The 56,567-nt window shown below is 45.2% G+C and carries 64 protein-coding genes and 1 pseudogene (1 of these 65 running past the window's edge); 48 read left to right on the top strand and 17 right to left on the bottom strand.

Annotated features, from left to right (window positions below; all coding sequences use genetic code 11):
- Positions 1-1,103: the 5' portion of an aminodeoxychorismate synthase component I gene (gene pabB / locus L3V27_RS15410; protein ID WP_237312245.1), read on the bottom strand. 259 nt of this gene lie to the left of the window's left edge; 1,103 of the gene's 1,362 nt are visible here — the first part of the coding sequence; its start codon is at positions 1,101-1,103; its stop codon lies beyond the left edge, outside the window.
- A 270-nt stretch (positions 1,104-1,373) separates the two neighbouring features.
- Between pabB and L3V27_RS15405 the strand changes: the two genes are divergently transcribed.
- The 8 genes from L3V27_RS15405 to L3V27_RS15370 all read left to right on the top strand — a co-directional run bounded on the left by L3V27_RS15405 (position 1,374) and on the right by L3V27_RS15370 (position 9,269).
- Positions 1,374-2,891 carry a fumarate hydratase gene (locus tag L3V27_RS15405; RefSeq protein WP_005376905.1) on the top strand — a complete coding sequence of 506 codons (1,518 nt, stop codon included), beginning with the start codon at positions 1,374-1,376 and terminating at the stop codon, positions 2,889-2,891.
- A 173-nt stretch (positions 2,892-3,064) separates the two neighbouring features.
- Positions 3,065-3,250 (top strand): hypothetical protein, encoded by a 186-nt coding sequence (locus L3V27_RS15400; protein WP_012841654.1) that lies wholly within the window; start codon positions 3,065-3,067, stop codon positions 3,248-3,250.
- Between the two features lie 263 nt (positions 3,251-3,513).
- On the top strand, positions 3,514-4,890 hold the full coding sequence (locus L3V27_RS15395) for a YcjX family protein (RefSeq protein WP_237312244.1): 1,377 nt from the start codon (positions 3,514-3,516) through the stop codon (positions 4,888-4,890).
- Complete coding sequence (locus L3V27_RS15390) at positions 4,887-5,927, top strand: TIGR01620 family protein (RefSeq protein ID WP_114323194.1); 1,041 nt, start codon at positions 4,887-4,889, stop codon at positions 5,925-5,927. Before L3V27_RS15395 ends, L3V27_RS15390 begins: the two co-directional genes overlap by 4 nt.
- 100 nt (positions 5,928-6,027) lie before the next feature.
- Entirely contained in the window at positions 6,028-7,572 is a 1,545-nt protein-coding gene (gene tyrR, locus L3V27_RS15385) for a transcriptional regulator TyrR (protein ID WP_005376914.1), read from the top strand.
- 36 nt (positions 7,573-7,608) lie between these two features.
- Positions 7,609-8,193, top strand: coding sequence for a ribosomal protein S5-alanine N-acetyltransferase (gene rimJ, locus L3V27_RS15380; RefSeq protein ID WP_237312243.1), 585 nt, complete (start codon positions 7,609-7,611; stop codon positions 8,191-8,193).
- A gap of 1 nt (position 8,194) precedes the next feature.
- Positions 8,195-8,782 (top strand): HD domain-containing protein, encoded by a 588-nt coding sequence (locus L3V27_RS15375; protein ID WP_005396932.1) that lies wholly within the window; start codon positions 8,195-8,197, stop codon positions 8,780-8,782.
- 13 nt (positions 8,783-8,795) lie between these two features.
- The gene (locus L3V27_RS15370) at positions 8,796-9,269 is read left to right on the top strand and encodes a DUF2947 domain-containing protein (RefSeq protein WP_005396934.1); all 474 of its coding nucleotides are present in this window, start codon (positions 8,796-8,798) and stop codon (positions 9,267-9,269) included.
- Between the two features lie 43 nt (positions 9,270-9,312).
- On the opposite strand, the pseudogene L3V27_RS15365 reads toward L3V27_RS15370, so the two are convergent.
- From L3V27_RS15365 to L3V27_RS15310, 12 genes and pseudogenes are all read right to left on the bottom strand, one after another.
- A pseudogene (locus L3V27_RS15365) lies at positions 9,313-9,417 on the bottom strand (integron integrase); the annotation flags it as partial.
- A 395-nt stretch (positions 9,418-9,812) separates the two neighbouring features.
- Positions 9,813-13,124 (bottom strand): P-loop NTPase fold protein, encoded by a 3,312-nt coding sequence (locus tag L3V27_RS15360; RefSeq protein ID WP_237312242.1) that lies wholly within the window; start codon positions 13,122-13,124, stop codon positions 9,813-9,815.
- A gap of 252 nt (positions 13,125-13,376) precedes the next feature.
- Positions 13,377-14,612 carry a site-specific integrase gene (locus tag L3V27_RS15355; protein WP_237312241.1) on the bottom strand — a complete coding sequence of 412 codons (1,236 nt, stop codon included), beginning with the start codon at positions 14,610-14,612 and terminating at the stop codon, positions 13,377-13,379.
- Complete coding sequence (gene xisR, locus L3V27_RS15350) at positions 14,612-14,842, bottom strand: excisionase family protein (RefSeq protein ID WP_047104247.1); 231 nt, start codon at positions 14,840-14,842, stop codon at positions 14,612-14,614. Before xisR ends, L3V27_RS15355 begins: the two co-directional genes overlap by 1 nt.
- Before the next feature lie 124 nt (positions 14,843-14,966).
- Positions 14,967-15,230 (bottom strand): hypothetical protein, encoded by a 264-nt coding sequence (locus tag L3V27_RS15345; protein ID WP_237312239.1) that lies wholly within the window; start codon positions 15,228-15,230, stop codon positions 14,967-14,969.
- 10 nt (positions 15,231-15,240) lie between these two features.
- Complete coding sequence (locus L3V27_RS15340) at positions 15,241-15,453, bottom strand: hypothetical protein (protein WP_237312237.1); 213 nt, start codon at positions 15,451-15,453, stop codon at positions 15,241-15,243.
- Positions 15,454-15,505: 52 nt separating this feature from the next.
- The gene (locus L3V27_RS15335) at positions 15,506-16,324 is read right to left on the bottom strand and encodes a DUF2303 family protein (protein WP_237312235.1); all 819 of its coding nucleotides are present in this window, start codon (positions 16,322-16,324) and stop codon (positions 15,506-15,508) included.
- Between the two features lie 40 nt (positions 16,325-16,364).
- Entirely contained in the window at positions 16,365-16,760 is a 396-nt protein-coding gene (locus tag L3V27_RS15330) for a hypothetical protein (protein ID WP_172563576.1), read from the bottom strand.
- A 166-nt stretch (positions 16,761-16,926) separates the two neighbouring features.
- Positions 16,927-17,670, bottom strand: coding sequence for a PP2C family serine/threonine-protein phosphatase (locus L3V27_RS15325; protein WP_213892464.1), 744 nt, complete (start codon positions 17,668-17,670; stop codon positions 16,927-16,929).
- Positions 17,671-18,477, bottom strand: a complete 807-nt coding sequence (locus tag L3V27_RS15320; protein WP_193843802.1) for a protein kinase family protein — start codon at positions 18,475-18,477, stop codon at positions 17,671-17,673.
- Positions 18,478-18,783: 306 nt separating this feature from the next.
- On the bottom strand, positions 18,784-18,993 hold the full coding sequence (locus tag L3V27_RS15315; protein ID WP_213892462.1) for a hypothetical protein: 210 nt from the start codon (positions 18,991-18,993) through the stop codon (positions 18,784-18,786).
- Between the two features lie 9 nt (positions 18,994-19,002).
- The gene (locus L3V27_RS15310; protein WP_193843800.1) at positions 19,003-19,668 is read right to left on the bottom strand and encodes a LexA family transcriptional regulator; all 666 of its coding nucleotides are present in this window, start codon (positions 19,666-19,668) and stop codon (positions 19,003-19,005) included.
- A 108-nt stretch (positions 19,669-19,776) separates the two neighbouring features.
- Between L3V27_RS15310 and L3V27_RS15305 the strand changes: the two genes are divergently transcribed.
- The 14 genes from L3V27_RS15305 to L3V27_RS15240 all read left to right on the top strand — a co-directional run bounded on the left by L3V27_RS15305 (position 19,777) and on the right by L3V27_RS15240 (position 27,923).
- The gene (locus L3V27_RS15305) at positions 19,777-20,043 is read left to right on the top strand and encodes a helix-turn-helix transcriptional regulator (protein ID WP_172563578.1); all 267 of its coding nucleotides are present in this window, start codon (positions 19,777-19,779) and stop codon (positions 20,041-20,043) included.
- Positions 20,033-20,485, top strand: coding sequence for a YmfL family putative regulatory protein (locus tag L3V27_RS15300; RefSeq protein WP_025501770.1), 453 nt, complete (start codon positions 20,033-20,035; stop codon positions 20,483-20,485). Before L3V27_RS15305 ends, L3V27_RS15300 begins: the two co-directional genes overlap by 11 nt.
- Positions 20,482-20,751, top strand: coding sequence for a hypothetical protein (locus L3V27_RS15295; protein WP_193278548.1), 270 nt, complete (start codon positions 20,482-20,484; stop codon positions 20,749-20,751). Before L3V27_RS15300 ends, L3V27_RS15295 begins: the two co-directional genes overlap by 4 nt.
- Positions 20,751-20,915, top strand: coding sequence for a hypothetical protein (locus L3V27_RS15290; RefSeq protein WP_237312234.1), 165 nt, complete (start codon positions 20,751-20,753; stop codon positions 20,913-20,915). The genes L3V27_RS15295 and L3V27_RS15290 overlap by 1 nt, the downstream gene beginning before the upstream one ends.
- Complete coding sequence (locus L3V27_RS15285) at positions 20,908-21,432, top strand: adenine-specific methyltransferase EcoRI family protein (RefSeq protein WP_237312232.1); 525 nt, start codon at positions 20,908-20,910, stop codon at positions 21,430-21,432. The genes L3V27_RS15290 and L3V27_RS15285 overlap by 8 nt, the downstream gene beginning before the upstream one ends.
- Positions 21,429-22,076 carry a hypothetical protein gene (locus tag L3V27_RS15280; protein WP_237312230.1) on the top strand — a complete coding sequence of 216 codons (648 nt, stop codon included), beginning with the start codon at positions 21,429-21,431 and terminating at the stop codon, positions 22,074-22,076. Before L3V27_RS15285 ends, L3V27_RS15280 begins: the two co-directional genes overlap by 4 nt.
- Positions 22,067-23,023 (top strand): helix-turn-helix domain-containing protein, encoded by a 957-nt coding sequence (locus L3V27_RS15275; RefSeq protein WP_237312228.1) that lies wholly within the window; start codon positions 22,067-22,069, stop codon positions 23,021-23,023. Before L3V27_RS15280 ends, L3V27_RS15275 begins: the two co-directional genes overlap by 10 nt.
- An 11-nt stretch (positions 23,024-23,034) precedes the next feature.
- Positions 23,035-23,247 (top strand): hypothetical protein, encoded by a 213-nt coding sequence (locus tag L3V27_RS15270; RefSeq protein WP_005376941.1) that lies wholly within the window; start codon positions 23,035-23,037, stop codon positions 23,245-23,247.
- The gene (locus L3V27_RS15265) at positions 23,241-23,939 is read left to right on the top strand and encodes a phage antirepressor KilAC domain-containing protein (protein WP_237312226.1); all 699 of its coding nucleotides are present in this window, start codon (positions 23,241-23,243) and stop codon (positions 23,937-23,939) included. The genes L3V27_RS15270 and L3V27_RS15265 overlap by 7 nt, the downstream gene beginning before the upstream one ends.
- A complete protein-coding gene (locus tag L3V27_RS15260) occupies positions 23,936-24,247 on the top strand; it encodes a DUF559 domain-containing protein (protein WP_237312224.1) in 312 nt (103 codons plus the stop codon). The genes L3V27_RS15265 and L3V27_RS15260 overlap by 4 nt, the downstream gene beginning before the upstream one ends.
- A complete protein-coding gene (locus tag L3V27_RS23430) occupies positions 24,240-25,211 on the top strand; it encodes a DUF968 domain-containing protein (protein ID WP_237312222.1) in 972 nt (323 codons plus the stop codon). The genes L3V27_RS15260 and L3V27_RS23430 overlap by 8 nt, the downstream gene beginning before the upstream one ends.
- A gap of 285 nt (positions 25,212-25,496) precedes the next feature.
- Positions 25,497-25,877, top strand: coding sequence for a hypothetical protein (locus L3V27_RS15250; RefSeq protein WP_172563580.1), 381 nt, complete (start codon positions 25,497-25,499; stop codon positions 25,875-25,877).
- A gap of 507 nt (positions 25,878-26,384) precedes the next feature.
- Positions 26,385-27,092, top strand: coding sequence for a hypothetical protein (locus tag L3V27_RS15245; protein WP_193843446.1), 708 nt, complete (start codon positions 26,385-26,387; stop codon positions 27,090-27,092).
- 252 nt (positions 27,093-27,344) lie between these two features.
- Entirely contained in the window at positions 27,345-27,923 is a 579-nt protein-coding gene (locus L3V27_RS15240; RefSeq protein ID WP_193843445.1) for a hypothetical protein, read from the top strand.
- A gap of 702 nt (positions 27,924-28,625) precedes the next feature.
- Here the strand turns inward: L3V27_RS15240 and L3V27_RS15235 are convergent.
- On the bottom strand, positions 28,626-29,000 hold the full coding sequence (locus L3V27_RS15235) for a hypothetical protein (RefSeq protein WP_237312219.1): 375 nt from the start codon (positions 28,998-29,000) through the stop codon (positions 28,626-28,628).
- Positions 29,001-29,081: 81 nt separating this feature from the next.
- Between L3V27_RS15235 and L3V27_RS15230 the strand changes: the two genes are divergently transcribed.
- From L3V27_RS15230 to L3V27_RS15105, 26 genes are all read left to right on the top strand, one after another.
- Positions 29,082-29,750, top strand: a complete 669-nt coding sequence (locus L3V27_RS15230) for a hypothetical protein (RefSeq protein WP_213891816.1) — start codon at positions 29,082-29,084, stop codon at positions 29,748-29,750.
- Between the two features lie 155 nt (positions 29,751-29,905).
- Positions 29,906-30,097, top strand: a complete 192-nt coding sequence (locus tag L3V27_RS15225) for a hypothetical protein (RefSeq protein WP_213874744.1) — start codon at positions 29,906-29,908, stop codon at positions 30,095-30,097.
- Entirely contained in the window at positions 30,084-30,563 is a 480-nt protein-coding gene (locus L3V27_RS15220) for a lysozyme (RefSeq protein ID WP_237312217.1), read from the top strand. Before L3V27_RS15225 ends, L3V27_RS15220 begins: the two co-directional genes overlap by 14 nt.
- Entirely contained in the window at positions 30,545-31,027 is a 483-nt protein-coding gene (locus L3V27_RS15215; protein ID WP_237312215.1) for a lysis protein, read from the top strand. Before L3V27_RS15220 ends, L3V27_RS15215 begins: the two co-directional genes overlap by 19 nt.
- 114 nt (positions 31,028-31,141) lie before the next feature.
- Positions 31,142-31,744, top strand: coding sequence for a terminase small subunit (locus L3V27_RS15210; protein ID WP_140144400.1), 603 nt, complete (start codon positions 31,142-31,144; stop codon positions 31,742-31,744).
- Entirely contained in the window at positions 31,632-33,608 is a 1,977-nt protein-coding gene (locus L3V27_RS15205) for a terminase gpA endonuclease subunit (protein WP_237312213.1), read from the top strand. Before L3V27_RS15210 ends, L3V27_RS15205 begins: the two co-directional genes overlap by 113 nt.
- Entirely contained in the window at positions 33,605-33,814 is a 210-nt protein-coding gene (locus tag L3V27_RS15200; RefSeq protein WP_237312211.1) for a gpW family protein, read from the top strand. Before L3V27_RS15205 ends, L3V27_RS15200 begins: the two co-directional genes overlap by 4 nt.
- On the top strand, positions 33,814-35,370 hold the full coding sequence (locus L3V27_RS15195) for a phage portal protein (RefSeq protein WP_005376956.1): 1,557 nt from the start codon (positions 33,814-33,816) through the stop codon (positions 35,368-35,370). Before L3V27_RS15200 ends, L3V27_RS15195 begins: the two co-directional genes overlap by 1 nt.
- Positions 35,363-36,715, top strand: a complete 1,353-nt coding sequence (locus tag L3V27_RS15190) for a S49 family peptidase (RefSeq protein WP_005376957.1) — start codon at positions 35,363-35,365, stop codon at positions 36,713-36,715. The genes L3V27_RS15195 and L3V27_RS15190 overlap by 8 nt, the downstream gene beginning before the upstream one ends.
- A gap of 13 nt (positions 36,716-36,728) precedes the next feature.
- Positions 36,729-37,070 (top strand): head decoration protein, encoded by a 342-nt coding sequence (locus L3V27_RS15185; RefSeq protein WP_005376958.1) that lies wholly within the window; start codon positions 36,729-36,731, stop codon positions 37,068-37,070.
- A gap of 40 nt (positions 37,071-37,110) precedes the next feature.
- A complete protein-coding gene (locus tag L3V27_RS15180) occupies positions 37,111-38,148 on the top strand; it encodes a major capsid protein (RefSeq protein ID WP_005376959.1) in 1,038 nt (345 codons plus the stop codon).
- A 64-nt stretch (positions 38,149-38,212) separates the two neighbouring features.
- Positions 38,213-38,704 (top strand): hypothetical protein, encoded by a 492-nt coding sequence (locus L3V27_RS15175; RefSeq protein WP_025500505.1) that lies wholly within the window; start codon positions 38,213-38,215, stop codon positions 38,702-38,704.
- Between the two features lie 8 nt (positions 38,705-38,712).
- Positions 38,713-39,003 carry a hypothetical protein gene (locus L3V27_RS15170; protein WP_005376961.1) on the top strand — a complete coding sequence of 97 codons (291 nt, stop codon included), beginning with the start codon at positions 38,713-38,715 and terminating at the stop codon, positions 39,001-39,003.
- Positions 39,000-39,632: a phage tail protein gene (locus L3V27_RS15165; RefSeq protein WP_005376962.1), complete on the top strand. Its 633-nt coding sequence runs from the start codon at positions 39,000-39,002 to the stop codon at positions 39,630-39,632. The genes L3V27_RS15170 and L3V27_RS15165 overlap by 4 nt, the downstream gene beginning before the upstream one ends.
- Entirely contained in the window at positions 39,622-40,071 is a 450-nt protein-coding gene (gpU, locus tag L3V27_RS15160) for a phage tail terminator protein (RefSeq protein WP_047104193.1), read from the top strand. The genes L3V27_RS15165 and gpU overlap by 11 nt, the downstream gene beginning before the upstream one ends.
- A gap of 2 nt (positions 40,072-40,073) precedes the next feature.
- Positions 40,074-40,571 carry a phage tail tube protein gene (locus L3V27_RS15155; protein WP_237312210.1) on the top strand — a complete coding sequence of 166 codons (498 nt, stop codon included), beginning with the start codon at positions 40,074-40,076 and terminating at the stop codon, positions 40,569-40,571.
- A 2-nt stretch (positions 40,572-40,573) separates the two neighbouring features.
- Positions 40,574-41,053, top strand: coding sequence for a phage minor tail protein G (locus L3V27_RS15150; RefSeq protein ID WP_237312208.1), 480 nt, complete (start codon positions 40,574-40,576; stop codon positions 41,051-41,053).
- Positions 41,054-41,076: 23 nt separating this feature from the next.
- Positions 41,077-41,409 carry a phage tail assembly protein T gene (locus L3V27_RS15145; RefSeq protein WP_025632816.1) on the top strand — a complete coding sequence of 111 codons (333 nt, stop codon included), beginning with the start codon at positions 41,077-41,079 and terminating at the stop codon, positions 41,407-41,409.
- The gene (locus tag L3V27_RS15140; RefSeq protein WP_237312206.1) at positions 41,390-43,621 is read left to right on the top strand and encodes a hypothetical protein; all 2,232 of its coding nucleotides are present in this window, start codon (positions 41,390-41,392) and stop codon (positions 43,619-43,621) included. The genes L3V27_RS15145 and L3V27_RS15140 overlap by 20 nt, the downstream gene beginning before the upstream one ends.
- Positions 43,622-43,627: 6 nt before the next feature.
- The gene (locus L3V27_RS15135; protein ID WP_237312204.1) at positions 43,628-44,098 is read left to right on the top strand and encodes a hypothetical protein; all 471 of its coding nucleotides are present in this window, start codon (positions 43,628-43,630) and stop codon (positions 44,096-44,098) included.
- Positions 44,095-47,304: a hypothetical protein gene (locus tag L3V27_RS15130; protein ID WP_031812300.1), complete on the top strand. Its 3,210-nt coding sequence runs from the start codon at positions 44,095-44,097 to the stop codon at positions 47,302-47,304. Before L3V27_RS15135 ends, L3V27_RS15130 begins: the two co-directional genes overlap by 4 nt.
- A gap of 2 nt (positions 47,305-47,306) precedes the next feature.
- Positions 47,307-47,843 (top strand): DUF1833 family protein, encoded by a 537-nt coding sequence (locus tag L3V27_RS15125; protein ID WP_005376972.1) that lies wholly within the window; start codon positions 47,307-47,309, stop codon positions 47,841-47,843.
- On the top strand, positions 47,843-48,268 hold the full coding sequence (locus L3V27_RS15120) for a hypothetical protein (protein WP_025766778.1): 426 nt from the start codon (positions 47,843-47,845) through the stop codon (positions 48,266-48,268). The genes L3V27_RS15125 and L3V27_RS15120 overlap by 1 nt, the downstream gene beginning before the upstream one ends.
- Complete coding sequence (locus L3V27_RS15115) at positions 48,228-51,053, top strand: host specificity factor TipJ family phage tail protein (RefSeq protein ID WP_237312202.1); 2,826 nt, start codon at positions 48,228-48,230, stop codon at positions 51,051-51,053. Before L3V27_RS15120 ends, L3V27_RS15115 begins: the two co-directional genes overlap by 41 nt.
- Positions 51,054-51,367: 314 nt before the next feature.
- Positions 51,368-52,084 carry an AHH domain-containing protein gene (locus L3V27_RS15110; RefSeq protein WP_140340489.1) on the top strand — a complete coding sequence of 239 codons (717 nt, stop codon included), beginning with the start codon at positions 51,368-51,370 and terminating at the stop codon, positions 52,082-52,084.
- The gene (locus L3V27_RS15105) at positions 52,084-52,659 is read left to right on the top strand and encodes a hypothetical protein (protein WP_140340487.1); all 576 of its coding nucleotides are present in this window, start codon (positions 52,084-52,086) and stop codon (positions 52,657-52,659) included. Before L3V27_RS15110 ends, L3V27_RS15105 begins: the two co-directional genes overlap by 1 nt.
- A 229-nt stretch (positions 52,660-52,888) precedes the next feature.
- Here the strand turns inward: L3V27_RS15105 and L3V27_RS15100 are convergent, their stop codons facing one another.
- From L3V27_RS15100 to L3V27_RS15090, 3 genes are all read right to left on the bottom strand, one after another.
- Positions 52,889-54,163 carry a hypothetical protein gene (locus L3V27_RS15100; RefSeq protein ID WP_237312201.1) on the bottom strand — a complete coding sequence of 425 codons (1,275 nt, stop codon included), beginning with the start codon at positions 54,161-54,163 and terminating at the stop codon, positions 52,889-52,891.
- 191 nt (positions 54,164-54,354) lie between these two features.
- Positions 54,355-54,816 carry a hypothetical protein gene (locus tag L3V27_RS15095; protein ID WP_005376978.1) on the bottom strand — a complete coding sequence of 154 codons (462 nt, stop codon included), beginning with the start codon at positions 54,814-54,816 and terminating at the stop codon, positions 54,355-54,357.
- A gap of 455 nt (positions 54,817-55,271) precedes the next feature.
- A complete protein-coding gene (locus tag L3V27_RS15090; protein ID WP_237312199.1) occupies positions 55,272-56,228 on the bottom strand; it encodes an integron integrase in 957 nt (318 codons plus the stop codon).
- Between the last annotated feature and the right edge of the window lie 339 nt (positions 56,229-56,567).

Genomic DNA, 56,567 nt, shown 5'->3' with positions numbered 1-56,567 from the left:
ATTGAACCGCCTGGAAAACACGCTCGCAGCAAATCTGCAGGAGAGTATTGTTCATCCAAATTCGCACGAATGGTGCTCACCAAATGATGCACTGCGGGGAAGCTTTCAATCTCAAACAGCTTTGGCACGTGAACGCTACCCGGTGATGCAACTCGACCAATGTCATTACGCAGCAAATCGACAATCATTAGGTTTTCGGCCTGATCTTTTTCCGCTGTCTGCAAGTCATGGGCACTAGCGTTATCTTGCTTTGGGTCTTCGCTGCGTGGGCGAGTACCTTTGATTGGTTTCGTTTCAATGAAGCGATCTTTGAGTTCTAAAAAGCGCTCTGGAGAGATACTCAAAATCGAAGACTCTGGCATACGGATAAAAGCGGAAAATGGCGCTTGGTTGGCGGACTCTAATTTTAGATACGCTTGCCACTCACAGCCTTGATACGGTGCGTTAAAGCGTTGCGCCAAATTGATCTGATAGCAGTCACCGCTCAACAAGTATTCTTGCACCTTGTCAAAGCGAGTAGCGTAGCTCTCTTTCGTCATGTTTGACTGCCAATCACCAGACAGAGCGAAGTCTACGCTTTGCTCTGCTTCTTGCTCGTCTAACCATTGCCAAGCTTGCTCGATATTCTGACCGACTAGGCAGGCTTTTTTAAGCTTGTGGTCAACAACGACGGCCCATTCATACAGACCTACCGCCATATCGGGCGTGTTGAGATCCTTTTCGGCCAGTTCTGGCATCGTTTCTACGCGGCGACCTAAATCGTAACTGAAGTAACCGAGCGCACCGCCGACAAAAGGCAAATCCAATTCTTTATTTAACTCAACGTGAGGAAGCCACTGTTCTTGCAACTGATGAAGCAGCGCGAATGGGTCATCTTGAGTTGAATAGGCATTCGATGGCGTTTCAACTTGTGTGCTTTCGGCAGTGGTTTCTAACGTTGCAATTGGGTTGGCAACCAACACATCGAAGCGACTATCGATATGCGTTTCTGATGCAGAACGCAGCAACATCGCCCAAGGCTGGTGTTGAATGCGAGAAAAGAGGTGAAGAGCAAACTCTGGTGCGTATTCCAGCGCTTTAAAATCAATGAATTGATTGTCCATGTTGTTCATTTGTGTAATTTGTGACAAAGAGATCGTTCACTGCATGGCATGTCATGGGCAGCAAGAGTATCATATTCCTCTGTATAGCCAAACTCCCTCTATCCATAGGGTTTTGAGATGGTTTACAAGTAGGCGACTTCAGCGTTTCGTGTGTCGATATCAGCCGTTCGACAATTGTTTATAAAAAACGAAGCTCAAAAGAGCAATAAGCTCAACAAACACGATTGAAGCCAAGCCAATAATGGAAGCATAACTATAACGAGGCATGTAATGACGGTAATACGCAAGCAGGATGTGATCAGCAGTGTCGCTGATGCGCTACAGTATATTTCTTACTACCACCCGCTAGACTTTGTTCAAGCTCTTGAAAAAGCCTATCACCGCGAAGAGAGCCAAGCCGCTAAAGACGCGATTGCTCAGATCCTAATTAACTCCCGAATGTCCGCAGAAGGTCACCGACCAATTTGTCAGGATACTGGTATCGTGACGTGTTTCGTCAACATCGGTATGGGCGTGCAATGGGACTCAACCGACATGACGGTTCAGCAGATGGTAGATGAAGGTGTTCGACAAGCGTATACGAACCCAGACAACCCGTTGCGTGCGTCAGTACTTATGGATCCTGCCGGTAAACGTATTAATACCAAAGACAACACGCCTGCTGTCGTACACATCAACATGGTTCCGGGCGATAAAGTTGAAATTCAGATCGCAGCGAAGGGCGGCGGTAGTGAAAACAAGACTAAGATGGTGATGCTAAACCCATCTGACGATATTGCTGAGTGGGTAGAGAAAACGCTACCAACAATGGGCGCGGGCTGGTGTCCTCCTGGCATGCTTGGCATTGGTATTGGCGGTACGGCTGAAAAAGCAGCGGTATTGGCAAAAGAATCTCTAATGGAACACATCGATATTCAAGAGCTTATTGACCGTGGCCCACAAAACGCAGAAGAAGAGCTTCGTCTTGATATCTTCAATCGCGTGAACAAACTTGGTATCGGCGCGCAAGGCCTTGGTGGTTTGACAACTGTTGTCGACGTTAAGATCAAAACGGCGCCAACGCACGCGGCTTCTAAGCCTGTTTGTTTGATCCCGAACTGTGCGGCGACTCGTCACGTACACTTCACGCTTGATGGCAGCGGCCCAGCAGAGCTCACGCCACCTAAACTAGAAGATTGGCCAGACATTACTTGGGAAGCGGGAGAAAACACGCGTCGCGTAAACTTAGACACGATTACTAAAGAAGAAGTACAAGAGTGGAAGACAGGCGAAACCGTTCTTCTATCAGGTAAAATTCTGACTGGCCGTGATGCTGCGCATAAACGTATTCAAGGCATGCTAGATAATGGCGAAGGTCTACCAGAAGGCGTAGATCTAAACGGTAAGTTCATTTACTACGTAGGCCCTGTCGATGCAGTTGGTGATGAAGTCGTTGGTCCTGCTGGCCCAACAACATCAACGCGTATGGATAAATTCACCGATATGATGCTAGAAAAAACAGGCATCATGGGCATGATCGGTAAAGCTGAACGTGGCCCTGCAACGGTTGAATCTATCAAGAATCACAAAGCGGTTTACCTAATGGCTGTCGGCGGTGCTGCGTACTTGGTTGCGAAAGCGATCAAGAAAGCTCGCGTTGTCGCATTTGAAGATTTAGGTATGGAAGCGATTTACGAATTTGAAGTTGAAGATATGCCAGTAACAGTGGCTGTCGACTCAAATGGCGTTAACGCGCACCAAATCGGTCCTGACACTTGGAAAGTGAAAATCCAAGAGATGGAAGCGTAAGGCAAACGGTAATCTTACATTGTCTCAGTAGAGAGAATGTGACAAGGTGCTGATTTACCTAGCAAACATTTGACAAAAGTGCAGCGAAAACTGCACTTTTTGTCTATATAATGTAGATATAAACCTCAGGGCATAGCAATCAAACGTTATGCGAACAATAATTAGGAGACGGCATGCCTCGTTTTATTCAGATTCTACAAATTATTCTTGCTGTAGTGGTAGGTGGCTTTGTTGGCTACGACTTGATCCTTCACGGCATCAGCATTTTTGATGAGAAGTACGTGACCATCACATGTGTGTTGTGGCTGATTTTAGAAATCGCTCTATTTGTTATCTATAAATTAATCGAAGACGACTAGACTCAAAGAAAGCAGGTTTCTGTTCAACACAGTAATCAGCATAAATAGGGTCACTAATGCTTTAGTGTTGATTAAGTAAGCCTCTGAACCACTCAGGGGCTTTTCTTTTTTCACCCGGCTTTAAGCGAATGTTTTGTTCATCTTTTATTAAGGTATATAAAGTTAGACTCATAGAGTTCAGTATTGAAAGGTAAGTATTCATAGATTAATACCCGAAGTTGCTGATAACGTTGTTTTAGAGCGGAGCAAGATAAAGAAGCGCAATGAAAAGAATAAAGAAAGAAGTCAATGACTTTATCAACAGAGGTATGGACTCCAATGTTCGAATTGCCGTCACCGGACTTTCTCGTGCAGGTAAGACGGCATTCATCACGTCATTAGTGAATCAGCTCCTCCATACCGCTACCCATGATAATTTGCCTCTTTTGACTGCAGCCAGAGATAAGCGTCTTATTGGAGCGAAGCGTGAACCTCAAGCGAATATGATGGTGCCACGTTTTGCTTACGACGAAGCGATGAGCCAGATCCATGCGACCCCACCTCAATGGCCAGTACCAACACGGGATGTGAGTGAGATTCGCTTAGCGCTCAAGTACAAACCAAATAAAACCACGAAAAAGCTGTTGAGTAAAACCGCAATTTTAAATGTTGATATTATCGACTATCCAGGAGAGTGGCTGCTCGACCTGCCGTTATTGGACATGGACTTTGCGACGTGGTCGCAAACTCAGTTTGATGCACTTAAAGGCCAGCGTGGCGATTTAGCCAAAGCTTGGCTGTCTGAATTAGAAAAGGTGGATCTTTCTGCTGAAGTGAACGAGAAACTACTCGAGAAAGTTGCGCATACATACACCGAGTACCTTCATGCCTGTAAAGAAGCAGGTCTTCATTGGGTACAGCCTGGCCGCTTCGTATTACCTGGTGAGCTCGGAGGCGCGCCTGTGCTGCAGTTTTTCCCGTGTCGTGCTGGTTCGGAAAGCAAGGCGCTTAAGGGCAGCAACTTGGCAATGCTCGAAGCGCGTTTTCAGGAATACCAACAGAAAGTAGTGAAAGCGTTTTATAAGCATCATTTTGCGACCTTCGATCGCCAGATTGTGCTGGTGGATTGCTTGCAGCCTCTCAATGCTGGCGATGAAGCGTTTTACGACATGCGCCAAGCGCTAGAACAGATCATGCATAGCTTCCGTTATGGTCGTAGTAGCTTTTTGCGCCGTTTATTCTCGCCAAAAATAGACAAAGTGCTATTTGCTGCCACAAAAGCGGATCACATAACGCCCGATCAGCATCCCAATTTAGTGTCTTTGCTACAACAAATGGTGCATCCAGCGTGGCAAACCGCAGCCTACGAGAATATCGAGATGAGTTGCATGAGTATCGCTTCTATCCAATCAACCACGACGGGATTTATTTCTTCTGGAGATAAGACGATTCCGGCGTTACAGGGTACGACGTTGGATGGTGAGCCGATGACGATGTTCCCGGGAGAAGTGCCGAAAAAACTACCAAATGCGGCTTATTGGCAAAACAACGGGTTTGATTTTACGTCATTCCGTCCAATGCCCTCACAGAATGATGAGCCAGTGAAGCACATACGCTTAGACAAAGCACTGGATTACCTGATTGGAGATAAATTGAAATGAGTGAGTTGAAGCAAAAACAAGTTTTCTCTGAAAAGGCGATGGAAAAAGAGCAGCAATCGAATCAACCGGAGTTGACGGCGCAGCAAACATTCGGCGAAAAAGAAACATTCGTACCTGTTGAACTTAAAGAAGAGCGCCAGGAGACCGAACAGGAATTGCAACTCGAGCATGTCATTCGTCCAAAACCGGGCAGAAAATGGCTTGCGACTGGCGCATTTGCCACCTTTGCTGGTTTGGTTGGCTGGCAAGCGGTGGACTCGGTTATAACCGCAATTCAAACTTCTGATTGGCTGGCTTTAAGCTGGACGGGGTTTATTGCTGCGATCGCTTCGCTTGGTTTAGGGGCGATGGGTAAAGAGCTTTGGAAACTGCGCAAACTACGAAATCATTTTAGTGTTCAAGAAGAAGCCGAAGCACTTGTTAATAGTGAGAGTGTGGGGAAAGGGAAAGCCTTTTGCGAAACAGTGGCAGAACAAAGTGGTGTGATGGCAGAGAACCCGGGCTTTGATCGTTGGCAGAACAGCATTAACCCTGCTCATAGTGATGCTGAAATCCTTGATATGTATGACTCGATGGTTGTGAGCCAACAAGACAAATTGGCAACGAAAATCGTATCGCAGCACGCAACCGAGTGTGCGGCCCTAGTAGCGGTGAGCCCTCTGGCTGCCGCTGATATGTTGCTGGTGGCGTGGCGAAATTTCAAAATGATCGACAACCTCTCCAAGGTATATGGGGTAGAGCTAGGTTACGCCTCTCGCATCAAGCTACTAAAAGCGGTATTTGTCAATATGGCGGCGGCTGGTGCCAGTGAGCTAGCTATTGATGCCAGTATGGACTTGATGTCGATGGACCTTGCGGGCAAAGTCTCCGCTCGTGCGGGGCAGGGGCTAGGTGTTGGTATTCTAACGGCACGTTTGGGCTTGAAAGCGATGACCTTATTGCGTCCACTACCATGGTATCCTGACCGTCAGGTTAAATTGGGCACCATACGCAAGGCTGTGGCGGCGAAAGTTGCATCAATTACGATGAAACCGTAACGAATATCAACTTTGATGGATAGGATTGCTTGACGCCATTCCAAGCATGATAGAAACTACTGTCAACTTTTCCTGACAGTCGTGAATTGGGATATTTTCAGTGCGTCTTGAAGTCTTATGTGAAGATCGACTCGGCTTGACCCGAGAACTGCTCGATATTTTAGCGTCTAAAAGCATCGACTTGCGTGGTATCGAAATCGATATTAGCGGTATTATCTATTTGAATTGCCCGGATATTGATTTTGATACGTTTAGTGAGCTGATGGCTGAAATCCGCCGTATTCCGGGGGTGAAAGACGTACGTAAAATCCAGTTTATGCCGATGGAGCGCCACAATACGGAGCTGCTCTCGCTAGTTGATAACTTGCCCGATCCGGTCTTTGCCATCGACCTTAAAGGTGCCGTAGACATGGCAAACATGTCTGCACTTTCACTGCTTGGTCTTCACAAGCAAGAAGTAATTGGCACTCAAATCGGTGCTTTGTTACCAAGTGTTCGTTTCTCTCGTTGGTCTGAAGGTGTGAATGGCAGAACGCGGGAAAACCTTGTGATTGATGGCTTGGACTATGTTCTTGAGTTGATGCCAGTTTATATCCGAGACGAAGCGCAAAACTCGACTCTAGCGAGTACTCTAATGACGATTCGCTCTAGTCAGCAAGTCGCAAGAATTGAAGAAGCGCTACCGCTGCATAATCCTCTGGGTTTTGAGCACTTTGTTGGTATATCGAACCGTCATAAAGCGCTAATGAACCAAGCTAAGAAGCTGTCTGTGCTTGACCAGCCACTGTTAATTGAGGGCGAAACGGGGACCGGTAAAGAAATGCTTGCTAAAGCTTGCCACAGCCGTTCTAGCCGTGCGAGCAAGCCATTCCTAGTTTTGAGTTGTGCTTCGATGCCTGACGATGTAGCAGAAACCGAACTTTTTGGTCATGCGCCGGGTTCATTTAATCATGAACAAGGTCACAAAGGCATCTTTGAGCAAGCAAATGGCGGGACGGTATTTCTTGATGAAATCGGTGAAATGAGTTCGCATCTTCAAATCAAGCTGTTACGTTTTCTACAAGATGGTAATTTCCGTCGTGTCGGTGCAGAAGATGAGATGCATGTCGATGTTCGTATCATCGCTTCAACAAAACATAACCTTGCCGAACTTTCTGAGGCAGGAATGTTCCGTGAAGATTTGTATTATCGTCTCAACGTACTTACGCTCAGCATTCCTCCGTTACGTAAGCGCTCAAATGACGTTGCGCCATTGCTTGAGTTATTTGTGGCAAAACATGCTCAACAGCTTGGGATTGATAAGCCAGAGTTTGATGATGGCCTAGTTGATGCCCTTGCAAATTATCAGTGGCCAGGAAACATGCGCCAACTCGATAACATGGTTCTTCGAGCGCTCACAGAAATGGATGGTGGTATACTAAACGCGGATCACTTCAATTTACCTCAGCCTCAATCAGTCGGTGCTGGTAGTGCGACTCTTAACATCGACGGTTCATTGGATGAGATCATGCGTGACTATGAATCTCAGGTTCTGGAGCGTTTGTATCAGTCATTCCCATCAAGCCGCAAGCTTGCTAAGCGCTTAAATGTATCGCATACCTCAATCGCTAATAAACTGCGTGATTACGGTATCCGAAAGAATTAATCGAATTGAACGAAAAGACGGAATTAATCATTTGTAATGGAAGATAACAGCTCATCTATCGCCGTTCATAAGTTGGATGGTGACTTGCTTCTGCGTACCGCTGAAATCGGTGACGCAGATATGATTGCCGAGTATTTTCAAGCGAATCGAGAATACCTGAAACCGTTTGAGCCGAAACGTGAAGAGGCTTTTTTCTCAGTTAACGGTTGGTTGCAAAAGCTTATCAAGCTCAATGAGCTGCATCGAATGGGGTTGGGGTATTATTGCCTCTTGGTCAGAGCCTCTTCAGGTGAAATGCTAGGTACGATATCCTTTAGTAATTTGAGTCGTTTCCCTTTTTATTCTTGTAACGTCGGATACTCTCTCGCTGAAAAAGCGCAAGGGCATGGTTATATGCGTCGTGGATTAACCATGGCTTGCGACTACATGTTTAACGTGCAGAAGTTACATCGTATTCAAGCCGGCTACATGCCTCACAACAAACGTAGTGAAGCTGTGCTAGAGCATGTAGGGTTCAACCAAGAAGGGTATGCAAAAGATTACCTTTTGATTAATGGTGAATGGCAAGACCACGTTCTAACGTCACTTATTAATCCGAATTGGCAACCAGAAGGGCGATAGTATGGAGCGATTGGAAAAGCAATTAGCACTTGTAATCGAGCTCGATAAACTCAAAAGTATTTTGCGCCGAACCCGAGTTAAAAGTGCTGAAGGGCGTCTCGAAAATAGTGGTGAGCATAGTTGGCATGTCACACTGATGGCAATATTGATGGAAGAGCATGCGAATGCACCAGTAGATATTTGCCGAGTGATGAAAATGTTATTGATACATGACGTAGTAGAGATCGACGCGGGGGATACCTTTGTTTATGATACTGCCGCGTCTCAAGAGCAAGTAGAAAAAGAAATTAGAGCGGCAGAACGCTTGTTTGGTATGTTACCCAGCGATCAGGAGCAAGAGTTATTGGCGCTTTGGCATGAATTTGAAGCCGCGCAGACCGATGATGCTAAGTATGCAAAAGCACTCGATCGGTTAATTCCAATGCTCTTGAACTACCATAATAATGGTCAGAGTTGGAAGGAGCATGGCGTCTCTCGTGAACAAGCACTTACCATTAATAAACGAATTGAATTTGGCTCTGTTACCTTATGGGACAAAGCGAAAGAGTTGATAGAAGAAGCCACAGAGAAAGGTTGGCTGAAATCGTAATAAAGGAGACTGAATGTCTTATTTGCCTTTGGATGAATACCAAAGAAAATGGATTTTTACGCATCAGTCGATGCCTGTGCCAAAAGAAGATTTGGCTTTTATTAAGCCGATGAGCCAAGCTCGTTCAGCACAATTTTGGAAAGAAAATATTAGTGCTCAAAGCCCTGATATGGATCGACTTAGCTCCCAAGATTGGCCAATGAATGAGGCGAACTGGTCTGAAGTCGTTGATTGGATGGCTGCGTGGGAGTTGGATGATCCGGACATGCCAGCGGAAGTAGAAGCACATGTCGATTGGCAAGACGATGTGACCGTTTACTTTTGCTACGAGAAGTACAATGTCATCGAAACTAAGTGGTCGATTTTTAAAAAGCATTGGAAGAACTTTCTCTTTTATGATGATGGTCCAATATTGATTGGACGTCGCCGTTCACAAGCGCTTTGGTTTGATTCAAAAGGCAATGTGAAACTCGGTGTTCGTCAATAGCGAGTTATACAGCAAGCCACCTTTTCGAGGTGGCTTTGTTTTTCTAAAGGCTGGATAATGGACTCAACACGCCGCCAGCCCCGCGCTCGATAACGTGAGTATAAATCTGGGTGGTATATACTCCCACTCTGTAAGTGATTGTTTTTACTTATAGGTATCACGCCCCGACTGAAGTGGGGCGCTGGTGGGACAATTCAGAATTATTTATGATTATACGGATAAAAGTTCGCGAGCGAATATCTGAGCATTATTCGTAGTAACTCATACTTAATCTCACATATCCATTGATTAGCCGCGACTAGGTTTTACTGTCGAACTACTGGTATCGTAACTCACAATTGAACAAACGCGAGTATCGTATAACCGACAATAATTCTTGATAAAATAACCTAGAGTATAAGGAACTTGCGCAATAGAAGCCCCTACAAAGCTACACACATGAAAAATGAGACTTTGTCCATAGATAGACAGTGAGTAGGTCTCAAGATTCACATTCGGTAGAATGTTAGTTGCTGAATAGCTTGATGTTACTGTGCATCACTATCAGTCTTTGTCTTTGTCTTTGTCTTTGTCTTTGTTAACTCTATCAGCTACCGCCTTAGTCAGCTTCTCTTTTGCAATGTCAGGAGCATCACTCAAAACATTATTAAGTGCTATTAGGCCATCTAATGACCATTGGGATATGTTCCAACCATTTTCATCTAATGTTTGCTCTAACAACCAGTTTCTTTCATCGTTGTGATCGTTATTAATCGAGTCATCAAGTAATGCAATTGCCTCCATTTCTAAAACACTGTCGTTGATAGTAGGCATACTGATTATCGAACCAAAGTATCTGATAATTCGATATCTTTTGGCGAGAGAGGTAGTAGTTTTAAAGAAAGCAGACATCAGACTTATTCTTATTCCATTTCTCTGTTTTCCATCTATAAGATGAATCAAGACTTTTATAAGATCTATATTGTAGTTGTGGTCTTCTTCAGGCAATGCTTTGAGAGCTTGTTGGAGGTTTTTTTGGCAATCCAAAATACGGCTTTTACTATGGAGGTAATAAGCCACTTTGCTGAAGACTGGGTGTTCAGCTTTGATTCTTTCTAACCACTCTTCTTTCGTAACATTGGGGTTATCAAAATATTTCGTAAGTACAGAAAGGAGCCCAAGTGATTCGTATTGGATAATATCTTCTACCACTGTATGATTCCAATTCAAAGGGTTCTTGGCGTGGTTGTGCCAACCATTCATCCAATTTATAATCTTTCCTGGTGTTAAATTTTCTGTGTTATCTTTCAAAAACACATAATCATCAGTTAGTAGAGAGTTGACATTTATTCTACAAATGCGCTTGTTGTCAATAAGCTCCTCTAGGTGAGGTAGTAAATAGTCACTTATGGTATTATTTTTACACCAAGTTAAAACTTTTTCGAACTTACAGAAACTTAGGTAGTCCGTTAGGTATATAGAAGAATCTGGCTGTTCTTTGAATTTAGCTAACAACCATGCGGCAGCCTTTTGAGTTCGGCGTTGACCATTCTGGAGAACGGTTACGTTTTCTGTCGGATTTAGTTCATTAACTAAAGACGCTGCACATAAAGCAGTATAAGCGTTCAGAGTCATTTCATCTAAAGAACCAGAGCTTTTGTGACTTTCAAACCCAGTAACCAATTGTTGGTAGCAGGCCTTGTTCTGAGGTTCGTTCCACTGAATGGTAAAAGGGAGCACACTGATGAGCGCGTCCGCTTCAGTCGATTTTATGTCAATGTCGGCTAAAAAGTATTCAAGACCTAAATTATGGAGCTCACCAATACGATTTTTCTCAAGTAATATTGGGAAAATAGTGTCCTCACTCTCTAGTAGTTTCTGACGTTTAGATGCGGCAATCACAAGATCAGCTGTATCTAATGACTGTATAAGCTTTAGTACATCCCACTGTTTAATATGCTCTTTAATAGGGAAAAGAGCATTAACTACAAAGGAAGAAGTGGGGTTGTTGATGAAATGTGGTGATGTACCTGTAACCAAGTAGAATGCGTAGCATTGTTTAATGGCATTTTCGAGATCTTCCCACTTATATTCAGCATCCTCTAAGTCTGAAGGTGAGTCTAGGGGTTCCATCACCTTCCATATTTTCCCAATGGATTTTATGATTTGCTTTTGGCGTTCATTTATTATTTTGTGGTCTATGCTGACGCCATTGTCCTGAAGGTTTCGATAACTCTCTATTAAATCTTCATCAAAATCATAGCCTTCAGTCGTTGAGTTCTTAAGCTCGTGATTGATGTCATTGAGGTATTTCTCAGCAACCTCTAAGCCGTTATTCGTTTGAACTAGATAGTCTGTAATTTTTACCAAATCACTCGCATTAGTAGTTGCTAATTGTTGTCTGAATAGCACATCAAACCCAAGCAACGAGCTAAGCTCCACCAACATATCGGCGTCGTAAGTTTTTAGAGCTGTTCGAATCGGTTCAGCGATCAACTCACTTTGTGCAATCGTAAATGATGTTTGAAAGTGTAGTGCCGCTATTTGCTTAGCCCAATCGTCTTTCTTTCCACCGTATTTAAGCAGTAGCTTGTGCGTGGCTTTAAGTTTTCGCTCAATATCAGATTGAACTACATCAATATCCTTACCAATTTTGGGCTCACTTAGAAGTTGATTAACCGATAAATTGTTGTCCCTTACTATCATAAGGTAAGCAGCGCATGATACACCGCTCAACAACTCATTAGGCTCTGGGCAACTATCTATCTTAGCCCCAATACGATTAACTATATTTTTTAGAGATCGAGGAGTGATTTTTTTCGCCCAGATTTCGATTAGATCTTTTACGCCTTCTTGTCCTGTAATATCAGGAAGAGTCTCATTCCAATACTCCTCAAATTGGCTTCGCCACCCTATGGTAACAATTGGAGGAGCAGAGAAAGGAACAGGAATACGCTTACTTATAAATTCTTTTCCTGATTGACTCTCATCAACAGCGCTTTTCTCAAGAGCTTTCGCTAAATGTTCTTCGGAGTATGGGAGTAAAATACGAAAGCGCTCACTACCCAGTGATGTCAATATTTCTATATCACTCCACAGTTCTCGAGCAATATCAGGTGATACGCGGTCAATATTGTCGACTACCAACAGCAACGTTTTTTCTTTGGGTATGAGACTTGAAAACGTCCCAAAAGCTTCTTTTAGCTCAATAGCTCCTACTTCTCTATTTACATCAATAGTCTCACTGATAGTATCAGTGCTATTCCGTTTCACCAGATCACCTAAACGAGTTTTACATCCGAGAACTTTCAGGGCTAAATATACTAATACAGGTGATGTGAACAAAGCGATGGACAGCCAACCGCTCAACTTGTCTAAGTTAGGTAAATCCTTAGCAAGCTCTGCCAAGAACTTGAGTGATGGTTTTAACTGTAGTGCAGACACACCCAGCGAAAAAGCAAATATGATTGCCGAAAAAGATATATGACTGGTAGTGTCTTTCGTATACTCGAGACGTTTACCTAATGCGGTCTCGACAGCACTTCCAAGTTTAGCTAGATTATACTTGTCTTTTTTTCCTATTAGTATCTCAAGCTCCATTTCAATGTTCTGTATAAGGGCAGACTTGAGTGTACTTTGATATTGATCAGCATCAAATGTAACTACGTGGAAGCCTTTATCTACAATATCCTGCTGTAAAATACTTATTACTGTACTCTTACCTGATCCCAAGTTGCCTTCTATACCGATGATGTGCTGACTACTATCGGATAACAGAACTCTGGCAATCGCTTGAGCTACTTGCTTATGTCCCTGCCCATCAAATAAGTCAGTATCAACGGGCTTTTCATTCTGATATTTTCTAGTTGTAATCATCGACCAATAAATTCCTTAATCATGCAAAAGCATTTGGTAGCATATCATATGTACCGTCTGATTCTGTGACTATATAGTTTCCGTCAGACTAGGATTGTGATTGTGTCTAGAGTTTTTTCTTTATTATTAGCAAAGTGGCGTCGAGAACATGGGAGAACTAATAAGCCTAGTGTGAATCTTTACTGCTCCAATAAGCTTTGTGAAATAACCTATTAAGGGTAAGCTCTCAGATCAGGTCTGAATAGGTACACCTTATTTATTTGCTGTCATTACGCTATTTAAATACTCGATCTGCTCATGCGAATGAGACTTCATGAATCGGCCGTAAACACGTTCCAACATCATCGTGCTCTTGTGCCCCATCTGCTCCGCGATAAAAGATAGGTTTGCACCTTTGGTGATCAACCAACAAGCGTAGGTATGTCGAGATTGATATGAGCAGCGATGGCGAATGCCAGCTCGCTTAAGTGCGCGTGACCATAGTCGATTGTATGTTGTCGTTTTATAGGTCTCACTCGTTTCTTGACCATTACGACGTTCTGGAATGAACACGAACCGAACGCTTTCCTGGCGAAAAGTGTTTGAACCTTTTACTTCCACTAAAATATCTCTAACTGGACTAAACATAGTTAGCTCTCTTTGAGACTTAAGGGCAAGGAGAGCAGGTTCAAGTAAGTGAATAGTTCGCTCTGACTTCTTATTTTTCGGCGTTGTGAACTTTCGTTCAATCGTGACGTTGCGAGTAACCTCGATCGTACCTTTCTCAAGATCGACGTCTTCCCATGCTAACGCACAGAGCTCACCAGTTCGCATGCCCGTGTAAATGGCTAAGGTGAACATATTCCGCTGCTGTAAGTTTGTCGTTGACTCGATTAGCTGGTGGAACTCTTCTAGTTCTAGTGGATCCGGCTCACCAGAGCCACCACTTAGCAACTCAACATGCAGAAATGGGTTGTCATCGATAAATTTTGATTTCACTGCTAAATCAAAACATCGGCGCATTAGTTTGATCATATTATTGATCGTCTTTGCGCTTCGTGGTCTTCCATTGCGAGTAGGGGAGTCGACCATTAACTTTTGGCACTTTAGCGCATCCATAATCGTGATGGTGGAGATAGTACGTTCCTCACCAACAAACAAGCAGCATGCTCTTGCGGTAGTACTCAATACATAGAGTGACTGCGAAGCCATAGTCGTTTTCTTCAATTGAATATAGTCATCAAACAACTCGCGAACAGTAAGGTTCTTACCACGCTGTTCTGGAGTAGCAAAGAGTTGCGCTTTCTTTGATGTTGGAAATCGAGACAAGTAATCAAATGTGCCTAATGAAATTTCAGAAAGTATAGAAGCGCGTAGATGGCTAGCTTTTTTTAAATTACCTTTGGTGACTTCCCAGCCTTTTAGGGTCTCTCGACAACGCATCTCGCGGTAAGTAAAACTAATGCGGATAGACTTACCGCGGATTTCTACACCTTCAGGTGTGTTCATTACGCAACCCTTTCTCTTGCTGAAAACTCATCGATGGCAACACGGTCATACTTAAAACTTTTGCCACCACCACTACTCTTACCGGATGCTTTTTTGAAGTGAACGCCTTCAATCCAACGAAACTGACGATAGTCTTTGATTTCATTGGTAGACATGCCTGTTAAATCAATCAGAAGATCCTCTTTCACCCAACGGCTAGGCTCTAGTTGAATCACCGTAAATGTTCTCATCGGTAAACTCCTATATAGTTGAATTGAGAGAAGAGCAGGGCAACCACCTTACTCTTCTTAATTTGGTGGTTGACGGGTTAATAGCAGCAGCGTAGTGACAGATACTGTAAGTTAATGAAGGCCATTACTTCACTCCACCAGGATATCGATTGAAGTTCAGGTTCTTACGACCACCTTTCGTTACGTCTTGATTACAAAAATAGAAAGCGGAACCTAACACGGGTTCATTTTCCATAATTGCTGCTAGTTCCTGCTCAAACTGCACATCATTCATTCGTTGTTTGACGGCTGAGTCCTTGGGTGGCTCTTTTGGTAAACGCGCACCAGTTGGGCGAAGTTCCATCACACCATCAACCGCTCTGTTGATCTCTTCTTGTGTCATGCTCATCGCGAAATCCTTACATTACTTGTGCTGCATCTCTGGCGAACATGTTTAGAAATTGATTGGTGAGCGAGACATTGGAAGGGCACTCTCGGCTAATGCCCCAGCCGTTGCTCTCGTTCTCTGGTTTAATCAGAGTTAGATTGAGCACTTCACAACCTAGCTGGTGACTAAAGTAAGGGGCCGATGTCGTGACCTGCCCGAATTGAGTATCGATGGTTGCCGCCATAGATATTTCCTCGCAAGATACGCCCCCTTTAAGAAGAGGGCGCCAATATTAGTTAAGAGCTGAACGAACCAATGAAGGTATCAATTTCGATCTCGCCGTCTTTAAAACAGGCTTGAAGTTTCGTCTGGAACTCTTCGCCCATCTCTTCTTCGTGTTGTTCCAGCTTCTTGATGCGAAGGACTAGAGTTTCATTACCGATAGTGCTCATGCGCATTTCAAAAGTGCGCTCTGCTAAACCCAAGTAAGGCACACACGTGAACTTAAACACCGCAGGCATTGGGAACTCTTCCTTGGTGCGAACCGCAATAGACTCGTATTCAGATTGGTGATGGCTGAAGTCATCTACATTGGATTCACGCCCAGCTTTCGCTTCAAACTTCATATTGCGAATAGCTGCAGACGCGACAGAGTTTTCAATGACTTCCCCAGTAGTAGAGAAGACCTGAACAAACTCACTGTAGTCTTCGACCCACTCAGCCAGTTTCTTTTGTCCAAGGCGTTCTCCGTTAATGTTTAGAAGGGCGTTAAACGCTGCGGTACGGCGTAGAATCAAGTTTGCTTGGTGTTTGCAGTGCCCAGGGAAGTTATGAGTACCAAGGTCAAAAATAGTCACAGCAGCCATACGTTCCGCATTGATAAAGCACTGATTGCCTTCGGTTTGGTACTCTTCGTGGTAACGCACAAACTCGTCGATATTTGCCGTCTTCATTGTGCCGCGGAAATAATTGCGGTTTGGCATGAACTTCTCCAAGTCATGCAAATCGAAGGATTCAGGTAGGGCGGCAACAGGGAATCCCGCTTTCTCTAACTGTTTTAAAAACTGCGGAGCATTCGCTGATTCTTGGATCTGTTGGATTGCTGATTTATCCATTTATCTATTCTCTCTTTGAGTGAGTTGCTGGTGGAGTGGGTTAGCTGCGTACTTCTCGCAGCATGCCTTCTTCAATAACGGCTTGGCCGTGAATATCTTCTTTTGGTCGGTCGTAGGTAAGTTTGCCGCCTTTGCCCACGTACGCGATTGAGGTGTATTGGAAGTCTTCTGACTTGGTACCGAATCCGGCTTTTGGCTCTTTTACCGACATGTTGACGGTGATTTCGACCATTTCGTTGTTGGTACCCATTGGTTTGAGCTTTAGATCCATCTTCACGTTTCCCTGCTTATCGCTGTAGGACACAGCTCGGGCTACGTTAGATAACGCCAAACCGACGACATTGGAGACAACGCCGCCGTCCAGTTCCTGCATCAGTTTTGGGAAGTTAGTAGTACGGTCCTCAAGACTGAGGTTTCCTGCTTCTTGGTTAGACATGTGATTTCCTCGCTTCAGTAGTTCGTTAACCAACTGGAATAAGAGTAATATTACATAATGGAATTATTTGGTCAATTACAAAATGGAATTGTCATGTGAGATTTGCTCCAGGCATAAAAAAACCGCCAATATGGCGGTCTTTTGAATGGTCTATTAATAGCAGGACTTATTTGATTTCTACTTTGACATTCATACATGTGTAGTCATCTTTAGGTCCTTTTCTTTCGACCCGTTTCCTTAGACTATTTATGAACGCAGATGGTGTTGACATCGTCGAGTCTGAAAACCTTGGTCGCTGATGCCAATAATCATAAGCACCGTCAGACATAAGAGAGAATAACAAGGTTCCATCTTCAATATATTCATCTATTGATGTAATTGTTATTTCGTAGTCCAGCTCAATTTGAGGTGATATCGCTTTTGTTATAATGCTGGATAACCTTTCTTTTCGCTCATTTATTTTCTTAATTGGCTGCTCACCTTCATCTATCATCTCTTGATATCGAGTATGGTCTTTTGTTAACTGCTTGAGTTTTCTTCCTTTCTTAACATAGACTCTGCAATCTCCGGTGTGACCAATTATAATTTCTTTTTTTGTTACCTGAACAATTGTTAATGTTGTCGCAGATCTGGCAAGGTTGCTATCAGTAGCCGACAAAATATCAATATCATTTTTTGCTAGAAGAAGTGCTGCCTCGATTGAAAAAGAATCTTCTTTTATCAATTTTTCAATCGATTTAATAGCGCATTTTGAAGCATTACTTGCGCCGTCGGTAGAGCCAACACCATCAGCAATAGCAAATACAAGATTGTATTGATTGTCATAAGTAGGCTGCAATAAAAAATCTTCATTTTCATACTTCATTGGCTTTGGATAGCTAAAGCTACTTGCCTCTAATATCTGAATCATTTAATTGCACTCCATTTTTGTTACAGCCTTACCGAAAGCATCCATTAGATCATCGATACTATTATATCGGTCTTCCTGAAAATACGTTATACATTTTTCACAGACTTGTTTAATTTGATCGGGAGCATTTCTTCCACCATATATATCATATATGACCTGACCAATTGAATAAATATCACTTTGAACAGTGAATGGCACCCTATTATCTGCAACCTCTTTGTCCAAGTACCTACCAGTGCCCATGCCGCCGATTCTAATATCCGTTTGAAGAGTCGCTCTATCCTCGTCAAGATCTTTAACTAGACCAAAATCAGAAATCTTAAAGGTGAAGTCGGGATAAAACAATATGTTGGCAGGTTTTATATCTCTATGTAGGTAGTTATTGTCATGTATAACTTTTACTGCATTGAGGATGTCAAACACTGCTTTTTGCTTTTGATGTTCATCCATACCGCTAGAGATCATATCCTCTAAATTGCTCTTAGCTAGCTTCATAAAAAAAGAGGGCGGATTATTATCTAGCTCGAGATGTATTATAGGGGCTATATGTTGTGGATGCTTTTGGCTTAGCTCACATTGAATTCTTGCCTCTAGTGAGAACCTTTCTTCTAATGCAGCTATCTCCTTTAATTCAGTATTATTATTATTATCTGAAGGAGAAAATACTTTCCTAGCACAAAGTCTTGTCAATGGAGATTCATCTCCGTAGGCAAAAACCTTATGAACCATACCAAAGCCGCCAGCCCCCAGCTTATTTAGAACTAATATTCTGTAGCCATCTAATTCATTCGTAATATTATTTTTCATTATCAAAACAACTTCTATTTAGCATCAATCACAAAGATAGCAATCTCACGGATCTCCTCAGCAATATTGATGCGCTATCAGGGTTGAGTGGTACTAAAAATGTACCTTCTGGTTCTATACTGATTTTGATTGTCGCCATATGTTTACTTTTGCAGTAAGCCACTACAAAGTTATCATTACTTTAATCGCCTTCTGGACCGACTAAAATCAGCATCCTCTCTAAGAATGAGTGCCAGTTCATTGTGGGACTGTAATTGAGTAACAATTTAAAGTCCTCTTCAACATAGAGGGTTATATTCGTAGATTTTAATCTACTTGACGATTACTTCTGCTTGCTTCTAGCAGTTCTTCATGTCGTTGCTTTTCGAGCTTTTCCCTTTCCATTCTAGAAAGCATCATTGATATAACAATCGACATGCCTAGTGCCACGACAAATCCAGCTATACCAAATAGAAACGAGAGGATAGCTACAATTCCAAGCATCACGAATGCGAGAAGAATTTTTACTACGTTCATTACTGCTCCTTAAAAGAGTTTGAGTTTAGCGTCGATCACAACACCGATAATCTTACAGTTGCCATTGATTGGCAGAATCGGAAACGCTGGATTAAGAGCCTTTAAATACTTCTGGCCACTATCGATAATGAATTTTTTGAAAGTAGCTTCGTTTACGTCAGTGAGTTTTGCAACCACCAGCTTACCGTTCTCTGCGTCGACTTCAGTGTCCACCAGCACCATAGTCCCCTCAGGGAAGCTCACTCCTGTTGGTGATGTCATTGAATCACCTTGAACAGTCAACCAGAAGCATCGTTCACTGCAACGCTCTGTTGTAGGGTACCACTCGCTGATTTCTTCTATTGAATAGGGCTCGATGGCTTCGTGCCATTGCCCTGCTTGAACTGAACTAAGGACTGGGAAGGACTTTTGGTAGGTAGGTTGTATATCGAGCTTCGTTACATTGGCAATGCTGTCATCTGGGTAGTCAATAAAACCCTCCGAATCAAGCGTCATATGAGTTAAGCCAACACACTTCATAATAGCAGCAACGTTCTCGATACTTGGCTCTCTGTTTTTGCTGAGCCAATGAGCTATCGCACTCTGAGATACTCCCATCATTTCTGCAAGAGCGTTCTGAGTGATTCCAACTTCTTTCATCCTAGCTTTTACTAGGTCATTCCAATTCATTTTCATAGTTAAAGATTATTACTCATTGTAATAACTAGATAAATATCCATATCGTAATATTTGTTGTTTAAATAAATTCCATAATGTAATATTTGTTCTTGTTAAGGGGGCATTATGTCGAATTTAAAAGCTATTCGTGGTGAGCTAGGAGTTACACAACAAGCTCTTGCAAAAAAGGTAGGCGTATCCCAAAGCGCTGTTAATCATTATGAAAATGGGAATAGAACGGTTGATACCGTCCTTGGTTGGCGAATTGTGAACGCTTTGAATTCATTGGGGGCTGATTGCAAGTTCGAAGATGTATTCCCTGATCCGCAAGAAGATTGTGGAACAGAAGGGCAAGAAGTTAAACCACCAATCAAAGGAGCAAATGGTGAATAAGAAAGAGATGGTGAATAAAACCATTGCAGGCGTCACTGGTGGTAAAGAGGCGGTTGCTGCAGTTCTTGGTATGTCGATCGATAGTTTTAACAATCACCTATACGAGAAGAAGGGTTCTCGCTTTTTTAGTGTTGATGAGCTGGTGGAAATGGCGGAGCTAACCAACACCCCATATGTAGCAGAGTACTTTGCTAACCGTGTTAATTGCATGGTGGTAGAGCAACCTGATGTCGCTGAACTGGATACCGTGGATATGTTCGATTGCCATTTACACCTTAATGCTGTGAAAGGGCTTTTGGATAAAACCATTGAAGAAGCGAAAGCGGATGGTGTGTTTGATGCTCGCGAACGTGCGCTCATCGCTCAATTAAAAGCGGAATATCACGCGACTTTCGAAGCTTTCATGTTGAAGCTCGATGCGTTGTATGCGGAGGTTGTATGAAAACAGAAATATTTTGGCAAACCGTTTCACAGATGGCAGACATCACCTGCAGCTCGGCAAAGCTAATGGTGGCGCAAGGCCAATCTTCAGAAGCTTACGAACGTGAACAAATCCAACTGTTGAAAGCAAAGTGCGAACGTCGATTACGAGTAATAGATGAGGAAGTGGCTTTAAACCGCGGCAACGGTTTAAAGCCGGGTTGTGATGATTCTTGCGAGGAACAATCACATCTCACTCTGTCACCAGCAAAGATCACGGAGGAGTGATGGAAAGAATAACACTCAATTATTCATTGTGGTACCACCAAAACCAGTTTTACAAGGTGGAGAAGGGCCAGAGCACAATGCTCACCCATGATGAATTAGCAGACTTGTTTGAAGCAAAGCGCATTTACGTAACTGCTGTTTATAAGGGGATGCACCGTGGCTAAAGAACGTATCGAACGAGATTTCTATCCAACACCTTCTTGGTGTGTGAAAGCCTTATTGGACTGCATCGAGTTTCGCGAGGGTGATGTTATCTCTGAGCCTTGCCGTGGTGATGGCCGTGTAACGAACGAACTACCAAGTGGACACACGATCAAGTATGCGGAGCTGGCCGAAGGTGTTGATTACCTAAACCCTAAGAAAGACATGTCTGCAGATGTGATCATTACCAATCCACCTTTTAGTTTGGCGTTGGAGTTTATCGCAACAGCTATGACTCGCGACCTACGGCATGACGGCACCATGTGCTTTCTGCTTCGCCTCTCTATGTTGGGTAGCAAAGGGCGTGCAGATTTCTGGCGTTCTTTCCCTTGGACAAACCTACTGATCCTGACACCAAGACCATGCTTTGTTCATGGTGGAAGCGATAACTCTGAGTATGCGTGGATTTGTTGGGATAGAGGAAACCGTATTAAGCGCCCAGCTTTCTGGACGTTGAAGAAAGAAGAGGTGGAAGCATGAAAGTCATCCCAATGATCTTCAATACAGAAATGGTGGAAGCACTTCTTGATGGTCGCAAGACAGTTACACGTCGTCCAATCAAACGATTCGGTGAATTTAATTTTGTGGTAGAGAGCAGCCAAACAAAGGAGCGTTATGTTACCAGTGAGAATAGCCCTCATCAAAAGTGGCTTAAGTTTCCCATTAACATTGATGACCTGATTTATGTACGTGAGACGTTTTGTCCTGACCCAGATTGTGACCATGACTCATGGGACGATCATGAACTGAGCTTTTTTGAATGGAATAACTGTGGCTGTTCTGCTGCGTTCTTGCCTGATGCTCTAAAAACTAATGAACATTGCCTCTTTAAAGCCGGAGGATTTCCAGATCTTAAATGGACACCGTCAATCCATATGCCTCGCTGGGCTAGCCGATTAACTCTCAAAGTCACAGATGTACGTATTGAAACACTTGGCCAACTGAGAATAAGCAAAGAACAGGTGGTTCGAGAAGGTTTTGAAAATTGGCCCCAATTTAAACATGTGTGGCAAAGCATTTACGGCCAATCTCACCCAAAGAACTATGTTTGGGTAATCGAATTCGAAGTTATTCACCAGAACATCGACAAAGTTGTATCTGAAATGGGGGATGTATGTCAGTAAAGGTAATGAGCTACGTTTGGGACATTCCGAGTTTTAAAGGTTCTGATAAGTTGGTGATGCTTTGCCTAGCTGACCATGCGGATGATCGCGGCCTTTGTTGGCCGTCTATCGATACCATTGCTCGTAAGTCTGGTGTTTCACCTACCACTGTAAAATCGACGCTTAAGAAACTGGAAGCTGCCGGATGGTTATTCAAAAAGAACCAATTCAAAAAGGCGGATACTGGTCGCTTGGTCCGTTCGAATAATCAGTACCAGTTGCCTGTGATGCTGTTGAAGAAGAAAGCAGATGAACAGACAGATTTTGAACAGTCGAATTTCGTCTGTTCAAAAGTCGAACGTTCGAAACTCGAACAGACGAAACAACCAGAGGGGGTAGGTCAAATTCCGGCTGGGGGTAGGTCGGAATCCGGCTATAAACCACCAATAGATCCACCAATAGAACCATCAAGTAAAGATCTTGCTCCAAGCGAACCGCTCGAAGCCGAACCAGCGCTGTTTGAAATTCCTTTGAACAGGAAAGGGCAGTTTCATGGAGTAACTCAACCAGACATCGACCGCTATTCGGATTTGTTTGGTGCAGTGAATGTTCGTGCTGAGCTGAAAAAAATGATTGCTTGGTGCGATGCCAATCCTCGTAAGCGGAAAACCAAGCAGGGTATTGAGAAGTTTATTCAAGGTTGGCTTGGCAGAGAGCAAGACAAGGGGCGTTATCTGCCACTACAGCAAGGTGATGCTTCAGTGGATACTCAGGACGAAGTGACCGTGATTCAGCGTGAAGTGGCTTTGCTAGAGAGCTCTATCAACTCAGAAAATCAGCGCATGCTGTACTTGATTGATGCTAAGCGACCTCAACATGAAGTGGAACCATCAAAGCGAAAGATCGCAGATTTGTCGGCTAAGCGCAGAGAGTTATTGGAGCGTGTTGCAAACCTAGAGGCGGTGTAGGGGGGGCGAGAATGGCAAGTAAAAAGGATTTGGTTGATGTAATGAAATCTCGTCGTCGGCTTTGGTCTCCGAGCGAGCTGTGTGATGAATTAGGTATTCACGTTTGTGACTTAGTTAGATTGGTGAAGGCGGCTCGCCGTTCTGGTGTGGATGTCCGGCATGAGAGTAGTGAACTGACGGGGTTCTCGAGTAAATACTGGTTAGCGGAGGGAGTCGAATGTTAAGTATCAGTACCCAAACAGAGATGACAATGAGTAGTCGAGAGATTGCGGAACTGACAGGTAAGCGTCACGACAACGTTCGACGCACTATAGAAAGTTTGTGGGACTTGTCTTTAATTTCGGTCACTCAATTTGAGGAACCGACCGTAGGCGGAGGGAAGCCAACGAGGGTTTATCATGTTAACGAAGAAGGCTCTTACATCGTCGTGGCGAGACTATCTCCAGAGTTTACCGCGAAAATTGTCAAACGATGGCAAGAGCTAGAAAAGCAGTCTCAACCACAAGTTCCTCAAACTTTTGCTGATGCTCTTTTGCTTGCGGCCAACCAAGCCAAAGAACTGGAAGAAAAGAACCAGGCATTAGCTATCGCAGCGCCAAAAGCCGAGTTTGCAGATGCTATTGCTGGAGCGGATAAAGGTGTGAAGCTTGGTCAGTTTGCTAAAACTGTAGGCTTGGGGCCTGTTACTATTTTCCGTGTACTTCGAGAGTTAAAGATCTTTATGAGCCGTCGTGACTCTTACAACTTGCCGTATCAGGAGTTTGTTGAACGTGGCTACTTTACGGTGAAGCAGGGCACTTACGAAAAAAACTCCCAAACTCGGATCAGCCACACAGCATTGATTACCGGAAAAGGGGAAATCTGGCTGCGTAAAAAGCTGTTGGAAACAGGTCACCTTAAGGCGGTAGCAGCGTGAGTCAGTTAGAGAAGTTGTTATTGCAACATATAAGAGCATTGAAGTTGGAAGCACCCGTGTCTGAGTATCGATTTCACGAGACACGCAGATGGCGCTTTGATTTTGCCTATCCCGATCAGCAGCTGGCTATCGAAGTAGAAGGTGGGACTTGGAGTAATGGTCGCCATAATCGAGCGAAAGGTTTTGAAGCAGATTGTGAGAAATATAACATGGCAGCATTGAGAGGTTGGACGGTTTTGCGCTTTACCGGAGATATGATTAAAAAGGGGTTAGCAATACAGATGATTGAGGAGGCACTACGTGATTAAGGTCGATATCGATATTGTACCCACTCTTAACGCAGCGGTGATCGCGCTAACACCAAATACTCAATCGTTAAAGTCACTGCTGGTGGACGGTAAGATTGGTTTAGTTTCTCCCAATCAGCGTTTGGCCACAAAGACCGCGGGAGGGTTGTCTTCGGATGACCTCTCTTTGGTGGCGTTCTTCGCTCATGAACACGTGCAACTGCTTATCGGTAGTACGGCTAAGTACGTTGATACGATTTCCGAATGTCAGCTGAAGGATGAAGGCTACTGCAATCATAATCTGAAAACTCGGGTAACCGGTGAGGGAGCGATTCGTTTGTGTTGGCATCACGACAATATGGCCGACGACAGTCACCAGGCGTTTTCGATAGCCCGAAAGAATACGGTTCGCCACGGTCTGATGGTTGTTTCTCGCCAGCTGCATGGTGAAGTAAGACACATCACGGATGTTGATTTGTGCTGGTGGGCCGTTCGCAATGACGTGTATTCATTACTTCCACAGTCTGTTCTCGATCGCCAGCTCAAGCGAGAAGAAGGCAGCAAGCGAGTCGGTGTGCTGGGAAACGTGGATACGGATGCCAGGTATGTATTCGAAGATCAGCGTAAGCAACTACAACGTTTAGCTAAGCCAGTTCTCAAATTAATCATCGATGACGATCCACCAGCGATGTACCTAAGAAAGCCGAAGCCAATCCGTTGGGAGAGTGAGAAATACCTTTCATTCGTGCGAAAGTTACCCTGTCGCGTATGTGGTAAGACTGCAGGTATCGCTCATCACCTAATCGGCCACGGAGAAGGGAAGATGGGAAGTAAGGCTTCGGACATGTTTACCTTCCCGTTATGTAATGAACACCATCAAGAACTGCACCGCGATATGAACACTTGGGAACACCAACACGGCGATCAGCTGTGGCATGTGAAGGAGACGATTAATAGAGCGCTGATGGTTGGGGCGGTGGGGTAAGAAAATGAATTAGAAATCAATCCGTCAAGCCCACTAATTAAGGTTGTTCGAAGTAGTCTTGAAGTCAGCTGCACTAAAAGTGTGTTCTATTTAACACGCTAACTTTGTTTACTTTCCTATTAAGCTATTGACTATCTATTGGTGCGCCACATAAAGGCAGTATCGTAAGGGGCAATAAACAGATTTTAGCCTGTTAAAGGCTTTTTAAGGTATTGAGATAAAAAGGTTTTGAACTTTTTTGTTTGCTGGTATCCTCGTTGATTGTCGTTTTTATGAGTGATAAATATGAGTGTACTTTCGCAAGTTCAAGTTTTGAAGAAGATACTTTTAGGCGCAGCAAAGAGCAAAAGAACGGTTTCTTATCCAGAGATTTACGATATGTTTGATCAAGATACAGAGCAAAGTGTAGTGTGGGACACATTTGAAAAGGCGTGTACAGAGTTGGCTAATCCACAGGTTGCAATTTATGGAGCACTTCTTGCCCAAAAATCAACCAAACTACCTCACAATGGCTTTTTTGATGTATTTATGAACACTCGTTACGAAGAGTTTTTGCATATAACGAACAACGATGTTGAATCTAGCAATGCGATACCGCGCGATATGCAGTTAAAGATTGTAATGAAGGAACGCGAAAGAGTTTACGAACACGCAGCTAGCTTATAACAAGCGCCTAAAGCTTCAACCTATGTTTATAAACTTTTTATGAGTACTGCACTTTTGGTTAGTTCACTACTAAGTAGCTAAAGGTTCGCGGCCTCAGAAATAAGCGATTAATAGGGCGCTGATCTTTGTAGAGGTGGGGTAAGAGTCTAAATTAGTTAGAACTTAACCTGCCCCCAAAAAATTATTTTACGAGTAGAACTGACATATTATATAAGTCGGTTCTATTCCTAGGAATATATCCATTTCTCTCCATTTCTTTCCAGTTTTGCTCACTATTAATTTAATTGGGGCTTACCAAAAATCTCTTACCAGGTCAGCTTTAGTGGTCACGTTCTTCTCAATGTTGGCTATTTGTCCCGATGTAAATTACGTGCCGTAATCAAAATGTGTTTTTAAGCACTTAATTCCTAAACATATTATTCCTGCAATTGGAATTCTATGTGAGCATGATCTCATATGTGGGTGATTATGACTATACTTCTATTTAATTTCTGATGGAGGTCCGAGATGATAAAGATGTCACCGAGATTAGTGTTTATGGTTCCAATATCTTTTTTAATGGGTTGCTCAAGTACTATCGACTCTTTCTATAATCGTCACGTTGTAGAGGACCAACTTGTAACATCACATACACGTGAACAAGAAATTGGTACCGTAGCGGTTACAGCCCAACGGCGATTGATAATCGCGAATCTGAAAACAGGAAGCTTTTGCTCAGAACCACCTCCTGAGGTTGCTGACTCTATTAGTTCTGCAATTGCTATGGCATTGGAAGCAAATATTTCAAAAGGCAAGGAGGTAAATGCTGAACTTGCTAGTAACTTCGCTCGTCACGTAAATCAGTTGTATAAAAGGGCACATACGGTTCAACTGTTCAGGGATGCGTCTTACCATTTGTGTGTAAACTCGGTAAACACCGCTAATGGTAGAAGTTCTTATGACTCCTACAAAGACGATTTGAAACATATGATGGATAGTATTCTTCCTATACTAGAGAAAGAAGTTACTGCTTATTATGAGGTTGAAAAAGAAAGAGCTAAAAATCCTCCGCCAACTTATCAAGATATTATTCTCTGTAATTCCCGTGCAGGTATTGATAGAGCAAATGATGAGAGTGCGAAAAAACTTTCAACTTCAGTAGTTTGTAGACCAATAACCAATGAGAAAAAGCAAGATATTCAGAAAGAAAAAAAAGAAGTAAAGAGTACTAGCTAGAGTATTCTTATAACTAAACCACATTGTTCTTAGTGCGTAGAGGTAGGGATTATTGTCTAGGTAGTACTATCTCTCTGTCATAGAGAGGAACGTTGATACGCTTATCAGTTATGGCGCGTGTTTTTGCAGACTAGCGATAATTGTAGGTCAAAGTATAGAGGAGATATGTTAGTATCAAGCTATAGTGTATATAGTTTTCATACATGCCATACGTATGGACTCTTTTGTGTTAACTCTAAGAGTGATTGAGCGATGAGTTCTAGTTTTTACAAGATCAAAGATACCTTAATGAGGGTTGTCACCTTTTTGAGTATATCTGCATCTAATACTTTCGTTTTTTCTGGTGAGCAAGAGTCAGACTTAGGTAAGAATGGCTTCTCTCCCTATACCGATTTTACTGATGGCGAGATCTTTCAGCATTTTAACGCAGAGGTGGCAGGTGAGAGTGCCTATACATCACAGCAATATGACATGTGTTTAAAAGAACTTGACAAAATATCACTAAGTTTATCTGAACTATACAACATTTTGGTGGAACAGAGTGATTCACAAAATATTGTTACGTTTGAGCATAAAGATCTTATTGAAGCAATTATGTCTATAGATGCCATTCAGGAGAAAGTTTATAAGCATATGAATCATTCTCAAGAGATTCTCAGAACCTACAGTGAGCCTAGAGATTCCTTGAGAAGCGTTTATGAAGGACTTTATATGCTGAACATGCGTTTGGTAAGAGTAAGTGGTGATCTGAAAAGTTTAGAGCTCCTTGTCTTTGAAGACATGTTAGATGATGATCACGAAGAGGAAAGCTCGTATCACAGCTACCTCTGAGCATTTAGCTTCAGATAACCAGAGTGGATTTCTGTACCTATTTTTTGGTGTTTTATTTTGACAAATCATTTACCCTCTTTCAGTACTAAAGATATTCAGTCATTACCTGCAAAAGTAGTTATTCACCCATTAGCTCAACAGGACATTGATGACTACAGCCAAATCCATTTTGGTATTTCGGGCAAGCTCTTGTTGCGAGCTTTCCAGATAATGTGGTCTTGGCCAAAGTTAAGCACGGCGGACCGATTACGTTTCCAAAAGAGAAGGTGTTGGTTCAAAGGCAAGCTCGGTCCTATGAGCAGACCCAGTTCTGTAGTCAACTCTAGGATAGGTAGGATGCATCTCTACAGTCCAAATCGTAAAGAGAAACTCAAACCATACGAGCCGCTAAGGCGAACTAGAATTTTATCAACAGATAGAACAAAGCATGACTGGCTCTATGAAAAAGATGGTGTAGTAAGTCCCAATATACTCAAGTTTCAGTTTAGAACGTCGGATACTTACCTAATCTATTGTAGTTCTGTACATACAGTAGATAAGTATTGCTTGTTAGGGATTGTTGATCCTGATGCTCATTATGATTGTGAGCAACTTGCTAGTTTTGCACAAACATTTGAATCTAGAGCCGAGAGTTATCAACAGTCTGCATTAAGCAAGTGATGTCTTGCTTTTTCAAGCTACTTGTGGACTTACATTTCTGACTTATAACCAAACCACATTGTTTTTATTGTTTTGATCAGAGTTACTGTCTAGGTAGTGTTTCACTTCACCATCATAAAGCAAGATGAAACACTTCCCATTTAGGTAAGTACCCACGAGGTAGTGGTTTCTCGGAATGGTATAAACGATTTTGTGACCGTCATCATCAGAACACAGCGCACACACATCCATTATCTTCAGGCGCCTTACACCTATAACGTTGCCCACTTCCATAAAGCCGCCAAAAGGGATGGCTTCCCAGTCGCCATTAGTTATTAGCACCGATACTTTATCCTCAGTGCTATCGCAACCGCATGGACCATTAGGACCGATTCGGCAGATGTGATGTCCTACTAGGCGTTGAATCGTTTTGTACATACTTCAAACTAAGAGCTATACTGTGATTATATACAGTATAGCTCTATGTAATCATGTTTCCAAACTCGTACAGGGAATATTATGGGATTAGCGACAAACATTGAAACGTGGCCGATGCCAGCGGCAATTGGTATGGCTACGGAAGGCATCAAAGCAAAGTATAATGACGGTTCTGGTGGTGGCGGTGGTTTCGGGGCTGCTGACTACCAAATGGCATCTCTAATTGATGGTGCAAAAGTGCTTTTAACGATTGATAGAATGCAGAAGAAAGCAGCGCATTTGGCCGATTGGAGCCTGTACGCCTACGCCTCACCACTTTGGAACTCGAAAGAAAACAAGAAGCGCCTTGTGGAAAGCGTGTTGAATGATTGGGTCGTGCTTTCATCTGAGCAAGGCATGATTGTTCAGAAGCGAACCTATCTCAAAGTTAAAGCGCTCATCAGTACTATCGCCGGAAATATTGCGCTCGAGCAATTGGCTGGTGCTCAGACTTACTTCGATCATGATGGTATTCAATATACGCCCAGCGTTAGCCGTCAGTTCTTAATCAAAGCGCTGGTGGAAGTAGAATGTAAAGACAAGAATATTGAGTCTGATGCGTTCAGAAAGAAACGTACGCGCTACTACCAAAACCACTGGTCTGAATGGGAAAAGCACATTGAAGTGATTCGTACCTTGCTTATTAACTACGACAAGTCCGCGCGAAAGTTATTCAAAAAAGAGCTTGAAAATAAAAACGGGGCAATTTAATGTATATATATCCATTATGGATAAGTACACAGTATTGAAAATGACCGCCACTTAGGCGGTTTTTTTGTGCCTATCATAAATTCTCGAAAACCTCGCCTCGGCGGGGTTTTTTCATTTTCACCCAAGCAGAAGGGCACTCCAGTACGGGGGTGAGTATGCGTATGAACGAAAAGATATCCAGCGCCCTATCTTATTTTTGGAATGGGGTAATAGGAGTGTTTGGGTCTATATCTGCAGATGGTTATACGGTTCTGATTGCTTTGGCTGGCATGCTCTTAACTGCCTGGATTAATAACTACTGGCAGAAAAAGCGCTTTGAAAAGGACTATGGCGATGAGGCACCTTAATTCTGCCGTCAAGATGTTAGCAGCCGCAGGGGCTTCGGCTCTTATTATGGCGACAACAATGGTAAAGACGATGGAAGGCGTTCGGTTTACTCCTTACATTGATGTCGCTGGTGTTCAAACTGTTTGTTACGGCCATACAGGAACAGACATCATCCCGGACAAAGTCTACTCACAAACGGAGTGTGATGAATTGCTTGAGTCTGATCTGGCTGATGTTAAGCGAATGGTCGACCCAATGATTCACGTTGATATTCCTGAGACGACACGAGCTGCTCTCTACTCTTTCACGTTTAACGTTGGCATAGGCTCATTCTCACGCTCGACGTTACTAAAGCTGCTCAACAAAGGTGAGTGGCATGCAGCATGTGATCAGCTTAAACGATGGGTATATGCAGCAGGCAAACCGTGGAAAGGATTGATGAACCGACGCGATATAGAGAGGGAAGTATGCCTAATGCAAAGCTGACCGTATGGGCAACAGCTATTGCGGTAGTAGTGGTTGCGACGCTCTCGGCAGCATTGTTCGAGGAAAGCAGTCGGGCTGATATCGCTGAAAGCCAGCTAACCTTGGTAAAGAGTGAGATTCAGGGCTATATCGCAGTGTTACACCAGCAGCGAGTTCAAATTCAATCCTTCAACCAATTGGGAGAGAAGCATGCAGCAGAGTTATCCGCAGCAAAAGAAGAAATTGATCGTCTTAGCGATAGTCTCAGCACTGGCTCTAAGCGGGTGTATGTCCAGGCAGATTGCCCAGCAGTGCCCGAAGCCACCAGCACCAGAAGCGTGGGCAATGCAAACACCCCAAGACTTGGAGCCGCAGCTGAACAAGATTATCTACGTCTTAGGCGAATGATGATTGAGAACGAGCAGCAGACAAAGTATTTGCAAGATTACATCAGGACTCAATGCCTAGCAGAAGATCAATTATGATCGCGGGTCCTTTCGAGCACCCTGAGCGACCACGGGGGCTCGACCTCGCAGAAAAGCTCTCGTTAAAAATTTTTTTTATTTTGGAGGTTTCCGGTTTCCGGTCAAAAACCATGAATGAGCGAACTATTCAACCCGAGCAAAAAGTTCACGCAGTTGGACATAGCGACGCTTCTTGGCATTTCATCTAGACAGGTCCGAAACCTTACGCAACAAGGGGTTCTGCCTGTCGCCAAAGGGCGAAATGGTATTGATCCTCTTGCGTGTATCCATGCTTACATTACATATAAATCGCAATCAAAAGCCTCTGATTCAAAACCGGAAACCGAGCAAGAAGATGAGGAAGCGTTTGCGAAATTAGAACGCGATCTCAAGATAGAGGAACGGCGCGAAAAGTTGGCGATGCTAAAAGCCAAGCGCGTACTGTTTGAAAAAAGTTACGCACCAATAGACATCATCGTCGACACCTTAGAACAGGTATGCGCCAGAGTGGGCACACGCCTCGACACCCTCCTTCCGAAACTAAAGAACGCATGGCCCGACATGCCACCCGAAGCGGTGGAAGTTTTAGAGGCCGTGATTGCTGCTGTATTAAATGAGTGTGCCGATGTTCAACCAAACCTCTCCGATTACATTGACAGCGATCCAGACGAAAGTCCGTCGTGGCTTGATGGGGATGAGGAGAACAATCGCCATCAAGGGAGCGGAGTGGGCCAATAAGCATTTCCGGTTAGCTGCTGGTTCTTCTCAGGAAGAAGGCTTTTGGGAAACACTGCCTTTGCAGGTTGTGCCACTCAACATGATGTGCAACCGCGCTATATCCGAGCTGACCATGCAAAAGTCGGCTCGTGTTGGCTGGTCCAAGTTGGTCATAGCAGCAAACTCTTGTCTGCATGCTCAGTTCAAAACCAACACCGTGATATACGTTCCGACAGAGAACGACGCAAAAAACATCTCTGTCACCGAGATTGATGCTGCTTGGCAGGAAATGCCAATCATGCACCAAATCTTTCCAGCCTTATTCGCTAAGGACCACCGAAACACCGTTTCCTACAAACAGGGAACAGGCTGGTCGCTGCATGTCCTCGGCACATCCACACCGCGAAACATGCGCGCTCTGACTAAAGGCGCGCTGTTTGGTGATGAGATTGACGGATGGGATTGGGAAGTCGGTAAAGAAGGTAACCCTATCGATCTTGCGCGAATGCGCTTGGAAGGTGCCGCTTTCCCGATGGCAAGGTGGGGAACCACACCAACCAATACAGGCGAGTCGCACGTTGAACGCCTAATGGCAAAGATGGAGCTGACTTTCCGCTTTTATCTGCCATGCCCACACTGCGGAACCGAGCAGGTTTTAGAGTGGGGCAGTAAAGAAGATAAACACGGCTTCAAGTGGGACAACACTCAGCCAAGTATCGAGAAAAAATCAAAGACGGTTTATTACAGCTGCGTTCATTGTGACGACCCTATCTACTACAAGCACCTCTACAAGATGGAGCTGGCAGGTCGTTGGATTGCTGAAGATGGCACATGGACACGCGATGGCCATGAGTTCTTTGATATAGACGACAACCCAGCGCCAACGCCAAGCAGCGTCGGTATTCACATTTGGTCAGGATACAACACCAAATTGAGTGCAGGTTGGCGCGGCATAGTGCGTGACTTCCTTAACAAGAAAGACGACCCAAGTCAGCTCAAAACGTTCGTCAACCTAACGCTCGGTGAGCTTTGGGATGGTGAGAACGGAGAGAAGCTGGATTGGGAACATCTCAAGTCGCGCTGTGAAATATGGTGGGCCGAGAGTCGCACCAGTAACCCAGTACCTGAGCGAGCCGTGGTTTTGACCGGAGGTATTGATACTCAGGATGACCGCATCGAACTCTTTGTGTGGGCGTGGGGACCAGGTGAGGAATGTTGGCTTGTTGAGCACATCGTTCTTCTCGGGGATTTATCGAGCCAAGTATTAAAGGATGCCGCCGGAAAAGCGCTGTATCGGACCTACAAAAAGCGCAGTGGCCAAGTGATGGACGTTCAGCTTTGGTGTTGGGACGCCATGGGCCATAAAACCGATGACGTTTACCAGATGAGTCGAACGCACGGCGTGATGTGGGTGATCCCAATTCAAGGTGAGAACCAATACGGCAAGCCGATACAAAACTTCCCTCGCAAGAAAAACAACAAAAAAGTCTACCTCACTAGGTTAGGTACCGACGGCATCAAGCAACGACTTTACAGCCGTTTAGGTTTAACCCCGAAAGGTGATGAACCTGTGCCTGGATGTGTTCACTTTCCATTGGACGATGACATAGCCGGTGATGAGTTTTTCAAGCAGCTCTGCTCAGCCAATAAAAAGTTGGAGCATGACAAATCAGGGCGACAAGTTTGGCGATGGGTGAAGCAATACCATCCATTTGATGAAGCGTTGGACGGATGGGTGTATGCGTATGCGGCACTCAACATTCTCACTCAACGCTTCGGTCTCGAACTGGAAGAGCCGCAGCCCCAACAACCTCAAGAACAACCACAAACATCCGGTCTCAGCATCGCTGAATTAGCCGCGAGATTGAAAGGTGGATCAAGATGACAAAACAAGAAATGTTGCAACAGGCCGAAGCCGCCTTTCATAGCTTGCAAACAGGAAAGATGGCGGTTTCCGTACAGAAAGGAGACCGCAAAGTTGAATACAGTCGAGCCAACATCCATGAACTTCGCGCCTACATTGATGACTTGCGTGGTCAGTTAGGATTGAGCCCAGTTCGTCGTCGCGGCCCTGCAGGAGTTTCGTTCTAATGACACACACCGGACTACTGGCTGCAGATGGTCAAACACCATTAAGAGATGCGGTGTATCGAGCTGGCGGTTCAGGGTTTGGTGGCCAGATGAGCGATTGGAACCCTCCGTCAAAATCGGTAGACGCTGCTTTCTTACCTGTCATGAGACAGGCGAACGCCAGAACAGACGATGTCACGCGCAATAACGGTATTGCTGCAAACGGCATCCAGCTACACAAAGACCACATCATTGGCTCTGAGTTTCGCCTCAGTTACAAACCAAACTGGCTATTGCTCGGCATCGATCCAGACAAAGGGTTCGTGCGTGAAGTGGAAGCCATTTTTCGTGACATCGCCGAAGACCCGAACTGCTTTATCGACGCAGAAGGTCGCCGCACGTTCACCATGATGATGCGAGAGGGCATTGAAACCCATGCTCACACGGGCGAAATCATGGCGAAGCCCGAATGGATAGACCGTCGGCATTCGCACTTTTCAACCTGCATTCGCATGGTCGCGCCACGCAAGGTTAACAACCCCAACTACATGATGGACAAACCCCATCAGCGTGGTGGGATGCGCTTCAATCGACATGGCGAAGCCATTTCCTACTTCATTGAAGAAGGAGCCGATAACTTTGGCTCGCCAAAGAAATGGCGTGAAGTACCGAAGCGTCTACGCTCGGGGCGCATGGGGTTCTTGCATATCTTTGAGCCATCGGAAGGTGGGCAATGTCGTGGCGTGAACAAGTTCTTATCGTGTTTAGAGCAATTGAAGATGCTCGACACCTTACAGAACACCACGTTACAGCGAGCGATTGTCAACGCCATGTACGCCGCCAGTATCGAGTCAGAGCTTGGAACGGACCAAGCAATGGAGTACTTGTTCGGTGCGCAGCAAAATGGCGCGGTCGAAAAGATGCTAATGACCTACGGCGATTACTACGCCAACAACGAGGTCAAGTTCAACGGCGTCAAACTGCCTCACCTCATGCCAGGTGACAAAATCAACCTGCACAGCGCAGGGAACGCCGATAACGGATTCGCGGCCTTGGAGCAATCCATCATCCGCTACGTTGCGGCTGGATTGGGCGTGGATTACGCGCAGCTGTCGCGCAATTACGCGCAAATGTCTTACAGCACCATTCGTGCTTCGCACAACGATTCATGGCGTTACTTCATGGGTCGACGAAAAATCATTGCTAACCGATTCGCCAGCCAAATCTTCGCACTCATGTTCGAAGAAATGATCTTGCGTGGCTACATCAAGCTGCCAAGCAAAGCGCGATTCAACTTCTACGAACGCCGCAACGCTTGGACCAAGTGTGACTGGATTGGCTCTGGTCGACTGGCCATTGATGGATTGAAAGAAGTCAAAGAAGCCGTACTGCGTATCGACTCAGGTCTATCGACGTATGAGAAAGAGCTCGCGCTACTCGGTGAAGACTATCAAGAAATCTTTGATCAACAGTTGGCAGAGATGGAAGAGCGCAAATCGAAAGGTTTGCCACCGCCAAGCTGGATGAAGCTACAAGCGTTAGCACCGGATAACCCAAGCGAGAGTTCAAATGAATAATTTACAACACCTAATCAGCAACACATTCAACAGGCCGCTCGCCTTAGAAGCTGGTTACGCTCGGGTATTTTTCTCGGCGCTCAGCCAACGTCTCGGCAATGTGGTCCAGATCACCGACACCGAAGGGCAAGTCCTGCGTGAGAACGACATGAAAAAAGTCGCTTCTGGCTTCTCTCGGACTCGTAGCAGTAACCGCAGCTATCAAGTCTCTCAGGGTATCGCGATCATTCCGATTGATGGTTCGCTGGTTCATAAGTATGGCCACATCAAACCCTACTCAGGGATGACAGGGTACGACGGCATTATGCACCGCTTGCGAGAAGCGGTCGCAGACCCCGAAGTCAAAGCCATTTTGCTGGATATGAACACACCGGGCGGCATGGTCGCAGGTTGTTTTGACTTGGCCGACAAAATCGCAGAGATGCGCAAAATCAAGCCTATCTGGTCCCTCGGTTACGACATGCACTGCAGTGCAGGCCAAATGATTGCGAGTGCGTGTTCAAGGCGCCTCATAACTCAAACGGGCATAGCAGGCTCGGTGGGCGTGATTATGGCGCACACCAACATCGAAAAGATGCTGGATCAGCAAGGCGTGGAAATCACCCTTGTGACGGCAGGTGACCATAAAGCCGATGGCAACCCTTACCAATCTCTGCCGAAAGAGGTGCGAGAGAAATGGCAATCCGAAGCAGAGAGCACACGTCAAATGTTCGCAGGTAAAGCCGCCGAGTACATGGGCGTCGACATTAAAACCATTCTATCGACTGAGGCGCAGGTCTACGAAGGCCAAGCCGCAGTGGATGTTGGCTTCGCAAACGAAGTCGTTAACGGTCTTGATGCCGTTCAGATAATGGCTGAACAGTTCAAGAAACAACAAACCACCTTTGATATGGGAGCCGCTATGACGGTGCAAGCAGAACAACAACCAGTCGCAACGGGTGAGCAAGGCAATCCACAACAAGCCGCCGCTCCAGCGACTCCACAAACTCCAGCTGAAGAACAGCAATCCACTCCAGAACAGCCACAAGCGAGCGCGCAAAGTGATGAGTCCACGGACCCAGCCACAAAAGAGCGTGAACGCTGCATGGGCATTATTGGCCTAGAAGAAGCCAAAGGGCGTGAAGCGCTCGCGCAGCAACTTGCCAGTAACCCAAAAATTAGCGTCGATGAAGCCAAGGCCTTGCTTGCTTCAGTACCTGTTAGTGCTACTGCGCAAAACGAGTCGGCATTAATGGCACTGGCCTCAGAGCACGGTGAACCTCTTGGTGATGATGTTGGTTCCGGTGATGTCACCGAAGAACAAAAGAACATCAAAGCGCTAGCGTCTTCATACACACGCATTTAACAAGGAAACTCGCATGTTAGAACAAACAGAATACACACCAGATGAGCTGTTTATTAGCGCACCAGTCACGGCGCGAGCAACCATCAAAACGGGCGTATCTTTTCCTGCTCGAACCCCATTAATGGTCGACGCGACTGACGCCGCCACTTTGGTGGAATGGGACGGTACACCAGGCAAAGCCATCGCTATCTCGGCTCGTGATGTGACGAATACAGGCAGCGACCAAGAATCGACAGTTTACCTACAGGGTGGCTTTCGTATCGGTTTTGTGAACTGGCCAGATACGGTCACAACCAACAAGCAAAAACGCGCTGCTTTCCTTGGCAGTCCAGTTTTCGTAGACGACGAATACTAATTCGTCGTTTTCTTTGAATTCAGAAAAAAAAGAGCTTCTTATGCCTGATAATTACACCACTCGCGAACTGCTTGGAGCCATTCAAGAAGCAGGGATTCGTCGCGACAACTTCTTCATGCGCTTCTTCTTCCGTGAGATGTATACCTTCGATACGGAAAAAGTCGACCTCGACATGATCCCAAATAAAACTAAGATTGCAGCATTTTGCTCACCGATGATTGGTGCCGCAATAGACCGCAATCAAGGCTTTAAAACCTCAAGCTTTAAGCCTGCATACGTGAAGTCAAAACACGCAGTAACGGCAAACCAAAGCGTTAAGCGCCGACCAGGCGAGCCAATCACAGGCTCTATGTCGGCAGGTGATCGTCAAAACGCGATTGTGATGCAAAACCTCGATATCGAAGAGCAAGCGGTTCGTGACCGTGAAGAGCTGATGTGTGCCGAGATGGTCTACGACGGTAAAACCGTGATCGACAGCCCTTACATTGATAAGCCTTACGAAATTGATGCAGGCCGAAATGCGGACAACATGATCACGCTTCTTTCGGCGGCTCAGTGGGCGAATCAAGACGTTGAGAAATACGACATCGTTGGTGACATTGAAACTTGGGCGGCGATTTCTGAAGGCCTGACGAACGTCATCATTACCGACCCTAAAACGTGGGCACTGATGCGTAAGTTCAAGAAGTTCAATGACGCGCTGGAAACTCGCCGTGGCTCTAACTCTCAGCTTGAAACCGCGCTAAAAGACTTAGGTGCAACGGTTAGCGTTAAAGGCAATCTGGGCGATGTCACCATCATCGTGGTGGATGAAGAGTACATCGACCGTGACGGCACAACGAAGAAAGTTCAACGCGACTTCACGTTGATTCTGGCGCATACCGAACTGCGCGGTGCGCGTCTGTACGGTCAAATCCAAGACTTATCCGCTCAGCGTGAAGGCTTTGATGAAGCCGAACGCTACGTGAAAGATTGGACGGAAAATGGCGATCCAGAAGTTCGCTACACCAAAACGGAAGCCGCCCCTGCGATGTACCTCATTGACGTTAACAAAGTTGTTGTCGTCAAAGTCGGTTAATCCTGACCACCACTAACGAAAAGCAAAATGGGTCCACGGACCCATTTTTACTTTGGAGCCAATCATGAGCCGAAAAGAAAACCTGAAAAAACGTGTTGATGAGCTTTGCAAAGAGCTCGGTATTACTGAACCGCAATATTCAGACAAAACGACCGAACCTCAGCTAAATAAAGTCATCGACGATTTGGAAGCCAAGTTACCAGACATGGACGAATCCGATGATGAAGCACAGTCGCAAACGCAAGGAAATGACGCTAACCATACTGCCGGTGATCAAAGCGAGCAAACCGAGAGTCAAACCAGCGAAAAATCGGAAGTGCTTATCGGTGCTGCGGTCGAATTACCCGATGATGCCACGGTTCTAGACGATGGTGAGCCGCCAGAAGTCAACGCCGATGAAAAAGGCAATGTGCAAGTTCTCGTGGATAAGCCGTTCCAGTGTTTGCAAGGCCAAAAGACGGTGCTGCTCAAACGTGGCGATAAGCCGTTTTTAGATGAAGAAACCGCGATGGAAGCGGTGGACGCAGGCTTGGCGTATTTCGTCGCGACGATGTAAGGCCGCTTATGTTTGATAACGAATTCGACCAGTTAATGGAAGAGGTGGATAACACGGTTTCTGAAGCGTTTGGTGTCTGGGTAAAAGTCAATGGTGGAGAACCTATCAAAGCCATTTATGACGAATCTCTAAACCAGTTTGACGCTATGGCAGGCATCGCTCGCAAGCTGACATTTAAGAAAGCAGACAATGTCAGACCGAAGAAGGGAACACCTATCGAGTTCGTTTCCTCGGGCAGAAAGCTCACTGTCACCAGCGGCCCTTATCCAGAAGACGGAAATATTGTGGTGATCTTATGAATAGCATTGATCGGGAATTGGCGCTAGCCGTTAAAAACCTTTCTTCATTACAAAGTAACGCGGTACCGAAAGCCAGTGCAATGGCGATTAACCGTGTGGCTGCTCGAGCTGTTTCTCGGTCAGTGAAAGACACCGCAAAAGCCGTTCGTATCAAGCAAAAAGTTATTCGCCCTCGCGCGTCGATAACAAAAAAGGCCACAGGGAAAATGCCAGTGGCTTTTGTCAGAGTGCGCAGGTTCGATGTTCCTGCCATCTCTATCGATACGGCTAGAACCCAAATTCGGCGCAAGCGAGGGCAATACCAAATCAGCCGAGTTAACCGAGGTCGAAATGGTCGTTACCAAAAGCGAGAGTTATCCGGTAACACCGCCATTGTTGTCGGTCGGCACCGATTCGAGAACGCCTTCTTACAAAAGCTGAAGAACGGTCGTTGGCACATCATGCAACGTGTCTCGGATGCAAGGCATCCCATCAAAGTGTGCAAGGTGCCAATCGTGAATGAAATCACCAAAGCATTTAAAAAGCACAGCGATGAGTTGCTTAGAACGGACATGAAAAAAGAGCTGTCCAGCGCGATGAAGCAACAAATCCGCTTGGTTATTCGCAGAGAGGTTGGTCGTGGAAATTAACAACGCCATACGCAAACAAGTCGTTGCTGATTTGAAAGCAGGGTTAGTCGATGAGACTGGCGAGTCAATCATCGCAACGTTTTTTAATGGCAACCCCAGATACATCGCGGTTCCCGAATTTGAAGCTGAAGAGAATGATACGGACATCCCTGCCATTTCAGTCTCCGTCTCTGAGGGCCAGTGCGTTGAAGAAGATTTTGAAGAAATCACATGGCGCTCTGAGCTGACTATCAGAATCTATCTGGTTGCAGACAACAACACGGAGCAAGAGCTCGACGCATTAGGTGAAGAAGTTCGCAAGATCATCACCAAACACTACACCGCCAACGGTCTTCTCGACCTCTGTAATCGTCAATCGTTTGGATACGCACAAGACGAAGAACAGCCATGGGGAACGCTGGACTTGGCATTTACTATTGAATACACCGAAGAGGTTTAATCATGTCGGACCCAACTCAAGCAATTAAAGGCGCTGGCACTACGTTCTGGCGCAAAAAAGACGACCAAGAACTGCTAACGACGGCAGATTATCTTGATGACGCCAAGTGGGACAAGATAGGCGGTATCAAAGAGCTTCAACCAGGTGAAATCACCGTGGAAGATGAAGAAGATAACTACCTAGACGATCCTAATGCGGACTGGGCAAAGACCACGCCAGGTCAAAAGTCAGCAGGCGAAACCAATTTAACTATCTCTTGGAAACCAGGAGAACCTGGCCAACAGCAGCTCATTGATGATGTCGACAAAGGAGTGGTGACCGAGTATCGCGCCAAATACCCGAATGGCACGGTGGATGTGTATTCTGGCTACATCAACTCATTGGGTAAAGCGGTGACGATTAAAGAGAAAATCACTCGCTCAGTTAAATTCAAAAACGTTGGCAAGCCAAAACTCGCGGAAATGCTTATTGCTGAACAAGCCGCTGGCGCAGGAGTATAATCATGACACCAGACTTTTTAAAAACAAAAATTGTCGATATTGAAGGTCAAAGCGTCACCATTACTCAACTATCTGGTTTAGATAGACTGAATTACATGGACTATTGTGCAGAAATTCCCGATCCAGACCGACCAATAGAACCTGCTGAAGATGCTAGCCAGGAAGAAAAAGAGCGTTACCTTCTTGATTTGAAAAAGTACTCAAACGCTTGGTTCCGCATCAACTTCATGGCTCAGGCTCGTTTGGTCGCGTATGCCTATCGTGGTGATGTTGATGACCTAGATGAGCGTCATCAGCAGATCATGTCGATGATGACACCGCCACAAGTTGAAACGCTTTATTTTGAAATAGCCGACTTCTCAGGGTTATCTACGCCAAAGGAGCCGGATGCTACTGAAGGCACCTCGGATACCACTACTACCACTGAAACCGCTACAACGGAAGAAAACACCACTCAGGAACCGACCGACCCAAAAGTCTAATTCGGGATGAAATTGAGTTTGCCATGGACCTTGCCCGAGAGTTCGGGCAAGTCTGTTGGCGCACCTTGTTGGCTTCCATTAGCGGCGAAGCTGTTGTGGAGTGGCGTGAATACTTTTCAAAACACGGCTTCAAGCACCAGATGGACAATCTGCGCTTTGCCGTAACCTGTTCTTCAAACTGGAATGTCACGGCTATGGCCGCAGGCTGCAAGGACGAAAGCGTCCTCAGAAGCTACCAAGACTTCCTGCCAACCTTAGAACATCCCGAAGAAGAATCGAAAGAATACACCGACGAAGAGCTGATGGCGTTGAGCGCGTCGGCAGGAGGAGTTCGCCTTGAGTGCCCAGATAGCTGATTTTAATATCCGCTTCAATACTGAAACCGCCAAGTTTCAGAAAGATGTGGATTACGCCAAAAAGATGCTGCGCGGCTACACCAAAGAAGCCAAAGCGGCGAACGACTCAAACCTATCATTAAGCCGCTCTTTAGAGCAAACCGCAGACCGCGCCAAAAACGCAGGTCGCGGCGTGTTAGATGCTGCAGGTTATGTCTCGGCAGGTATTGGTGCCGTCACAGGTGCCACGGCTTACCTTATTACGCAGCAGGCGCAACAAGCGCGTGAAATCGAAAAGATGGCCACCGTTGCTCAGGTATCAGTTGAGCAAATTCAAGCCTTGGGATACGCCTCTGAGCAGTTCAATATCAGCGGCGAAAACATGGCCGAGATACTGAAAGACGTCAACGACAAGCTGGGCGACTTTACCGAAAATGAAGGTGGTGAATTTGCCGACTTCATGGAGAACATCGCGCCAACAGTCGGCCTGACCATTGAGAAGCTGCAAGAGCTGTCGGGTCCCGATGCCTTGATTGCCATCAAAACGGCGATGGACCAAGCCAACGTTCCAATGAAAAGCCAGATATTTTATCTGGAGAGTATTGCGAACGATGCCTCGGCCTTGATGCCATTGCTTGAAAATCAAGGCCAAAAGCTCTTTGAGCTGACCAAAAAATACGACGACTTGAACGTCTCGATGTCGGAATATGACATTGAGAAGTTCAAAGAGATGGACCAAAAGCTCACAGATGTTGGTCTTAAACTTCAACGTTCTTTTGCTAATGGTGTATTGGGCGCTAGTGAACAGATAGACTGGTTTACCGATCAGCTCGTCGTCTCAGTTGATTATTGGGGTGCTCTGTTCGACAGCATGAGCGATAGCCCTAAAACTAAAAATGGTTTACTGAAGAAACTTGGTGATGCTCGCGATGAAGCGAAAACCGTCAAGATAGAGCTTGAGAGAGCGCAGAAAGCTCTAGAGGGCTTGCAGGCAACAGAAAGAAGCGCTGAAGGCAATGTTGAAGTTCAAGCACGTATGGCTAACTCGCGCTTTAGTGAAAGAGTTAGCGCTCAAGAGTCCAAAGTTGCCAAGCTCGCTGCAGAGTATGAAGCGCTCATCAATACCGTTGATAAGTATCAGCGCCAATATGAAGACCAAGAGCTTGGTTTTAACCGTGATGGTACGGGTGATGACACCACCAAGCCACAACCGCCCATTCGGACTTTAAAAGACGATCCTAGCGTTGGTAAAGCGCAAGCCTCTGGCGCATCGCGCCTAGCATCGCTCGATATGCAGTACGCGAGTGAGCGTGAAAAGCTCATCTTAGCGCATGAACAACGCTTGCGTGACATCGAAGAAATGCAGGTGTCCGAGCAAGAGTTAAAGCGTCGTGGCTTTGATACTTTGGAAGCGTTAAAAACCGAGTACAGCGATCGAGAGAAAGAGTTCTTTAGAACCTCACAAGCCGAGTTTGAAGCAGAGCAAGAAGCGGCGCTGCAACGTTCTGTCGATGCATTCGCTCGCAGTGAAAACGCCAAAACCGAAAAGGCCAAAGTCGAAGCTGAAAAACGGGCGTATCGTGAAGAGCGCTTGATGCAAGAGCGCGTTCGAGGCATGAGCAACTTCCTCGGTCAAATCTCTCAGCTACAAAACAGTGAAAACAAAAACGCCGCTCGTATTGGTAAAACCGCAGCGCGTGTCCAAATCATGCTTAACGCTTACGAATCAGCGTCAGCGGCATACAAATCTCTGGTTGGTATTCCTTATGTCGGTCCTGGTCTTGCTGCGGCTGCGGCAGGTACGGCTATGGGCTTTGGTATCTCTATGGCCAGCAAAGTCGATTCAGTATCGAACATGGCGCACAACGGGATATCCGAAGTGCCGATGTTGGGTGGCCGAATGGAATCCGACTGGACGCTGAAAGCAGGTGAGCGCGTTTACACCAATGAGTCCGCAAACCGAATCGACCAAATGTATAGCGCCATCATGGCCATGCAGCGTCAGAAGTTCGCGATGAATGATCCAAGCCTTGCTTCGGCCAAGGCAGGGTTGGCCGTTGGAGGTCGTAACGTGGTGAACATTTACGGCGCACCAGAGGGTGCGAAAGTGAGAGAGCGCCAAGGTGACAATGGTGAAAACATCACCGATGTCTTTTTGGAAGACCTCGACTCTGACGGGCCAATGTCTCAAGGGATCGCGCAGCGCTTTGACCTCAAGCCAGTGGGAGTATAAGCACTCATGATAATGATGTACCCAAGCTACCTGCCACATCCTCAGTTTCCCGACAAAATCGAACAGATGTCCAATCGTATTTCCACGGAAATGTCGACAGGGCGTACTCGGGACCGTCGTCGGCATGTCATCGTGCCGACGTTCCAAACCCTCGTGTTTCGGATGCCAAAGGACAAAGCAGCTGCGTTTCTTGGTTGGGTAGACCATGCACTCAGTGGTGGCATTCGTTGGTTTACCCTAAACCAGCGCACCGAGCTGGGCGTGGTTCCCCTACAAATCAAAATGAAAGACCACCCACTCAAAGACGCCAAGCAAAAAGGTGGCAAGTTTTACTACACCGTGAAATGTGAAATTCGCCAATACCCAATCCAAAGCGAAGAAATCACCGTTGGCCAAGTGTTAGCTCCACACACGCTCGAAGAGTTTGTGGCAGGCGCAGACATGAGCCGTTACTACACAGAGAGCTGGAAGCAATGACCAATAGTAATAACTTCTTTGAATTGATCGAAAGACAGTCACAAAATGTGGACTGGCTCAATCAAATTTTAAAAGGTGGTGACGCCACCACTGTCATCATTGATGGTGTGGAAAAACCATCAATCAGCAAAGATATCGCTGATAAGTGGTTGCCTATTGCCGCTATGGTTCAAGGGCGTCAAGCGTATGAAACAAAAGCCTTGCTTGATGCCTCCGGTGAGCCGCCTGCCGATAAACCAATGGCTGAAGTTTGGAATGACCCAACCGATGACAATAATGGTTTATATGGCTGGGCAGGAACACAGTGGACGAAGTCTCCTTATGATGGATTGATGGCTGCGGCTGATGCACTGGCTTCAGCAGAAGGTTTTTTAGACGGTGAAATATCTCGTTGGGAATATGTTGGCGCTGAAGGGGTCAAGTTCTACATTGATGAACCAGTGTATTTCCGTGTTAAAGGTACCGCACTTCACCGCCTTCCATTTCCAATGGAGTTCCAGCTTGAGCGGACACAGCTTGCGTACGTGGATGACGACATTCGTGATGCCGTTACGGGTGAGCTAATTCTGCAAATCGTGGATCACGCCAATTGGTATAACTTAAAACCGAGTCATAAGCGTAAAGTCGTTGCCAGTAACTCCTATAGTGGTGTCTGGTCTTCACCATTAGCGGTGTCGAATATTGAAGAGGCGATGAAAAGCACCTTCGAGGCTGGCATTTTAATTAAAGATGTCGAGTTTATTGGTGGGACGGTGGAGTTCACCTTTGGTGATGGTCTAACCGATGCCGCTTATGAGGCTTTTAAAGGCTCTGTGGGGTATTTATCAGACATTCAGCCATTTACGACCAATGGTAAATACACATTACCGCAAGGTTATGGCTTGTTCTTAGACTTTAACAAAGCCATAGATGGCCAAGCTCTCAGCGTAGAGTTAACACCGAATGTTATTCAAAGCGCAGCCAATGGTCGTCGAGCCTTTATCCGTGGCACTAAGGTGTTGTTGATTGCAGCCAAGACCGTGAATGGGATTCCATCCTTTTATGGAAAATTGGCTCAGCAAGCCTTTGCACTTTGGTCAGGAAAGCAACTGATCTCACCGCTCAAGGCCCAGCAATTTATCTCTCAGATGCCACTGACTGTGCCCATAACCACCAAGAAACTCAGTGGTCATGATGTTGAGTTCACGGTCCCGATTTACTGCTATGTCTCATTTCCGGTTGACCCGTTACAACCTAAAAAAGGTCAAAAGGTACTGCGAACTAACCAAACGTTCAAAGTGGTCGCTCATGAGAATGAAGTGGTCTATTTTGATTCTCGTCAATTGGATGCAACGGGGCATTTAATCCCTCAGCAAGGTAGCTATTACAGTTTTGCTGAGAACGTTGATGACATGCCTTATCGCCGCATCATTGGTTGGACTCGTTCATCAGGTTGGCATGGGGTAAACAGCACGGGGACGTCTGAAAACATCAGCAAGAAGATTGACCTGTCGCATAATATTTTTGTTGATGATGCCAAAAAGGCACCAAGCCGAGACAATTCGGAAGTCGAGTCCATTTACTTCAAAGCAGCTGCTGGTAGCGCTTGGCAGGTTTACACGGGCAGCTATGGTGCGACCGTTGTTGAATGGTCAGAGGAAATCAAAGCAGAAATCGCATCACACGGTTACATCGAGCTTAAAAACTTGCAGGGCATCTACTGTGATTTTAATCGACTAAACGCTTCCGGTCGGGTAACGGCATTCAAAGTGAGTAACTTTGACTCTGGAGAGAGTTATGGTCGTGACGATTCTGGGTTCCTATTGCTCGGTTATAAACGAGTCAATTCAAGGGATTTATTTTTTGGTCAGCTAAAAAGCAAGATTGATCGATTCTTCGAACTGAACACTCATCCGTATTACGCGCAAATGGACCGAGTGGCATTTGTGCAAGATGGTTCGATCCCCTCGTATGACTCAGTCACCAGAACCTTAACTTGGTCAGATGAAGTTATCTTCTTAACGCCCTGGATGGATGAAACGGGTTATCGTCGCGGTCGAGTCAGAATCAAAGCGGGCTCCATTCAGTTTCCATCTGACAACTATTATGTGGCATGGATTAATAAGTCGGATATTTTGTCGACGGATGATGCGCTTGGTGTGCCAACTGAAAAAATCCGTATTGGTCGCTATTACGAGTCCGATGGATGGCAGGGTGATGCAAACGCCATAGTTTTAGGTTATTGCTCCTATGGGCGATTTACCCGAGTTGCTTTTCCACCAACGAAAGGAACACTGGAATACCCAAGCGAAGATGGCACCGAAGCCAACTCGTTTACTCAGATAGTGGTTGATGTATTAGAGCCAACCAGTGATAGGCAGCGTGTCTATGTCAATATTCGAGACGAAGCCAGTACGAAAGGGAATTACATTCGCTGGGTGTTTGAGCGCCTAACGAACTTAGACCCTTTGCAAAACTCGGATGTATGGCACATACAACGCGCTTATGTGATTAGCCCTGATCTCACTAGCGTGGTGAAAGAGGTGATCACAGGTGGGGAGAATGAAACCGCCATTATGGAACAAGGTAAAAGTGATTTTGTTGGTGGCATGGCCCACGGTGATGAAATTAGCTTGTGGGTGAACATGCAGGTGGATGGCATTGAAATTGACCCTGCTACGCCAGCGCGTTACCACGGCAAGGTGTTCAAAGTGCAACAGCATTCGCAATTGTATGAAGAAGGCACCCAAGCGCAAGTCGAGTGGTTTAAGGCGTGGAAAACGTGGGAGTTCTCAACTGATGGCGTAGATATTTCGCAAAAGTTGGAGTTTCAACGAGATGCCGAGATTCATTCGTTTTACAACTGCTTCCTCTGCATTGCCCGAAATCAAGACGAAAACAGCATGGCCACCACGGCTCAGTATGGTTCGGTTGCGCCTTACTATGAAAAGGAAGATCTCAGACCATCAGAGCGTCCAATTGTCTATTACCCATCTCCAACCAAAGCCATTGCGTTTGGTGGCGGCGTGAGTTACTCGGCAGAGTTCTTGGAAGGGTATGAGCATCAAGACGCAGCGAATACCGAGTTTAACCCAGCAAACAACATCATGTTTTTCCAAAAAGGAACAGGCTACAACAAGATGTACTTTAAGCAGGGATACACACAGATTCGAACTGGCGCGAGTACCTTTACTCGTTATCGTTATAAGGTTAATGCGGATTTATAATCATGAAAGCTATAGAGGTTTATTACGCCTCTGCTCCTGTCGATAAAATCCCCATCCACACCATAGAAATCAAAAATGAAGATGCGTATCAGAAAGGCGAGCCGGAATCGGTCATTCGTCTGGCTGACGGTTTCTATCATCTTGAAGTCGACGGTGTGGAAGGCATTTATCTTGGGCTAGAAACAGGGGTAGAGACCTTCTTTCGAGCGTCGGCGTTCGGTGTGTCATTACCGGGTAAAAGCGTCAAAGGGAAACAGAACCTGCAATTCCAGATTGATAACGTGACGGGCGAGGCCCGTCGCTTTATTGATAAAGCCATGGAAGATGGCAGCAAAGTGACCATCACGTATCGCTTTTACTTGTATCCCCATGTCTCAGCACCTGCCGAGCCACCCCTCACGCTGACGGCGGTCAGTGAAAAAGACAACATTCAAACCGTCGGCGTTGTCGCGTCGTTTCATGACTTGGTGAACCGAGCATGGCCAAAGCGCCGCTACACGCCAACGATCACCAAAGGACTCAAGTACCAGGGGAACTAATGACTTTAAATGAGTTAATGGCGGTGCCCTATCTTGACCATGGTCGTGACGAGCATGGTCTGGATTGTTGGGGATTTGTTCGTTTGGTTCGCCACCATCATCACGGCTTACCCCTATTGGACAGTTTTGGGACCGTGGACCCAGACGACAAAGCAGGCATGACCGACGCCTATCACCAATTGGTGGGTGGGTATGTTGAAACTGCCCCGATAGACGGCGCAATCGCATGCCACCTGATTGAAGATACTTTGGTGCATGTGGGTGTCGTGGTGAATGAAAACGGGCTGAAAGTGGCTCAAACAGGGCGAAAAATGGGCCGACCTTGGCTCTGTAGCCTGTCTGATTTTGAGCGTATGTCACTAATTACGAGGTACTACATCGAACATGACTGTACTAGCGGTTTATCCCAACAAGCTCAATCGTAGTAAGTGCGAGTTTACCCCAATCAAACCTGGGCAAACGCTCAATGATTGGATGGCTGCGAACATCAAAGGTTACTACGTATCAGAAACGCCGCCGTTTTCTTATTTTGTGAATAAAAAACAGCTCACTTCCTCAGATTGGTTTGATTATGTTTGGCAGGACGGTGACTTAGTGGAGTTGGTTGCTGAGCCGAAAGACCCTGCAAGTATCGCTTATGCGGTGATCGCGGTGGTGGCGGCTGGCGCGGCCATCTACGCCATGAACCAAATCCCTGACAACTTCCAGAAAACCATGCCAGAAGGCAGTCCGATTTATGAGGCCAACGCACAAGGCAACCGAGTGCGATTGATGGGGATCATCCCTGAGCTGTTTGGACGCCACAAAACCTTCCCTGACATCATCAGTGAGCCGCATTGGTATTTCTCAGAAGATGAAGAGTACCTGCTCATGATGACCGCCATTGGCAATGGCGAGTTTGAGCTTACGGGCGACGACATCACCATCAGTGACACGCCTGTGTCTAAATACGCAGGGGATATCAGTTATCAAGTATTTGCGCCAGGGGAGGACGTGACCAGCCACCCTGCGCACGAAAACATTTACACCTCACGCGAGGTCGGTTCGACGTCTTCAACGGCAGGGATCGAGCTAGAAGGGCCGATTAACTCCATCACTCCGAGCCAAGTCAATGTGGTGGACGATACGCTCGGTGTGGTGAGCGATGTGGATGGGCTCGCCACAGAATACTGGCCTGTTGAATGGGAAGCTGGCCACATCATCAAAATATCCGGTTCGCCTGGTATTCGTGAGATCACCGAAGCAAGTGGTGATGGTGGCTGGCGAGACGAAAATGGGGCAGACATTCTTAACTTTTGGTCGCGTGACCCTGATTTGCATAACTGCAAACAAGGCGATTATGTTGAATACCCGACCAACTATTACGTCCCACATGAAGCCGACCCCGTGGTGGAATATTCCGTGGGCATGGTGGACATTAAGCAGACGTTCGAGGTCAATGGCGAGACGTTCTATGCGCTGCGCATCTTAAATGGTGAGGGCTACTGGATAACGGTCGACACCGTACCGTCAGAAACGCGCCATCATCCCATCAAGTTTCACGGCACGGACGATGGCCGCTATATCATCCGTGAAGCGAACAACCCGAAAGGCCGAGTCGATAGGCTGTATCCCGAAGGGACGAAAGCGCAGGTGTGGTGGGATGTCTTCACGCATCAAGGCGAGAACAAAGGGTGGACGCTTGAAACCGAAGTGGCACTGCCTGGTAAGCCTGCAGGCCCACACTTTGCCTGCCCAGCCTCAGAGGTGGCCGATAAGATTTACATCGACTTCAAACACCCTGACGGCCTTGGATACGTGAACAAGAACGGTGACACCAACGCGCTCACTGTCGAGGCCATGATTGAATGGCGCGGAGAGGGAGAAACCGAGTGGAACCAAGTCAAGTACGAGCGCAGAGATGGTACTCGCGATCAGCTTGCGGAAACTATCGAAATAGACTTAGGTCGTAAAGTTCGTCCTGAAGTGCGCGTGTATCGCATCACCAACGACAATAAAGACCTCAAGTATTTGGATCGCATCGAGTACCGCCGCTTGAAAGCGCGACTTGATAGCAACACCAAGTATGACGACTTCACCACCATCGCGTTCAAAATCCGTGGCAGTAACTCGCTCTCGCGTAGCGCGGAGAATAAGCTGGGCGTGGTGCCAACCCGTAAACTGCAAATTCCAGATGGGCTAGGAGGTTGGACGCAAGAGCTTTACCCGACCCGAGACATAGCACCGGCTATCCGCTACATCATTCTTGATAGTGGATTGAGTGATGTTCACATCGGTCATTATGAGTTGCTGCGTTTGCATGAGGTTTGGAAAGCCAGAGGGGATACGTTCGACGCAGTATTCACCGACAGCAGCACCTTGTTTGAGGTATTGAAGAAAGTCTTGCTCGTCGGTTATTCCGAGCCAACGCTCAAGTACGGTCAAATCATTCCGGTACGGGATGAGCCAAGAACCACTTTTGATTTTCAGTACCAACCGGACAACATGCTTGGTAAAGGCTTGGAGCGCTCAGGCAGCTTTATTCGCGAAGAAGAGCCCGACGGTGTGGAGGTGGAATACTTCTCCACTCTGACATGGAAACCGGAAACCATAATGTGCTTGCTGCCTGGTGACCTCGGCATCAAACCGGAGAAAGTCAGAGCGTTTGGAGTGACCGACCCAACTAAAGCGTGGCAATTTGGTATGCGAGTGCGACGTAAGAAGCGCTACCGACGCTTTCAGTATTCATTCCAAACCGAGATGGATGCCTTTAACTCTAACTACCTCGATTACGTTGCTTTGGGTGACGATGTGCCAGGTTACGCGCAAAGCGGCAGGTTAGAAGGGTTTAGCATTCAGAACGGCAAGACGCACCTATGGCTGGACTTGCCACTGGAATGGGAAAGCGGAGTGCATCACATCACCGTCCGAAAACCCGATGGTAGGGCATCAGGGCCGCATGTTTGCACCAAAGGGAGTCATCCTAACGAAGTCATCATCACCAGTAACTTGGGCTTTACGCCCTCACTAGACGGCGAAATGGAACCACCATTGTGGCTGTTTGGTCCAGCGGATAAGTGGTGTTATCCAGCGCTCATTAATGATGTGACGCCACAAGGCACTGAGAAGTGCAGCGTTAAGGCGGTGAACTATGATGTGCGTGTGTATGAGGATGATGACAACGAACCCGACGAACAGGGATACCCAAAGTGGCTTAAAGAAGCGCCCTAAATTCGTAATAGTTCTTCTATTAGTTTTGCTAGTTTTGACTAATGAGCTCTAGCCGAAATCAACATCATACTTTTTGAGTTGCTCAAAGTAGCCTAAGCGCATAGGTAAATACAGAGTATTTTCTTCTTCGGAAGTTGGTTGAAGATTAAATGGCAGACAGCTGTGAATTACAGAATTGTACATAAGTCCCTTATGTAATTAATATGTTCGTCAATTTGTGACAGTTTTAACCTAAGCACAAAAACGGGTTTAACTCATTGACCGAGTTAGCTGATTAAGGGGAGCATTATTCTTTTTGAAGGTTTGAAAAGAAAATGGAAAAGGTAATTTTGGGAAAGTCTCCCGTTCTGAAGCTGCCTTTGAGGCCAAAGAACCCGTCAGGCTTAGAGATGGCGATATATAGATTTCAGGTTAAGGCGTACAAGCATTACCACAAGATAAAGGACCTAGATAAAACCTCGCCTAAAGAGGTTAAAGAAGCAGAGGAAACAATTGCTCATTTGAATCGAGAACGTGCCAAGATTAACGCGCATGCACAGTTGCAAGAGCAGTTGCTTGCAGATTTGGAAGCGTATCGAGACGACAATAAAGATAGCTCTCATACAGAATTGGCAAAGGAAAAACATCATCCTACAACACGCTTGGCAAGTAACTTGTATGCCATTGCAGAGCCAAAGCCGTCACCAAATCATGCAGCGCATCATATCATCATGGGGAATGGCCGTGTTAGGGCCATGACTAACGCTCGGTTGCAAATGTTCATGTACGGGATAGGCATCAATGATTCAATTAATGGAATTTGGCTCCCTCGTTCTACCGCCTACAAAGGGCATTACACTACGCCAAAAGCGCCGACGCACTCGCGCATACATGGCGATAACTATCAGAGGTGGGTTGGCAGGCTGGCGGTTATTCGCAACAATGAAAGTGCATTTAGAGCGAGGCTTGTGACTATCAAATCTCAGTTAAAGGATGGCTCTCATCCTCCCAAAATTCTTATGAAGAAAGATCCATCTTGGAAGCCAGCTTAATGAGTATATATCAGGTAAGAAACCTCAATCGTTACTTTAAAGTTCTTGAGCATGATCCGTTTCAAAGGGCTATTGATGCGGGCGATGATGCCCTGTTGGACAGGCTTTTCAATGAGCCAGTAAGAGCGCAAGGATTGGCTGATGTTTGGGTAGAAGAGAGTGTGGAATTTACCGCTCACTACAAGACGTCTGTAAAAATCCCGGACATCTCCGTTTGGGGTGCGAGCTTGGTGCTAACGCCTCGAGCGGTCGAAGTGTTAAAGCCATACATTGAATCAGATGGTGAGTTTTTACCTATCGTGATTGATGGCGAGAAGTTTCAGGTTTTCAATGTCATGAGTTTTGGCGAAGAAGACAAGGAACATACGAAACACGAATACATTGATGAGCATCCGGTTGGCTTGGAGTCGCTCAAGTTCGTTGAGTCTAGCGTTGCCGATAAGTACGTTTTCAAGTCATTGATGGAAGGGTGTGAGTTGTTGTATTGCGATGACAAGCTAAAGAACTTGTGCAATGAACATGACTTACGTGGTGTTGAATTCGATTTAGATCTATTGGATATATTCGACTACTAATCAGCTATTTTAGATTTAACTTAACTTATCAGCGAATTAAATCGCCTTGTGCTTATTTTTAACGCTGATAAGTGCTGACTCATACTCGATCTTACACATTTTCGGGTTAGCCACGACTAGATCATACAGTCGGTTTGCTGGTGTCAAAACTCACAATTGGACAAAAACTTCCTAGGACTTTTTAAATTGGCAGTTGATAAATTACCTTGGGTATGGAAAAGCGTTCAACTTATTTGCATTGGCCTTTTGATGCCAAGGCCTTAGAGAGTCTTCCTTCATAGACTCGATAAACATTAAAAAAAGGTATAAATGCTACCAAATCTAAATCAATCAATTTTTGTATGTAGGAACGGATTACAAAGTATGGGTCAATTAACTTAGACTCTTCTTCAGCACTAAGAAACCAATAAGAATTCCAATCAACATTTAACTTGGCCCTTCTAGCGATATCTTTCCCGTTGAATCGGGAATTATTGAGGTTATTCATCATAGGGTGAATTTTTGCATGTCGGATAACAAACTTCTTGACGTTAGACAGCTTGGATTTGTCATTATGGTCGAGGTAATATAAAACGAGTGCTTGCCAGTGTTTTCGTGGTGTTGTGAATATCCAGTCACCCTCAATAGGAATATCAAGTATGGTTTCAAAATAATCAATATAATCCTTCGTGAGTGAGTTGTTCGCCGGGTATTTCTTTGCTTGCTCCCATTGGTCAATCCAACTAGGTGAAACGACAGTATTAAGCCACTGCAAAGCTCCCGCAAGATCTTCTCTCATTATGTAGATAAAGGACTCTATCTGACGTTGCTCGGCCTTTTCGTACTCCTGTTGTCTGAGCTTATCTTGCTCAACAATTGCTTGGTGCTCTCTCACCTTTTGCTTAAAGTCTTTATCAGCCCATTGTCTCCGTTGTGCCAGTGGAGGTTCTACTAACCATGATATATATTCGGGGTTATAAATAGCCTGCCTTATTTGTTTTGCGTCATATAACCTATCGTCATTGTGGAGATAGGATAAGTCTATTTCTATTGCAATCTGGCCAGCTTTACGAAATGCTAATGTTTTCTCTAAAGAATTCGCGTGGGTAACCTTAATTTCTATAGCAATTGACTGGTCACCTTTGTAGCCTAAACAGTCAACTCGGTAATGCCTGAACTCTTCTTCATTGTGGACCCTATCAAACGTAACTCCTCGAGTATTAGTTAGAATGTATGTCTCAGTTATGACGTTATGTAAAGTCAGCTCATAATGGATCGGAGGCAATACTACTTTCATTTCATTCTGGATAACCGATTGGGCGTATCGGTGAAGATATGTCATTGGAGTGTAGCCATTACATTCGGAACCACCTTCATGAGAAAAATGGTGCGAAACCAACAGACCTTGATTTTTCGCAATAAGAGGTCGCCCACAGCAAGGGCACTGGGCACCACAGTTTTTCCCATTACTAACCTCATCGACGTGAACGATGCGACCATCTTTTAGGCCAAAGGGGACTGACATTGAAATTCTCTTTAGTCTTATTACAGCTCTAGTTCAAGCTTGTGTATGGTTAAAATGTCTAGACGAAAAATGGACAAAGTACATAGATAAAAATTGGGAATGCTATATCTATGTGCAATAACGATAGTCGAAAGACGGAAATCTAAGAGCTGTGGCTAGTGAAATTAATAAACTTAGCTCCAAACCATAACTTATTCTAGGTTTGCCATAAGGTAGTCAGTTAAGGCATTTGACGCTCTTTGGGTTAGTTCATTAATAAAGTATTGAGCGGAATCACTTCCCGTTCCGCCATGCACTAAAGTTCCATATATTGGTGAGGTGTAGAGCACAAAGGCGCTATTAGGATGTTGAGTCCCGAATCTAACGTCCATGCTAACCGAGTTTCCTCTTATGTGCCCAGATACACTTTGTTGCGGCAAACATACATATTCAACATTAATAAATAAGCTAGTGTCTTTCGTTGGTTTAATGCCAGCTCTAACAAACTCACCCTCAATACGTCTCTCAACATCATTACTGCTGAAAGGGCATTCATTTAACGCAAACACATAAAGGCCTAAAGATGTTGGGTCTTCTTTCCTCATCCATTCGGTGGACGCACTATGGGCAGAAGTCGACAAGATAACTAGTAAGCTGTACATCAGTTTTTTCATATTATTAACCACAATTAAAAAATGGAAAAGGCTATCATAAACGAAAATTTAAACTCATTTATTGTGTTTCAGATTGTAAGTTTAGTAATGTGAATTAACTTAGTGTTGGACGGCGTTATTGACTAAGGCAATCAAACTTTTCTATTTAAATAACTTTGGTTAAAGATACCTTGCATGTACAGAATGTGAATGAGCTTTTACTTTAAGTGATAACGGGGCAGGACCGATTTATGGCAACCTGTGAAACCTAGTCACATCGAGATAAAGAAACTGACAGATTGCATTCAGACTAATTCAAGTTAGTTGATAAATGGGGCAAGTTTGGGGCAATAATGGGGCGAGTTAAGCATACATTTTTAAATGTTTAGGATTTCTTTTGGTCATCTATGAAGTGACTAGGAGAATCTTCATGTAGAGTTTATTTTCTTAATTTGTTGATTTTTATTGATTTATTTTCAGTCCACTAATGACGGATCATTTTTGTGGTTGATATGATGAATTGCAGTATAAATCTGGGTGGTTTTTACATCGGTGTGACCAAGCTGCTCTTGTACTGTTCTAATGTCAGCACCAGACTCCAATAAATGTGTGGCAAAGCTGTGCCTGAGTGTATGGCATGTTACTGTTTTCTCGATACACGCATCCGTTGCAGCGCGCTTTACCGCTCTTTGTATTGCACTTTCATTGATATGATGCCTTCTGAGCTCTCCGGTGTCCCGATCTGTACTTAACTTTGTTGATGGGAATAAAAAGTGCCAGTTAAAATCTAGCTCCGCTTTTGGGTATTTACGTCGTAAACCTTCAGAGATGTATACACCCGCATAACCAGGCATGTGTCTATCTTTAAAATAGTAATCTCTTGCTAAATTAACCTGAGCTTTAAGCGGCTCATGTAGCTCTTTTGCTAACGTTACGGTACGATTTTTACCTCCTTTTCCTTGCCAAACACGAACTGCGCCATAATCATAATCGATGTCCTGAACTCTTAAGCGCAAACACTCCATGACTCGAAGCCCTGAGCCATAAAGCAACTGAATATGGAGTTTATACCTCGGGTCGATATGTTGAACGAATCGTCGGATCTCCTCCCTAGTTAATACAACGGGAAGTTTCTTTTCGGTCAGGGATTTCTGAAATCTCATATCAAGTGATAGTGGAGTTTTGAAATAATCACGATATAAAAATGATATTGAGTTTAGTGCCAAAGCTTGCGTTTTTACCGCAACTTTTTCTTTTACCGCTAAGTAACTCAGGAACTGAACGACATCATCTTCTGCTAGTGCTGAAGGGTGGGCAAGCTGGTGGAAAGTGATAAAGCGTTTTATCCAAAATAGATAACTTTCGATGGTTTTATTCGCATAATGACGAGTAAGCATGTGCTCTTTTACACTAAGTAAAAACTGACTTTTCATGATAAAGTTGACCTGTTTATTTATACAGTTTCTTTAATCTATCACCTCTTTTGTAATTAGCGTCCATTGCGCCGTCTAATTGCGCGCGCGACCACACATATTCATACTGTTTTTCTATTTGTTTCATGCATATAGGTGCTACGATTTATAGCGCTTTTGATCAGAAAGAGGGCGGTAGCTTGCCAGAAAGGAGGCAAATTGCCGTATAGAAAGCGTTAGCCCTCAAGGAGAAAATATAAAATTGTTTGAAAATCATTTAAAAAGGACAAAGTTTTTGCTGTTTTTACAGGGTATATCTGTTGCAGTTACTCTGTTTCTACTATTTACTTTGCTTGCCCA

The organism is Vibrio sp. J2-3(2022) (assembly GCF_021725735.1).
GTDB classification, from domain to species: domain Bacteria; phylum Pseudomonadota; class Gammaproteobacteria; order Enterobacterales; family Vibrionaceae; genus Vibrio; species Vibrio diabolicus.
Note: the sequence above shows the minus strand (reverse complement) of the source record. Positions and strands in the feature narration are given on the sequence as shown.

Bases quoted from the DNA above. Each gene is read 5' to 3' on its own strand.
- L3V27_RS15240 (WP_193843445.1), top strand. From the start codon at position 27,345: ATGAGTTCTAGTTTTTACAAGATCAAAGATACCTTAATGAGGGTTGTC.
- L3V27_RS15210 (WP_140144400.1), top strand. From the start codon at position 31,142: ATGAGCGAACTATTCAACCCGAGCAAAAAGTTCACGCAGTTGGACATA.
- L3V27_RS15095 (WP_005376978.1), bottom strand. From the start codon at position 54,816: ATGAAAAAACTGATGTACAGCTTACTAGTTATCTTGTCGACTTCTGCC.
- L3V27_RS15330 (WP_172563576.1), bottom strand. From the start codon at position 16,760: ATGTCTAACCAAGAAGCAGGAAACCTCAGTCTTGAGGACCGTACTACT.
- xisR (WP_047104247.1), bottom strand. From the start codon at position 14,842: ATGAGAACATTTACGGTGATTCAACTAGAGCCTAGCCGTTGGGTGAAA.
- rimJ (WP_237312243.1), top strand. From the start codon at position 7,609: ATGGAAGATAACAGCTCATCTATCGCCGTTCATAAGTTGGATGGTGAC.
- L3V27_RS15395 (WP_237312244.1), top strand. From the start codon at position 3,514: ATGAAAAGAATAAAGAAAGAAGTCAATGACTTTATCAACAGAGGTATG.
- L3V27_RS15120 (WP_025766778.1), top strand. From the start codon at position 47,843: ATGACTTTAAATGAGTTAATGGCGGTGCCCTATCTTGACCATGGTCGT.
- L3V27_RS15390 (WP_114323194.1), top strand. From the start codon at position 4,887: ATGAGTGAGTTGAAGCAAAAACAAGTTTTCTCTGAAAAGGCGATGGAA.
- L3V27_RS15105 (WP_140340487.1), top strand. From the start codon at position 52,084: ATGAGTATATATCAGGTAAGAAACCTCAATCGTTACTTTAAAGTTCTT.
- L3V27_RS15265 (WP_237312226.1), top strand. From the start codon at position 23,241: ATGTTAAGTATCAGTACCCAAACAGAGATGACAATGAGTAGTCGAGAG.
- L3V27_RS15220 (WP_237312217.1), top strand. From the start codon at position 30,084: ATGAGGCACCTTAATTCTGCCGTCAAGATGTTAGCAGCCGCAGGGGCT.
- L3V27_RS15305 (WP_172563578.1), top strand. From the start codon at position 19,777: ATGTCGAATTTAAAAGCTATTCGTGGTGAGCTAGGAGTTACACAACAA.
- L3V27_RS15205 (WP_237312213.1), top strand. From the start codon at position 31,632: ATGTTCAACCAAACCTCTCCGATTACATTGACAGCGATCCAGACGAAA.
- L3V27_RS15400 (WP_012841654.1), top strand. From the start codon at position 3,065: ATGCCTCGTTTTATTCAGATTCTACAAATTATTCTTGCTGTAGTGGTA.
- L3V27_RS15405 (WP_005376905.1), top strand. From the start codon at position 1,374: ATGACGGTAATACGCAAGCAGGATGTGATCAGCAGTGTCGCTGATGCG.
- L3V27_RS15275 (WP_237312228.1), top strand. From the start codon at position 22,067: ATGTCAGTAAAGGTAATGAGCTACGTTTGGGACATTCCGAGTTTTAAA.
- L3V27_RS15270 (WP_005376941.1), top strand. From the start codon at position 23,035: ATGGCAAGTAAAAAGGATTTGGTTGATGTAATGAAATCTCGTCGTCGG.
- L3V27_RS15325 (WP_213892464.1), bottom strand. From the start codon at position 17,670: ATGATTCAGATATTAGAGGCAAGTAGCTTTAGCTATCCAAAGCCAATG.
- L3V27_RS15155 (WP_237312210.1), top strand. From the start codon at position 40,074: ATGTCGGACCCAACTCAAGCAATTAAAGGCGCTGGCACTACGTTCTGG.
- L3V27_RS15125 (WP_005376972.1), top strand. From the start codon at position 47,307: ATGAAAGCTATAGAGGTTTATTACGCCTCTGCTCCTGTCGATAAAATC.
- L3V27_RS15190 (WP_005376957.1), top strand. From the start codon at position 35,363: ATGAATAATTTACAACACCTAATCAGCAACACATTCAACAGGCCGCTC.
- L3V27_RS15175 (WP_025500505.1), top strand. From the start codon at position 38,213: ATGAGCCGAAAAGAAAACCTGAAAAAACGTGTTGATGAGCTTTGCAAA.
- L3V27_RS15165 (WP_005376962.1), top strand. From the start codon at position 39,000: ATGAATAGCATTGATCGGGAATTGGCGCTAGCCGTTAAAAACCTTTCT.
- L3V27_RS15315 (WP_213892462.1), bottom strand. From the start codon at position 18,993: ATGAACGTAGTAAAAATTCTTCTCGCATTCGTGATGCTTGGAATTGTA.
- L3V27_RS15245 (WP_193843446.1), top strand. From the start codon at position 26,385: ATGATAAAGATGTCACCGAGATTAGTGTTTATGGTTCCAATATCTTTT.
- L3V27_RS15180 (WP_005376959.1), top strand. From the start codon at position 37,111: ATGCCTGATAATTACACCACTCGCGAACTGCTTGGAGCCATTCAAGAA.
- L3V27_RS15225 (WP_213874744.1), top strand. From the start codon at position 29,906: ATGCGTATGAACGAAAAGATATCCAGCGCCCTATCTTATTTTTGGAAT.
- L3V27_RS15290 (WP_237312234.1), top strand. From the start codon at position 20,751: ATGGAAAGAATAACACTCAATTATTCATTGTGGTACCACCAAAACCAG.
- L3V27_RS15200 (WP_237312211.1), top strand. From the start codon at position 33,605: ATGACAAAACAAGAAATGTTGCAACAGGCCGAAGCCGCCTTTCATAGC.
- L3V27_RS15215 (WP_237312215.1), top strand. From the start codon at position 30,545: ATGCCTAATGCAAAGCTGACCGTATGGGCAACAGCTATTGCGGTAGTA.
- L3V27_RS15230 (WP_213891816.1), top strand. From the start codon at position 29,082: ATGGGATTAGCGACAAACATTGAAACGTGGCCGATGCCAGCGGCAATT.
- L3V27_RS15195 (WP_005376956.1), top strand. From the start codon at position 33,814: ATGACACACACCGGACTACTGGCTGCAGATGGTCAAACACCATTAAGA.
- L3V27_RS15335 (WP_237312235.1), bottom strand. From the start codon at position 16,324: ATGGATAAATCAGCAATCCAACAGATCCAAGAATCAGCGAATGCTCCG.
- L3V27_RS15340 (WP_237312237.1), bottom strand. From the start codon at position 15,453: ATGGCGGCAACCATCGATACTCAATTCGGGCAGGTCACGACATCGGCC.
- L3V27_RS15370 (WP_005396934.1), top strand. From the start codon at position 8,796: ATGTCTTATTTGCCTTTGGATGAATACCAAAGAAAATGGATTTTTACG.
- L3V27_RS15345 (WP_237312239.1), bottom strand. From the start codon at position 15,230: ATGAGCATGACACAAGAAGAGATCAACAGAGCGGTTGATGGTGTGATG.
- L3V27_RS15375 (WP_005396932.1), top strand. From the start codon at position 8,195: ATGGAGCGATTGGAAAAGCAATTAGCACTTGTAATCGAGCTCGATAAA.
- L3V27_RS15145 (WP_025632816.1), top strand. From the start codon at position 41,077: ATGGACCTTGCCCGAGAGTTCGGGCAAGTCTGTTGGCGCACCTTGTTG.
- L3V27_RS15310 (WP_193843800.1), bottom strand. From the start codon at position 19,668: ATGAAAATGAATTGGAATGACCTAGTAAAAGCTAGGATGAAAGAAGTT.
- L3V27_RS15150 (WP_237312208.1), top strand. From the start codon at position 40,574: ATGACACCAGACTTTTTAAAAACAAAAATTGTCGATATTGAAGGTCAA.
- L3V27_RS15300 (WP_025501770.1), top strand. From the start codon at position 20,033: ATGGTGAATAAGAAAGAGATGGTGAATAAAACCATTGCAGGCGTCACT.
- L3V27_RS15135 (WP_237312204.1), top strand. From the start codon at position 43,628: ATGATAATGATGTACCCAAGCTACCTGCCACATCCTCAGTTTCCCGAC.
- L3V27_RS15280 (WP_237312230.1), top strand. From the start codon at position 21,429: ATGAAAGTCATCCCAATGATCTTCAATACAGAAATGGTGGAAGCACTT.
- L3V27_RS15320 (WP_193843802.1), bottom strand. From the start codon at position 18,477: ATGAAAAATAATATTACGAATGAATTAGATGGCTACAGAATATTAGTT.
- L3V27_RS15170 (WP_005376961.1), top strand. From the start codon at position 38,713: ATGTTTGATAACGAATTCGACCAGTTAATGGAAGAGGTGGATAACACG.
- L3V27_RS15250 (WP_172563580.1), top strand. From the start codon at position 25,497: ATGAGTGTACTTTCGCAAGTTCAAGTTTTGAAGAAGATACTTTTAGGC.
- L3V27_RS15100 (WP_237312201.1), bottom strand. From the start codon at position 54,163: ATGTCAGTCCCCTTTGGCCTAAAAGATGGTCGCATCGTTCACGTCGAT.
- L3V27_RS15355 (WP_237312241.1), bottom strand. From the start codon at position 14,612: ATGAACACACCTGAAGGTGTAGAAATCCGCGGTAAGTCTATCCGCATT.
- L3V27_RS15185 (WP_005376958.1), top strand. From the start codon at position 36,729: ATGTTAGAACAAACAGAATACACACCAGATGAGCTGTTTATTAGCGCA.
- L3V27_RS15115 (WP_237312202.1), top strand. From the start codon at position 48,228: ATGACTGTACTAGCGGTTTATCCCAACAAGCTCAATCGTAGTAAGTGC.
- L3V27_RS15090 (WP_237312199.1), bottom strand. From the start codon at position 56,228: ATGAAAAGTCAGTTTTTACTTAGTGTAAAAGAGCACATGCTTACTCGT.
- L3V27_RS15235 (WP_237312219.1), bottom strand. From the start codon at position 29,000: ATGTACAAAACGATTCAACGCCTAGTAGGACATCACATCTGCCGAATC.
- L3V27_RS15130 (WP_031812300.1), top strand. From the start codon at position 44,095: ATGACCAATAGTAATAACTTCTTTGAATTGATCGAAAGACAGTCACAA.
- L3V27_RS15110 (WP_140340489.1), top strand. From the start codon at position 51,368: ATGGAAAAGGTAATTTTGGGAAAGTCTCCCGTTCTGAAGCTGCCTTTG.
- L3V27_RS15360 (WP_237312242.1), bottom strand. From the start codon at position 13,124: ATGATTACAACTAGAAAATATCAGAATGAAAAGCCCGTTGATACTGAC.
- L3V27_RS15295 (WP_193278548.1), top strand. From the start codon at position 20,482: ATGAAAACAGAAATATTTTGGCAAACCGTTTCACAGATGGCAGACATC.